The organism is Butyricimonas sp. RTP31003st1_G1_RTP31003_210430 (assembly GCF_040920905.1).
GTDB classification, from domain to species: Bacteria; Bacteroidota; Bacteroidia; order Bacteroidales; family Marinifilaceae; genus Butyricimonas; species Butyricimonas paravirosa.
In genome coordinates this window covers 1-57,671 of record NZ_JBCOSQ010000008.1, presented here as the reverse complement: position 1 = coordinate 57,671, position 57,671 = coordinate 1, and the positions used below count along the sequence as shown (strand labels likewise).

Genomic DNA, 57,671 nt, shown 5'->3' with positions numbered 1-57,671 from the left:
AAGTTTTCGTGCAGGTGATTAAAATTTTCGTGATTTCTGCTATTATCATTACAATCGTCAGCGAGTTTATCGGGGAGTCCCCCCGTAATTTACTGGTCGGGTTGGGGGCGTTTGCTGCGGTTTTAATGTTGATATTCAAAGATGCGATATTAGGTTTTGTGGCCGGAGTTCAATTACTGGCCAATCAGATGGTGCGTATCGGGGATTGGATCGTGATGCCGAGCAATAATGCAAACGGGACGGTGTTGGAGATCAACTTATATACCGTGAAAGTACAAAATTGGGATATGACGATCACGACGATTCCCACCTATCAGTTAGTGTCCGCTTCTTTCACGAACTGGCGGGGAATGCAGGAGTCTGCCGGTCGTCGGATTATGCGCTATATTAATATAGATATGCTTTCCGTCCATTTTCTTTCGGATGAAGAAATCGATACTTTACGTAAATCGAATGTCTTGAAAGGGTATATTGAAGATATGTTGCCGAAGTTGGACGAACAAAATAAAGGAATATCTGACGTGTTGGATAAACGGAAGTTGACGAATTTAGGCGTGTTTAGACAGTACGCTGTGCGCTGGCTGGAAGCCAATCCCGATTTGAATATCGATATGACATACATGGTCCGGCAATTACAACCGACGGCAACAGGTATTCCTCTGGAGGTGTATTGTTTTTCCCGGATTCAAGAATGGGTAGCCTACGAGAAGGTTCAATCCGATATATTCGATCATCTGTTAGCAGTGATTCCTTATTTTAACTTGCGAATCTATCAATACCCGGAGATTATCAAAACCCCGAATTGATTCAAGAACCGATCCATTTTTTGATTTATGATTTCCGATTCAGTGATTCTTGCTCTCAATTCAATGCTCTTTTCAATCACTTAATCGTTTAATCGGCAATTACAAAATCTTTTTCATTCTAAACTCTTTTCTACTGCCTCGATAAAGTTTATGAATCCTCTGGCTGGGAAAGTTGGATTTTTATACTATTTTTGAAGGCTAAAAATAATTGGATGAGCAGTAAAAAACGAAAATATTGGAATAAGCTGAGGAACCGCTATAAGTTGACGATATTTAACGAGTCTACTTACGAGGAGGTAATGCACCTTCGGCTCTCTCCGTTGCACGTTCTCACGGCATTAAGTACATTGGCCGTCGTCTTGATTATATTGACTATCATGTTGATTGCTTTCACGAATTTGCGGGAATTCATCCCGGGTTACCCGAGCCAACAATTGAGACGTCAGATTACACAAAACGCTCTACGGGTTGATTCCCTATTAAACGAGGTGCAGAAGAAGGATCGTTTTCTCCATTCCATACAAACTATTTTGAGAGACGAAAACTTGGACACGACGAGTTTCGTGTCGATGCAGCAGAATGTAAAGGTAACCTATGATACTTCGATGTTAGGTATGTCGGAAGAAGAGGCCGGTTTTCGGGAAATCGTGGAAAAAGAAGAAAAATACAATTTAACCCTTGGTCATGTCAGTTCTTCCGATGATGATTTTTATCATTTCTTCTCACCATTGGATGGGGTGGTAACTAATCATTTTGATGAAACGACTCGTCATTACGGGGTGGATTTGGTGGCCAAGCAAAATTCAAATGTTTTGTCCGTGCTGGATGGCGTGGTCATTTTCACGGATTGGACAATTAAGACGGGTTACGTGATTCAAGTACAGCATAATGGAAATCTGGTTTCAGTATATAAGCATAATTCGGTATTGTTGAAAAAGCAGGGAGATTTTGTCCGTGCGGGAGAGGCGATTGCAGTGGTAGGGAATACGGGCGAAGAAACAACCGGACCGCATTTGCATTTCGAGTTGTGGCAAGCGGGAAAAGCATTGAATCCGGAAACATTCATTAAGTTTAAATGATTTGCGAATAGTGGTTTTGGAGATTGTTTTGAAATGAAAAATATAGCAATATTGGGATCTACCGGGTCAATTGGAACGCAGACATTGCAGGTGATTGACGCTAATCCGGAACGGTTTAATGTAGAGGTTCTCACGGCAAATAATCAGGTGGAATTACTGGCACAGCAAGCCAGAAAGTTCAAGCCTAACATGGTTGTGATCGGAAATGAATCAAAATATTCCGAGTTAACCGAGTTATTGAAGGATGAGGATATAAAGGTATATGCCGGGAGCGAAGCTATTGCTCAAGTCGTGCAAACATCCACGATTGATGTGGTCGTTACTGCCATGGTTGGGTATAGCGGGTTGTTACCCACGATCAACGCGATTAAGGCGGGTAAGACGATCGCTCTGGCCAATAAGGAAACCTTAGTTGTTGCCGGAGATTTAATTAATCGGTTGGTTGAGGAATACAAGGTGGCGATATTACCCGTGGATTCCGAACACTCGGCTATATTCCAGTGTTTGGTGGGCGAACACAACAACCCGGTGGAGAAGATATTATTAACAGCGTCCGGTGGACCTTTCCGGGGACGGGATTATGAATATTTGAAGTCCGTAACGGCAGCACAAGCATTAAAACACCCGAACTGGAACATGGGGGCAAAGGTTACCATCGACTCCGCATCCATGATGAACAAAGGTTTCGAGGCGATCGAGGCAAAGTGGTTGTTTGGAGTAAAACCTTCACAAATAGAAGTGTTAGTACACCCGCAATCCGTTGTTCACTCGATGGTTCAGTTTCAGGATGGAAATATAAAAGCACAGTTGGGAGTTCCGGATATGCGTTTGCCGATCCAGTATGCACTGACTTACCCGGAGCGGGTACATTCGGAGATACCGCGTTTGGATTTTGGTATTTATTCCGATCTCACGTTTGAAAAACCGGATATAACGACCTTCCGAAATCTGGGATTGGCTTACGAGGCCATGAATCGTGGAGGGAATGCCCCCTGCGTGTTAAATGCGGCCAATGAAATTATGGTGGCAGCCTTCCTGAAGGATGAAATTTCTTTCACGGCCATGTCGGATGTGATTGAACGAACGATGGAAAAAGTGAGTTATATTGTCCAACCTACCTTGGAAGATTATATCGCTTCAGACCAAGAAGGCCGACGAATAGCAAAAGAGGAATTTCTCAATCTAAAATCTAAAATTTAAAATCTAAAATAGGTATATGGATGTATTAGTAAAGATATTACAGTTTTTGTTGAGCCTCTCGATTCTGGTTATGTTGCATGAGTTGGGGCATTTTGTGGCGGCAAAAATATTTAAAGTACGAGTGGAGAAGTTTTTTATTTTCTTCAACCCGTGGTTTTCCCTGTTTCGTTTTAAAAGGGGAGAAACTGAATATGGGATGGGATGGTTGCCTCTTGGCGGATACGTGAAGATTGCAGGAATGATTGACGAGTCCATGGATCTGGAGCAAATGAAAGAACCGGCAAAACCTTACGAGTTCCGCTCTAAACCGGCTTGGCAAAGATTGATCATCATGATCGGCGGGGTACTTGTTAATTTTATCCTGGCGTTTTTCATTTACATCATGATTCTTTATGCGTGGGGAGAGCAGTACTTGCCTACCGAGAATGCGAAATATGGAGTTGTATGCGACTCCTTGTTACTTAATGCCGGGTTGCGAAATGGGGATATGATCTTATCCTTGGACAATAAAAAAGTAGAGAATTTCTTCGAAATTCCGGGGTATATCTTAATGGAAAACCCGAAGACGATACAGGTTATGCGGGATGGTCAGGTGATGAATATAAATCTCCCTTCTACATTGATCGGGGAGATGCTGTCCTATTCCTCGAAAGGGTTTAAGCGGATAGCCTTACTCACACCCCGTTATAAATATGACGGTTCGATACAAGGGTTTGCCGATGAATCACCTGCCCGGAATGCCGGAATGTTGGAAGAAGACCGGGTGCTGGAATTAGACGGACATTCATTTACTTTCTATGACGAGTATATTGATTTGATACGTTCACACCGGGACAGTATATTGAATACAAAAGTATTGCGTGGGAGCGATACCCTTTCTATCCCTATTGCTCTTGGAAGTGGTAAAGTGATCGGGGTGTATCCGAAAGTGATAAACGATTTCGAGTACGCCGTGAAAGAATACTCCTTCTTTGGTGCTATCCCCGCGGGAATTAACATGGGATTTGACTGGATCAAGTCCTATCTGAAACAATTCAAATTATTTAAAAACCCGGAAGCTTTCAGGTCCGTGGGAGGATTTATTTCTATCGGGAACATATTCCCCAGCGTGTGGGATTGGCGGGCTTTCTGGGAATTAACGGCCATGTTGTCCATTATTCTGGGCGTAATGAACCTCTTGCCTATTCCGGCGTTGGATGGAGGTCATGTGATGTTTTTGCTCTACGAGGTGATAACACGTCGCAAGCCGAATGAGAAATTTATGGAGAACGCCCAGATCGTGGGAATGTTCTTCTTGTTGTTCTTGTTGTTGTTCGCGAACATCAACGATATATTGAAATTATTTGTTTAGCTATAAAATGTACAATTATGAGTGAAATGGTTGAGCAATTCCGGGCATACCGGGCTAAAATGAACGAGAAAATACTGGCAGCCGATAATAAAGTGATCAAACGGATCTATAATCTGGATACCAATACATATATGGACGGTGCTTTATCCTCAAAAGTAAAAGAAATGTTGGGATTAGCGACGTCAATGGTGTTGCGTTGCGATGATTGTATCAAATATCATCTGGAAAAATGTCACCAGTACGGGGTGACCACGGAAGAGTTGTTCGAAATATTCTCTGTCGCCAATCTGGTGGGAGGAACCATCGTGATCCCTCATACACGGCGGGCCTTGGAATATTGGGAAGAGTTGCAGGGAATGGCCGGGAATGACTAATTAATATATTGCTGAATTCGGACAAAATAGGATGGGTTCATAAATAGATTTTATACCTTTGTGCTATATTTTGTATAAAGGGAATTGTCATGTCGACGAAAAATGTTTTGCGGATAAGCTTATTGTTTATTTGTTGTTGTCATGTTTTTTTGGCAAAAGCGAATATCCATGATCGAGGGTATATATTGATTCTGAATTCTTATGCGGAATCTGACGTGTGGGCAAACCATGCTATCGACAGTATACGAAAAGATCATTCGATAAAAGAAGATATTTGGGTTGAATCCTTGAACATGCTTTTGGAGGATAGTGTGACGGGATTGCAGAAAAGGAGGGATTATGTTTTGGCAAAATATGATACCGCTCCCAGATGTATTGTCATGTTGGGAAATAGTATCTGGTGCGTGTTCGAGGATGTTTTTAAAGGAATCTGGAAAGATGTTCCTGTTATTCTTTGCGTGCGGGAAGATTATGTCGGTCCGTTAGATGTCATGTTGAAAAGAGAAGAGATCAACCCGAAAGATATTATCCCTTTACAGGATAAATTGGACGGATTGAATGTTACGCTCATCGAGTGTCCCGTTTATATCCGGGAAACGGTTGACGAAATGAAACGTTTGCTCCCGAACATGAAGAAGATTGTCTTAATATCGGATAGACACTACGTGAGTGCGCAGATACGGGTGAAAATGAGACACGTGTGCGAGACGTATTTTCCGGATTTGGATGTGTCTTATTTTATTGAAGGGCAGATAAATATGGATCAAATGCTGGATTCTATTTATTCATATGACATGAATGAGGTCGGGTTACTTTATTTTTCATGGGTCCAACGTAAGGAAATTGCCGGAAATAAATATTTGTCCACGAACAACCATAAAGCTATCAGTTATTTCGATAATCACCCGGTTTTCACGTTGGAAGATAATGGAATCCATGATGGGGATATGGCTGGAGGATATTTCTACTTGGGGAGAGATTTTGCACATACGGTTACGCGGACGTTAAGGGAGGTCTTGGGTGGAAAGGAGGCAAAAGATATTCCTTTGCAAGTGGCGGGAAAACCGAATTATTATCTCTCTTATCCGATTCTTCAGAAGGCCGGAATCCCGACTTCTTTGTATCCGGATAATGCGGTTTATTTATTTGCCCCGGAAGGATTCTGGGAGCAGGCTCGTTATATGTTACTAGCCATTATCGTTTTACTATTTATCACGTATCTGTTATGGATACGATTACGGTTGTTGAAAAAAGAGAGAGTGTTACACGATCGGGAGTTGGTTCTTTTGGAAAAATATAAAGCGCTTTTCACGAATATGCCGTTGGCTTACATGAAACATCGGTTGATTTATGATGCAAAAGGGGACGTTGTGGATTATCAGGTGGAAGAAGTGAACCCGATGTTTGAAAAATGTTTTGCCAAAGCGGAGAAGGTGGTAGGTAAAAAAGGCAGCGAATTACGAGGAAGTCGATATGACGAGTTTGTCGTGTTGTACAAAAAAATGTTTATCGAGAAGAAGTCATTTACCTTTGAATATTATTATTGTGCAACACAGAAATACTATGAAATAATAAATATCGAATCCACGGAAAAAGGGATGGTCGATATTTTTTGCGTGGATGTCACAGATTTGCGGAAAACAAAATCCATGTTGGAATCTGTGAATTATAAATTGTCAATGGCTCTTGACGTGGCGAATATAACTCCTTGGCGTTGGGATTTGGAAAGACATACCGTCTTGTGTGATGTGAATCGTCCAATTGAACTAAAACATTGTATTGATGATGAGGATTCTTTAGCGGTTCCCGAAGAACAATATTTTTCAAAGATACATAAAGACGATCGGGGACGGGTGAAGGCAGCTTATTCGGCTTTAATAACCGGGAAAGTAGCCAAGATTAGAGAGGAATATCGGGTGTTGGATAAGAGCGAACATCATTATTCTTACGAATGGGTAGAGGCGCAGGCTACCGTGGATCAGTGGGATAAAAATGGGAAACCTTTATCTTTAGTGGGTTCTTCGGTGGTGATTACCGCTCGGAAGCGGATGGAATTGGCATTACGTGATGCGAAAGAACATGCGGAAGAATCCAATCGGTTGAAATCAGCCTTTCTTGCCAATATGAGTCATGAAATCCGGACTCCGCTGAATGCCATTGTTGGATTTTCCAATATTTTGGCATCCGCAGAAGCTGAAGAAGAGAAACAGGAGTACATTAGTATTATCGAGAACAATAATACTTTGCTTTTGCAATTGATTGGTGATATTCTCGATCTTTCCAAGATCGAGTCCGGTTCCATGGAGTTTACCTATTCGGAATTTGATTTGAATGCCTTGATGCGAGGTTTGGAACAAACCTCTTGTTTACGCCTAAGCTCTGCCGCTGTGGAGATTAAGTTTGACGAGTACCTTCCGGAATGTTGTATTCGTTCGGAAAAAAATCGATTAACACAAGTGATTACTAATCTGATCAATAATGCGATAAAATTCACGAAAGAGGGAACGATTCGTTTCGGTTATCATCTTTTGGAGAAAGACTCTCTTTATTTTTATGTGTCCGATACGGGATGCGGTATTGACGCGGATAAAAAAGATGCCGTGTTTGAACGATTCGTGAAGTTAAACAATTTTGGACAGGGAACAGGGCTTGGCTTGTCTATCTGTAAGACTATCGTGGAACGGATGGGCGGTAAGATCGGGGTGGAATCGGAAGTAGGACAAGGAACAACTTTTTGGTTTACGATTCCTTATGTAGCTGTAAAATTGCATTGTCAAGAAATAAAGGAAGAGAAAATCGTTCAGCAAGTAGTCGAGAAAAATAAACTTAAGATACTGGTTGCTGAAGATAATCCGAGTAATTACATGCTTTTTGAATCCATATTGAAAAAGGATTATCAATTGATACACGCGTGGAATGGCCGGGAGGCCGTTGAATTGTTTAAAGAACACGATCCACATTTGGTTTTAATGGATATAAATATGCCGGAGTTGAATGGTTTTCAAGCCGTGCAGGAAATCCGCAAGATTTCCGGGACGGTTCCCGTGATTGCGGTTACAGCCTATGCTTATGCCTCTGATGAAGAGAAAATCATGGCCAGCGGGTTTGACGGCTACACGGCAAAACCGATTAATGCAAATTTATTAAGGAGTAAAATTATCGCTTTGTTGGAGAAACATCTTATTTTACTCTAGTGATGTTTCTAAAGACCTGTATCGAGGTATTTTTATTGTGTGTCTCCTGTGTTTCATACGCCCAGACGGGGGTGCGGGAACGAGTCGTGTTCTATAATACGGAAAATCTATTTGATACCCGAAACGACACGCTGACGGCAGATGACGATTTTACTCCCCGGGGAAAACAGCATTGGAATCGGGAACGTTACACCCGAAAGTTACTCAATATCTCGAAAGTGTTAAACAGTCTCGGGGCGGGAAAGTTTCCGCTACTCATCGGCTTGAGCGAGGTGGAGAATCGGGATGTTGTTGTCGACTTGGTAAACAAAACGGTGTTGGCGGATGGTAATTATGGTATTGTACATGCTGACTCCCCGGATGCAAGGGGAATTGATGTTGCCTTACTCTACCGGAAAAATTCATTCCGGTTATTGCATAACGCTTTCTTTCCAGTCCGTTTGAAAAGCGGGGAGACTACCCGGGATATACTTTATTGTGAGGGTATATCGGCCCCAAACGATACTCTTCATGTTTTTGTTTGTCATTTCCCTTCCATGCGAGGTGGGGAGGCGAAAAGTGAATGGAAACGGGTAAAAGCGGCGTCTGTCGTGAGGCAGAAGGTGGATTCTATACAGGATCTTCATCCCCGGGCCATGATTTTGATTTTGGGAGATTTGAACGGGCGGGCGAATACACCCGCGCAAAAGGCGTTGAAAACTCAAAATCCGGAATCCGGGACAATTAAATCTGAAAACTTTTACAACACCGGGTATTACTTGCTGGGGAAAAACTATGGTAGTTATCGTTACAAGGGAGAGTGGCAGACGCTGGATCACATCATCGTTTCCGGGAACCTGTTGAACGGGAAAGCTGATTTGCAGGTATCCCGAAGAATGGGTATCTATGATGCGGATTTTCTACTTGAAGAAGAGCGAGGGACTTTCGGTGTTCGTCCGAAACCGACCTATCGGGGGCCTCACTACATTGGAGGATACAGCGATCATCTTCCGGTCTTCATCGATTTAAAGAAATAATTGCTGTTTTTTAAAATAAAAGATTACTTTTGTGGCAAAATTCATAGAACAAGATATGGACGACTATCATCAACAGTATTAATCTGAATAGGGGTTCTCGATAAATGCCTCTATTCATAAATTGAAGGAGGATTATTATGAGAACTTTCCTAATGGGTAAAGTAGGGTTCGTGGAAAAGAAAGTATGGGAACCCAATTGCTGGATTAATGTTGTTTCACCCACTCAGGACGATCTTCGCTACCTGATCGACGAAATGGGAATTCCGGAGGCTTTTATTGATGACGTTGAAGACGTGGACGAGCGTTCCCGTTTGGAAGTAGAGGATGGATGGACGCTGATGATCCTGCGTATTCCTTTTAAGTCGGTAGATACAAGTATTCCTTTCATCACGGTGCCTTTGGGGATTATCGTGAAGGAGGATATGTTCGTAACCGTGTGTTATTACGAGACAGAAATGATTCCCGATTTCATCAATTACGTGATTCGTAAAAACTTGGAGATTGCCAATAACTGGGATCTTGTTTTCCGTTTGTTTCTTTCTGCCTCCGTGTGGTATTTGAAATACTTGAAACAAATCAATGCCCAGATGCACATGGCAGAGGTCGAATTGGAACGTTCCATCCGGAATGAAGAATTACAACGGTTGCTAAAAATCGAGAAATCGTTGGTATTCTTTATCACTTCTTTGCGTGGGAATGATAACTTGTTGATCAAAATGAAGACCTTGAAAGTGCAGCGGCAATTTTTCGACGAGGATTTGGTGGAGGACGTGGAGATCGAATTGCGGCAGGCTCAGGATTCGGCCCGTATTTATAGCGATATTTTAAGCGGTACAATGGATGCCTATGCTTCGGTAATTTCCAATAACTTGAATATCGTGATGAAACGGATGACGTCCATCTCGATTATATTAATGTTACCGACCTTGATTGCCAGTTTGTACGGGATGAATGTCCCGAACTCTTTGGAGGAAAATCCATACGGATTTTTAATCGTGATTGTTATCTCGATACTCTTTTCCGTCTTCGGTTTCATCGTGTTTAAATGGCGCCATTGGTTTTAAATAAAATATCTAAAACATCTCGTTATTTTAACAAACTATTAACGGTTTGTTGATAAACTTTTGGGGATATTTGATGTCATAACAACAGTGTTGTGAATACTTGTCTAGGCTCGGCTGAAACAGGCATTTTTGGTATGTAATGATTAAAAATATGAACAAAGGTTTAAAGAGAGTTTTACAAATTGGAATTCCGGTCGTGATCGTGGGAGCGATCGTGATCCCTCGTTTGGATTTTTCTTCGGATAAAGAGACGTCAACCCCGACAACAGCTCCCAAGGCGGCTAACCGGGGAGCTTTACCGGTATCGGGTATCGTGGCATCTATGTCAACTTCCGGTAATGGAATTCCCGTAACGGGATTATTGGTTGCAAATGAAGAAGTCGAACTGGTTTCGGAAACAGCCGGTAAAGTTGTGAAGATCGCTTTTGAAGAAGGGACGTTGGTGAAGAAAGGAACCTTGTTGGTGAAAGTGGATGATTCGGATTTGCAGGCTCAACTCGCTCGTGCCGAATTCCAAAAAGAATTATTGGCTGCCAAATTGGAAAGACAGCGGATACTATTAAAACGGGAATCCATCAGCGTGGAAGAATTTCAACAGTTGGAGACCGAGTACAATATGAATCTGGCTGATATTGAATTATTAAAGGTTAAAATTGCTCGAACTGAAATCCGGGCTCCCTTTGACGGTCGAATGGGATTCCGTTTCGTGAGTGAGGGGAGTTACTTGCAACCGAGTACTAAGGTGTCCACGATTGTTGATAACTCTTATCTGAAAATTGAATTTTCTATTCCTGAAAAATATATTGATCTGCCTTTGGTGGGTAGAAAACTTACCTTCCAGCCTAGCGGTATGGAACATCAGATCGAGGCGGAAGTGTATGCTGTTGATCCACAGGCCGACGTGGCAACTCATACCATAAATCTGCGGGCTCGTTACCGGAATACTAAAAATCTTGTAGCCGGAATGTTCGTGAAAGGGGAATTGATGACGGCTGAGAATTTGAAATATATACTTGTTCCGACTGAGGCCGTCGTGCCGGAGATGGATGGGAAACGTTTGTGGGTAGTGAAAAATAAAAAGGCTACCAGCGTACCCGTGCAAACAGACAGTCGGGATTCCCAGTTCGTGGAAGTAACTTCCGGAATACAGGTGGGTGACACCGTGTTAACGGGAGGCTTGATGCAATTGCGTGAGGGAATGATCGTGAATGTCAAGTTGAATAAATAGAGAAAAAGTTTAGAGTTTAAAATTTAGTGCTTCAGGTAATGTAGAGTTTAGAATTTAAAATTTAGAATGAATAGAATTACAATATCTAAAGTCTAAGATCACTGAATCATACAATCTAAAATCTAAAATCATAAATCTAAAATTAATCAGTGGTATGAGTTTATCTTCAACCTGTATAAAGCGTCCGGTGCTGGCAACCGTGTTAAACTTGATTTTGGTTATTGTCGGTTCCATCGGGTTGCTATATTTAGGCGTGCGTGACTACCCTAGCGTGGACCCCCCGGTAATATCCGTGTCGACCTCGTTCGTGGGGGCTAACGCCGATGTTATTGAAACACAAATTACCGAGCCTCTGGAATCGGCTATTAACGGTATACAGGGAATCCGTTCGTTAAGTAGTACGAGCCGTGACGGGCAGAGCCGGATCACGATAGAATTCGAATTAAGCGTGGATTTGGAAACGGCAGCTAATGACGTCCGGGACAAAGTTTCCGGAACGTTACGTCGGTTACCGCAGGATATAGACCCCCCGACCGTGTACAAGGCGGATGCGGATGCCCAACCTATTTTTGCTGTTTCTTTGCGTAGTGGTCAACGTTCGTTGATCGACCTGAGCGGGTATGCCGAACGCTATTACAAAGAACGGTTACAGACCATCCCCGGCGTGAGTAGCGTGGATATTTGGGGAGAAAAACGTTATTCCGTGCGTTTGCGCATGGACCCGGCTTTACTGGCAGCACATCGGTTGACCCCGATGGACGTGCAGTCTGCCGTTGAAAAAGAGAACATCGAATTACCTTCCGGGCGAGTGGAAGGAGACAATACCGAGTTGACAATCCGTACCTTGGGACGATTAATGTCGATCGAGGATTTCAACAACCTGGTCATTTCGAGAGAAGGATCAAAAATTGTTCGTTTTAAAGATATTGGTGTGGCGGAAGTGGATGCCGAGAACACCCGGAGTATAGCCAAGCGTAACGGCCTTCCCATGGTGATGTGTGCTTTGATTCCCCAACCGGGAGCAAACTACATTGATATTGCGGACCGGGCCTATCTCGTGATGCAGGATTTGGAAAAGGACCTGCCGGAAGATATTGATGCCACGATAGCCTTCGACAACACGGTATTCATCCGGAGTTCAATCAACGAGGTGGAGGACACGATTTTCGAGGCTTTCCTTTTGGTTGTTTTGATCATTTTCCTTTTCTTGCGGAGTTGGCGGACGACGTTAATTCCCGTTCTGGCAATCCCCGTGTCATTGATTGCATCCTTTTTTATCATGTACGTGGCCGGGTTCACCATCAATATATTGACCTTGCTGGCCGTCGTGCTAGCCATCGGTTTGGTGGTTGACGATGCTATCGTGGTCATGGAGAATATATTCACGAAAATAGAGCAAGGTATGTCCCCGTTGCAGGCGGGATTCAAGGGATCAAACGAGATATTTTTTGCCGTTATCGCGACAACAGTGGTGTTGGTAGCCGTATTCTTCCCGATCGTTTTCTTGGAAGGAACCACGGGGCGTTTGTTCCGTGAATTTAGCGTGGTGATTGCCGGAGCGGTGGTAGTTTCCTCTTTCGTGGCGTTGACATTTACGCCGATGATCTCCACGAAACTATTGACCCGGAATGCCACGCAAAACTGGTTTTACCGGAAAACAGAACCTTTCTTCGAGGGAATGAACCGGGTGTACCGTCGTTGGTTACAACGATTTTTGAAAGTTCGTTATTGGTCAATCATTATACTCGGGGCTTCCGGTGTAGCTATTTATTTCTTGTGGTTATTGATTCCTTCGGAAATGGCTCCTTTGGAGGACCGTTCGAATATTCGTTTGAATTCTGTCGCTCCGGAAGGTGCTACTTACGAGTACATGGCTCGTTATGCAGATGAAATCTCGACTTTCATAGAAGAAACGGTGCCGGAACAAGAGAAAGTGATTGAATTTGTCGGGGGTGGACAAACAAACCGGGCAAGTTTGCAATTATGGTTGGTTGATGCCGACAAGCGGAAGCGTACCCAACAGGAAATTTCCGACGAGTTAGCAGTACAAGTGCGTGAATTTACCGGAGGCCGTACCTTGGTTTCCCAGCAACAGACCTTTGGCGGTCGGCGGGGAGGACTTCCGGTTGAATATGTTATTCAAGCGAAAAATCTGGATGATTTGAAGGCGATATTACCTATCTTTATGGACGAGGTGAACAAGAGTTCGGTATTCTCGGCATCTGATTTGAACCTGAAATTCACGAAACCGGAATTGACCATTAATATTGACCGGGACAAGGCTGCCAGTATGGGAGTCTCCGTGCAGGACATAGCCAAAACACTTCAGTTGACCATGAGTGAACAACGGGTGGGTTATTACATCATGAATGGAAAACAGTACCAGATACTTTCCCAATTGGAACGTCAGGATCGGAATAAACCAAGTGACTTGAAAGGAATATACGTGCGGAATAATAATGGAGACCTGATTCATTTGGATAACCTGATTACAACGTCCGAAAGTTCCATGCCGCCACAGCTATACCGTTATGACCGTTTCGTGTCGGCAACTGTTTCTGCCGGACTGGCAAAGGGCGTGACCCTTTCTCAAGGTCTGGAAGAGATGGATCGTATTGCAGGAGAGGTCTTGAGCGATGACTTTAAAACCACGTTATCGGGAACATCCAAGGACTTCGTGGAAAGTTCTTCCAGTTTGATGTTCGCCTTCATGTTGGCGTTGGTATTTATCTATTTGGTACTTGCCGCACAGTTCGAAAGTTTCCGTGATCCGTTAATCATCATGTTTACAGTTCCGTTGGCATTGATCGGAGCTATGGTTGCTCTGTGGTATTTCGGGCAGACCATGAACATTTTCAGCCAGATCGGAATTATCATGTTGGTCGGACTGGTTTCGAAGAACGGTATCTTGATCGTGGAATTTGCCAACCAGCGTAAGTTAGCCGGTTTATCCATGCGTGAGGCGATCGAGGATTCAGCCGTGTCTCGTTTACGTCCGATTTTGATGACGAGTTTATCTACTATTTTGGGTATTCTCCCGATGGCTATGGCCACGGGTGCGGGAGCGGAGAGCCGTGTTGCCATGGGTATTGCGGTAGTGGGAGGTATGGTATGCTCCACGCTGTTGACTCTCTTCGTGATCCCGGCTATTTACACCTACCTCTCGTCGAAAGAAGTAAAAATAATAGAAGAGATAGAAGATTGAACAAATTGAAAATTTTGCGAGTAGAATAAAGAATGACTATGAAAAAACAGAATTTACGATATATGAAATGGATAGGGAAAATGATCGTTTTATTGTTCATTTTCAATTTTCAATTCTCAATTTTCGATTGTTCCGCGCAGCGTGTAAGTCTGGATGAATGTCTGGAAAAAGCCTTGGAATCAAATTTTTCCATTAAAATCATCCGGAACGAGGCCCGGATGGATAAGAATAATTTGAATTATTCGACTTTCCTACCGACGTTGGAAGGAACCGCGAAACAGACACAGACCCGCAATGACACGAAGACCGAGAATAGTGCGGGTGAAGTGAATAAAATGTCGGATGTAAAAACGGATAACTACACCGCGGGTGTTGCTCTAAACTGGCGGATATTTGACGGATTAGAGATGTTCACCACCCATGAAAAACAGAAAGAGCTACTGGCAATGGGAGAACTTGCCGTGCAGCAAGCCGTGGAGAACTTGATCTTGAACGTGAGTGCAGCCTATTATAACGTGCTGGTACAACACCATAAATTGATGGCGGCCCGTCATTCACTGGAACTCTCGAATGAACGTTACGACGAGGCCAGAGTGCGTTACAAGATCGGGAATAGATCCGGGCTAGAAGCTCAACAGGCAAAAATTGATTTGAACACGGACAGCTCGACTTACGTCCGGCAAAAGGAGGCTTTAAAAAGTGCCTATATCACGTTGAACAAATTGATGAATACGGATTTGCAAATGGTGAATTACGTGCAGGACACGATCTTGCTGGGCCCGCAACTGGCATTGGGTACCTTGGAACAAAAAACTCTGGCAGGAAATACCACCTTGCTGATCGCTAAAAAAGATCAGAAAATTTCCGCACTGGATTTAAAAAATGCCCGTGCCGTGTTGTTCCCGACGCTGGATTTCAATTCCGGGTACAACTATAACAAGACAGATACACCTTCTTCCAGTACCACGTTGAACCGGTCAAACGGTTTTTACTGGGGATTTTCGTTAAATGTCCCTATATTCAGTCGTTTACAAAACCGGACGAAGATCAAGAATGCCAAACTGGAATTGGAAAATACGGAACTTTCCTATCAGGAGGCGGAAAAAGAAACGCTGGGAGATTTGGCGTTGATGTATAATTCCTATGAAAACAACCTGCTGATGGTAAATTTCGAGATAGAAAGCGCTAGTGTAGCCGAGGCCAACTTGGATGCGGCTTTAGAAAAATACAAGATCGGGTCGCTTTCCGGAATCGAATTCAGGGAATTTCAACGTAGTTACATTGATGCCGTTGACCGGAAGTTATCCGCTATCTACCAGGCAAAAGTTTCCGAATTATCGTTACTGCTTCTTAGCGGGGATATTCGAGGCTCGTTCGTGTCGGAGTAATCTGTTATCAGTTCTTAACCATGCGGTAATATTTTTGTCATATCCTACTTGTACTTTTGGCTTGTAATCTTAAAGCGAGTAAATGATGAAAATAATCGTGTGGTTCAGTGTTTTAATGATGGTATTTTTCGGGTATTCCTGTACTTCCGGCAAGGGGGATGGAATACGTTACATATTTTTCTTGATTGGAGACGGGATGGGGAACGGGCAAGTGACCGGAACTCAGTTTTACCGGGCAGAACTGGATGGACGGATCGGTTTGGATTCGTTATCTTTTACCGGATTTCCAGTAGTAAACATGATGTCCACGTACTCGGCATTTAATGCGATTACTTGTTCGGCTGCGGCGGGAACAGCTTTAGCTACCGGAACCCGCACTTCAAACGGAACTATCGGTAAGGATGCTATTCACTCGAAAGACGTGTATAGTATTGCCGTAAAAGCGAAGGAAAAAGGTTTGAGCGTGGGTATTACAACTAGCGTGAGTATCGATCATGCGACGCCCGCCGTATTTTATGCTCACCAGTCTAGCCGGAGCATGTACTACGAGATCGCTATGGATGCCGTTAAGGCGGGATTTGACCTTTATGCGGGAGGTGGTTTTTTACAGACTCGTTCAATGACGGATTCAACAGCCCCGGACGTGTATTGTAGTTTCGAGGATGCGGGATACACGATTGCCAGGGGATATGACGATTTTAATCGTAAACGGGAAAAAGCAACTAAAATGGTTTTCGTGCAGGAAACAGGGGCGAGTCCATTCAGTTTGCCTTACGCGATCGACCGGAAACCGGGGGATTTAACGTTGTCTGAAATAACCCGGGGAGCAATAGATTATCTTTTTCAAAAATCAAATAAAGGTTTTTTTCTGATGGTAGAAGGTGGTAAAATAGACTGGGCCTGCCATAGTAACGATGGGGCGACAATGGTGAATGAGGTGATGGATTTCTCGGATGCAGTGGAAGTTGTCCTGGAATTTTACCACCAACATCCGGACGAAACGCTGGTTATCGTGACTGCCGATCATGAGACCGGAGGTGTGGGGCTTGGCACGCGAGGATATGATTTGAATCTGAAACTTTTATCTTACCAGCAAAATTCTTTGGATGTGCTGTCCGAGCGCTTGGTTTCTTTGCGGGAAAAACGGGGAGGTAAAGTCCGATGGGAAGAAGTGAAAACTGTATTGTCTGAAGAACTGGGTTTTTGGAATGAAATAGAGATTACGAAAGAGGAAGAAGACGTCCTGAAATCAGAGTTTGAATGTTCTTATCTACAAGCGGGGGCAGCTCTAAGGGGATTGTATGCTGTTGTGGAACCTTTGGCCAAACAGGCCGTCCAACTGTTAAACAACAAAGCCGGGATGGGATGGACAACCCCTGAGCATACGGGAACACGGGTACCTGTATACGCTATCGGAGCCGGGGCATGGCGTTTTGATGGAAGTCCGTTAAACAACACGGATATTCCTCGGATAATAGCGGAATCTGCCGGTTGGGATTGAGCTGTGTGTTTGAATTTATTTAAAAGAATATCATGGTTGAGATACGATCTTTAGAAATATAAGTCGCGGTAAACCACCATATTTGAGCGCCTCTTTCACGACTTTATAATTCTGTTTTTCCATGTTGTCCTTTGAATATTTATTGTCCGGGTGAACCGTACACATGAAATACCGAAATCCTCGGGAGCATAAATCCTGTTCCGCTAATGTAGTCAGTTTCTGTTGCAAGCCTTGGCCCCGGTAGAGAGGATGTACGACAATTGTGTCCATGTGGGCAACGAGTGAAAGTTCCGGGTCGGACAACCCGATGTCGTATCCCAAATTCTCGTTCCCACGTCCCGGGTACGTCGCGATGAAAATGCCTGCTACTTGTCGGGTTATCGGGTCTGTTGCTTGCCAGACATCTCCTTTTCGTGTATTGAATAAATCCGTGATATATTTCTCTGCATCATACTGGGCAAACCATTCCTTCTGCTCCATGGCCTCCCAAACCTCCCGCATCATCCGACCGAGAGCGGGAATATCCTTTTTTGTGGCTTTCCTGAATACAAATTTCATGGTTTTATTCGTGACTGTTATTCGTAACGTGTCGATATACCGTTTTTGAAATATCTGCGATAATTCGGGCTGTTGCGGCCTCGCTTTCTTCTGAATCCTTTATAAAAACAGCGATCGTGTAGCTTTGGCCATCGGGTAAGTACACGAACCCGACATCGTTCATCCCGATAATTTGTCCTTTGTCATTCCGGTCACCGGTCCCGGTTTTATGACCGATGATTGCTTTGTTTCCTTGCAGAGGGCGGGCTAACCGATCTTTTCCCGTTTCGCAGGACATCATGGTCGTTTTGATAAATCCTTGGTATTCGTCATCGAATAGCCGCACGTTCAACAGTAATTCAATTATTTTTGCTGTTTCAAGTGGGGTACTCCAATTCTGGTAGCATTTGTTTTTATCTTGGTGCATCTCGTCTTCGGTGGCCTTGATCGCGAAATGTCTCATGCCCAAATTGGAGCGGATGTAGTGATCCGTAGCCTCCGTGCCTCCGGTTTGCTGGAAAAGAATATCACAGGCATTATTATCGCTTAAATGCAAGGTGTACTCTAGTAATTCTTTTATCGGGAGAGAAATTTCTCCATCCGGGTACAGGTCTCGGAGCGGGCTGTACGTGTCCGTTTTCAGATCAGCCTTACGAATATAAATAGGTGTATCGAAAGACAAGCCCTTCTTCTCGCAATAATCGGCAACTGCTAAAGCTTGATGCAACTTGAACACGCTCATCATCGGGTAACGTGCGTCATTATTAATCGTGATCGTGTCTTTACTATTAATGATTACGGCAATACCAATTTGTGCTTTTTTATTCGCGATGACTTTTCGTAATTGTTCCTCTAATTCCTTCTGCTCGGCCTTGATTACAACCGGTAACACGAGTAAAAAGAGGGAAAAAAATAGTTTTCGGGGTGCTATATTAACGTGTGTCATGCGAGCCTGTTTTTGATTTATAATATTGTTTTTTTGCCTTGTCCGGGGAAAATTCTTACCCACCTGTCAGCAAATTTACAAAATTAATCCGAATCCCTTGAAACCTGTCAATGTCTTTTCCCATGTTGATGCGAGAACAGTTTATTTTATAATTGTCCCAGTTGTTTGTCGTCTTCAATAAAAAGTTTACTTTTGTATGGATAGAGGTCGTGTTAGTTATATGCGTATCATGATAGGAAATAACTTAAATAGTGATTCTTTTGAAAGTTTATTTAAATCCCATTTCGGGGATTTGGTCGGATTCGTATGTAGTTACGTGAACGACGAAGAGGTGGCCAAGGACATCGTGCATGATGTGTTCCTCGTGGTGTTGAAGAATCAAAAGAAATTGGATACTTCTTATTCTTTGAAGTCCTACCTGTTCACCTTATCCAAGAATTATGCTTTGAATTACTTGAAACATTTGCGTGTCGTGGCGATGAACGAGCGGGAAGTTGTCGAGGCGTTGCAGAATGCTGATGAGGAGCTGGATGATTATGAACAACGTATGGCCCGCTTGAACGAAAAACTCGACGAATTGCCTGAAAAACAACGGGAAGTACTGATGAAATGTTTTGTTGAAGGTCAAACATACAAGGACGTGGCTGACGAGATGGGAATTAGTGTAAATTCGGTGAAGACTCATATCTCACGAGGATTGAAATTCCTGCGAAACGAGTTGAAGGAGGAAATGGTGATGTTATTCCTGCTGAAACGGGAACGAGTATAAATGTTTGAAAATTGGGATGTTAATTTAAAATAGTGAAAAAAATGATGAAGTTAATTGTATGTATCGTTCTGACATTGACCTTGTCAAACGTCTTTGGACAAGAGTCCAATAATGGAAAAAAATTGTGGGCAGATTCTTTTTTGAATAAGAAAGCCCCGGAATTTGTGGTGGAAGAGTGGATTTCCCAGCAGCCGAAATTGAAGGGAAAATTTATTTTGATTGACTTTTGGGCAACATGGTGTGGCCCGTGCCGGAAGGCGATACCCGAATTAAACGAGTTTGCTAAAAAATTCGGGAAAAAGTTGGTTGTTATCGGAATTTCCGATGAAACTGCCGATAAAGTAAAAGAGATGAAAGACCCGAATATCGAATATTACAGTGCGGTAGACACCAAGGGGGTAATGAAGAAAGCGCTTGGGGTAAAGGGGATTCCTCACGTGATTTTGATTGATCCGAAAGGCATTGTTCGTTGGGAAGGTTTTCCATTATTACAGGGGCATGAGTTAACGGCAGAGGTTATCGAGAAAATAATGAAGAAATATAAGTAGAGGTATTTTTTTATTTTTACAGAATAATTTGAAGACAGGACTTTTTTGAAGTCCTGTTTTTTTGTCGGGTATTCATAAGTGGGAATTTATAACGTTATCAAAAGGTATTAAGTTGTATAATAAAGATTATAGTTTTATATCTATCATATTTATAAAGTAATATTCATTTTATAACGATCTTAAATTTATATGTTATTATCTATTATAATTAGAGTTGAATAGGAAATGAATGGGAGTTGAATGGGAGTTGGTATAATATAATTACGAAAAAAGATCAATTAAAATTTATTTTTGTGATGGGATTACCCATACAAATCCGATTATTTTCCGTTAGATAAAAAAATATTCAATTTTTTGTCACCCATTTGAGGTGGCTTGTTGTGTTATTGTAAAAAATAGCAAAAATGGATTATAAGAATGACGATATAGAATTTGCCAATAGGTTACTTACTCGACGGGAAGAGTTGAATGACGAGGAAGTGACTGCATGGTTGAAAGAGAAAGATCATGTTGAGCTATTGGACGAGATCGCGGCGATCCGGCAAAAGTTGTCGGGACAAAGCTATGGAGAGAATGATGAAGAAGAATTCCTGCATCTGGAGAAGAGTATCTATGATCAGAAGAGTCGCCGGATGACTTTGCGTTGGTCGATTGCCGCCTCGATTATATTGTTGGTCGGTTTATTCGTGGGGCGTACGATAAATGAGGTTCGGGATATGCATGAGGAACAAGAGTTGGCAAAGAACGTGATGCAACCCGGAACATCAAAGGCTATTTTAATGATGGCTGACGGGAAAGAGGTGGTGTTGGAACAAGGGCAGAATTTGAATATTTTGTTGAATGAACGGGTTCGGGTGGCTACCAGTAGTCAGGGTATCGTGTATGAAGAGCATGGAAAAGGGGTGGTGACAGAAGAGTATAATAAGTTGACAACGCCTATCGGGGGAGAGTATTCATTGGTATTATCGGATGGTACCAAGGTGTTTTTGAATGCGGATTCCGAATTAAAATATCCGGTAGAATTCAGTGACGGAAAACGAATCGTTGATTTGAAAGGTGAGGCCTATTTCGAGGTTCACAAAGATAGTTTGCGTCCTTTTGTCGTTCGGATGAACGGGGCGGAAGTGACTGTTCTGGGAACATCGTTTAACGTGAACACTTACGGGGATGACGGACAGATCTACACGACGCTGGTGAACGGGTCGGTCCGGGTGTCTTCCGTGAAGAACGGGCAGGCAGAGGTGCTGAAACCGGGAATGCAGAGCGTGATGGACGTGCAATCGGGACAATTGACGGTGAGAGAGGTGGACGTGGAGCCTTACGTGGCATGGAGGGAAGGGCGGTTCGTGTTCCGGACGATGACGCTGGATTTGATCATGCGCCAGTTGCAGCGTTGGTATGATTTCGAGGTGTTCTACCAGAATCCGGAATTGAAAGACTACGAGTTCCGGGGCGTGATCAAAAGGGATATGGATCTGGATAAAGTGTTGTCCGTGATTAAAGTAACAACAAATGTTGATTTCGAGGTAAAAGGAAAAGTGATAACTATTATAAAACGTTAGGAAAGAAATACGGGGATTGCCGCTAACAACCCCCGTGTTCATTCTCCGAAGAGAATTCAAGTATTAATTCAATTACAAAGCTATGAAAAAAAAACGAAGTATGTGCATGAATTGCACATTCAGGGAACTTTTTAACCTATTGCGAGTGATGAAAATTGTGATTTTATTTATGCTGATAGGGCTGACCCACCTTTCGGCAGAGGTTCGCAGCCAGAATGCATCGGTTAGTCTGAAACTGAAAGATGCTACGATTGAACAAGTGATTCTGGAGGTCGAAAAACAGTTAAAACAGGATTTCTTTTTTAGTAAGAAAGAGGTGGATGTGACAAGAAAGATTTCCGTGAATCTGAACCAAGCAACGCTGGACGAGTTGGTACAAGTGATTTTCGGAGAAAGTTTCGGCTACCGCTTGGTTGACAACTTGATCGTGATTACCCCGAAAGCGGTTGTTGCCAAGGAGGAAGAGAAAACGATTCTGATGAAAGGGCAGGTGGTGGATAAAGGAGGAGATCCCTTACCCGGAGTCACCGTTCTTGTTGAAGGTACAACGGTGGGATGCGCCACGGATATTGACGGGAAGTTTAGTCTTCCTTTGCCTAAAGAGCTAAAGGATGTGGTGGTTGTTTTCCGTTTTGTCGGGATGGTGACGCAAAAGGTGAAACTGGCAGATATTAAGGATAAAGAGATTCTGGCCGGTAAGAAGGATTTGAAGGTTGTGATGGAGGAACAGACCGAGAATTTGGAGGACGTGGTGGTGACGGGTATCTTTAAGCGGAAAAAGGAAGGGTTCACGGGTTCGGCTACACAAGTTTCGGGCGAGGAATTGAAAAAAATGAGTTCCGGTAACGTGTTGAAGGCCCTGGAAATGCTTGATCCCGGATTTAAAATGAATACAAGTAACATGACGGGGTCGAACCCGAATGCTATTCCTGATTTCCAGATGCGGGGACAGTCAAGTATTGGTAATTACGAGGGGGAGGACTTCGTGGTGATGCGTGGTGATTACAATACTCGTCCCAACCAACCTTTGTTTGTTTTAGATGGGATTATTGGCGTGGATGCGACGACAATCATGGATTTGGACCCGGAACAGGTGGAATCAATTACTTTGTTAAAGGATGCGGCAGCCACGGTTATTTATGGTTCGGAGGCGGCAAATGGGGTTGTCGTGGTGGAGACGAAAGCTCCGAAAGCGGGTAAGTTGCGATTCTCCTATAATGGAAATTACAAGTTGGAGTGGCCCGATTTGAGTGTGTATGATTTGATGGATGCGAAGGAAAAACTGGAGATAGAAGAGAGAGCTGGATATTATGATTATAAGGATGATTTGGGGTTACAACGTTATCATAACAAGATCCAACAGGAAGTATTGAGAGGGGTAAATACGTATTGGCTATCCAAGCCTGTACAGACGGCTTTTGCTCATCGGCACGGTGTAAATATAGAGGGAGGGGATCAGGCATTACGCTATAAGATTTATTTGGGTGCAAATTTCGCCCCGGGTGTGATGAAAGAGACGGATCTGAACACGAAGAGCGGGAAAGTGGATATTCGTTATCGATTTAATAAATTTTTGATTAGTAATCAATTGAGCTTGGATTATTCGAAAGGTGCCCGGACTTCTCCTTACGGAAGTTTTCAAGAGTATGCGTTAATTAATCCTTATTATCGTGCTTATGACGAGAACGGAAATATAAAGCGGGTTTTGGATGATCACCGAGTTAATGATGGGCCATTTGCTGATAGTTTCGTGGGATATTACTCGACACCGACAATGAATCCCTTGTACAACACCTTGTTCGATTCTAAGGACGAGAGTCGGGATTTTGAAGTTCGAGAGGCTTTACAAGTAGAGTATACCCCGATGGATAATTTACGGTTGAGTTTGGATTTCACGTTAAGCCGAAAAGATGGAACCGTGGAAACTTTTAAATCTGCCCAGCACACGGATTTTGAACTGGAAACTGATCCTGCTAAAAAGGGAAGTTATACTTGGATGAAAAAGGAAGGGTATGATTATCGGTTGAGTATTTCCGGGTCTTACAACAAGTCTCTGGGGGATCATTTAATGTCAATCTTTGCGCGTTATAACGTGAGCGAGAGTTCGTCCGATATGGCGTCATTACAAATGACCGGTTTCCCAAATGATAAATTAAGCGAGATTTATTTAGGAACGGATTATAAAGATATTGAGGGAAACGAGAGTGTCTCACGTGCTTTAGGTTTTTTGTTCACGTTGAACTATTCTTACAAGCAGCGTTATGCGGTAGATTATAGTATGCGTATCGATGCGTCTTCCCAATTTGGTAAAAATAATCGGTATGCCCCTTTCTGGTCGGCAGGATTACGTTGGAATATGGATAAAGAGAATTTTATTCAGCGTTTGGGTATTTTTGACGAATTGATTATCCGGGGAACGTATGGTATTACCGGTTCGCAGAGTTTTAGTGCTTATCAAGCTTTGCAGATGTACACGTATGATGGTCTGATAAAGAAATACAAAAGTTCGGACGTGATGGGAGCCGGATTGTATGGCATTGGTAATCCGGATTTGAAATGGCAGCAAACGAAGAATTATAATGCCTCGCTTGATTTTACGATTCTGAATAATCTGGTAAGTGCAAAATTCGAATATTACGAGAAATATACTAAAAATACGTTGCTAGATTACACGTTAGCCCCTTCTATCGGTTTTTCCAGTATCAAGGAAAATTTAGGCGAGATTTCTAATAAAGGATACGAGGTAACTTTACGATTGACACCTTATAGCAATGCTGCAAAACAGGCTTACTGGAATATTATTTTAACTGGAGCAAGAAATAAATCAAAAATCGAGAAAATATCCAATGCATTGAAGGTAAGAAACGAGCAACAAATGGCAGAGGCGGATAAAGGTTCAAATCTGTATGATAATGGTGCGGACAGGGATAAGATGCGTCCTTTACCCCGGTATGAAAATGGATATTCTCAAACGATAATCTGGGCTGTTCGTTCTATGGGAATTGATCCTATGACAGGTCGGGAAGTTTTTCTGACTCGTGACGGTCAATTGACTAACGAATATAGTTCCGTGGATCAGGTTCCGGTAGGGGATACTGAACCTAAGTTTGCCGGAACTATTTCGACTTCTTTTAATTATAAAGGATTTAGTGTAAACGTGACTGGGCGTTATTCTTGGGGAGGACAAATATTTAATTCGACGTTACTTGATAAAGTCGAGAATGCGAATATGAGGTTGAATTTGGATCGAAGAGCGTTAACCGAGCGTTGGAAAAAGCAGGGAGACAAGGTGTTTTTTAAGGCAATAGATCCTTCTATTGATAAAGAAGATACTAAAGCGAGTTCACGTTTCGTGATGGATAATAACGAGTTTAGTTTGGCTACGATTAACGTGTCTTATCGCATGGAGGCGAGTAAATGTCGTTTTTTGAAAAATTTAGGGATTAGCGTGGCCACGTTTGGGCTGTATATGGAGGAAATCTGTCGGATTTCAACTGTAAAGATGGAGAGAGGTATTGATTATCCTTTCTCGCGTCAAACGTCGTTGTCTTTAAATATTATATTTTAAATAGATGGTTATGAGAAAGAATATTATTATATCGGCGGTTCTTGTACTGTTTGTCGGAATGACTTCTTGCTCCGGATGGTTGGATGTGAAACCGAAGAAAACAGTTGAGGAAGAAGAGTTATTCAGTCGTGAAATCGGGTTCAAGGAGGCTTTGACTGCTGCCTATATCAAAATGGCAAATACAAATTTGTATGCTAAGAATTTGAGTTATGGTTTTATTGATATTCTAGGGCAGCGTTACGAGAATGGAAAAGGAACTGATACATACCAGGATGAATTGTATTATACTTTTCCTTCGAAAAAGACGGAAGAGTTCACGTCTGTAATCTGGGGTAAAATGTATAATATTATTGCAGATTTGAATAATCTACTTTATTGGGTCGATAAAAATAAGACGGTGTTTACTACGCCTGATTATTATGAAATTATTAAGGGGGAAGCCTTGGGATTACGAGCTTTTTTACATTTCGATTTATTGAGGATGTATGGTCCTATTTACAAGGAGCATCCGGATGCGAGGAGTATCTGTTATCGGAGTGTTTTTTCTAGAGAGGCGACAGAGTTATTGCCGGCTAAAACTGTGATGGATAGCGTTGTTGTTGATTTGAAAAGGGCGGAGGAATTGTTGACCGATACAGATCCGTTATTGTTTGATTTTCCTCATGAGGAAGATCTTGACGAGAGAGAAATGAAGGGGGATCGATTTTTGGTGTACCGTCATAAAAGGATGAATCTTTATGCTGTGAAAGCGATGTTGGCCCGGGTGTATCTCTATATGCAGGATAAGGAGAATGCCATGAAATACGCAAATGAGGTGATTGATAGTAAGATTTTTACTTTAGTAGCAGATAATACTTTCGATCGGATTTATTCTACGGAAATAATTTTCTCCATATACGTGGATAAGTTTGAAGATCAGGTAAAAAACGAGTTCACAAGAGGAGCTTTTAGCATATCCGATCGGCAATTTTTGAATGAATTGTTTGATGTGGCCAGTGACGGAGGAAATGATATTCGTATGCGCGAGGGCGTGGGGTTTGATTATGATACTTTTTCGGCAGCTACTCGTAAGTTTAAACAGGATAATATGTGGGCATCTACGGAAGGTACAATTCCTTTGATTCGCTTACCGGAAATGTATTATATCCTAGCTGAATGCGAGGAGAACGATGATCTTTCTGCTGATTATTTGAATAAGGTGCGAGAGATGCGGGGGATTGATGCCACGAGTTATAAAAATAATGCTAGTAGAAAGTTGACGGAGATAGAGAAAGAGTACCGGAAAGAGCTTTATGGGGAAGGGCAATTATTCTATTTCTATAAACGGAATTTTTACACGAACTTTTTACATTGTCCGGTGGCTCAAATGACAGAAAAGAATTACGTGTTTAGTTTACCGGAAAATGAACAATTATTTGGTAAGACAAATTAATGATTTCTCTTTTATCAAAGATTAAAAAGATGATTATGAAAAGATTAATAATAATATTACAGTTAATAGCCCTGTTCGTGTTTTTGCAAGGATGCGATAAATATGAGATGATAAAATATGATGTGGGGGATCGGCTTAATTTTATGGGTGACTATTATTGGGGTAAGGGAGAAAAAACATATTGGGTGGATGAAACACAATATTTGTATCACGAAATAAATTTTGGAATAAATTCTCAAGGGGATAGTTTATTGATTGATACGGTCGAAGTAGGTGTAAAGCTTTTAGGGGAAACCGTGAATTATCCTCGCAAGGTGGCTTTAAAGTTGGAAAATGTTACAGGAGAAGGGATTGAGGTCCTTTTTGAGGATAATTACGTGATGCCGGCGGATACCGGAATGACAAGTTTTCAGGTATATGTGAAACGGCCTGTAAAAAAGAATCAGGAGTACAAGGCAAAATTGGTGTTTGATTATGATCAGTGTGATTTTGAACCTGGAACATTGGAGCGTCAAGCTTTTAATTTAACGTGTCAAGATAAGGTGACCATGGAATTGTGGGGGACAAGCCAGGCTGAGTGGGATGGATATTATAATATGTTATTTGGAGAGTGGAGTGATACTAAAATTAGATTTATTATTACAACCATAGGAGCTGTTTCCTTGTCAAAGTGGGAAGGCTCATCTAGTTTTTATAGTGATTATTTCTATTTATTAGATGAATTCGAAAAATACAAAGCGAACCCGATGAATCCACCTTTATTGGATGATAATGGTGAATGGATTTCTTTCCCTGAATTTTAGCTAATTAAACTTGTGAAAACATGAATAAGATATATATAATATTGAGTTTGTTTTTATTTATCGCTTGTAATGACGATAAAGGGAACTATGATTATGATGCCATTAACGAGGTTTTGGTAAAGTTGGATGAAGAGATTGGTATTCGTTTGCAGGATACGGTACTTGAGATTCGTCCGGAGTTGTCACAGTCTTTATTACAGAATGAGGAAAATTTGGAATTCCTTTGGCTACATTCAATTACTAATACAAATATTGAAAATGATGACGATCGAGATACGATAAGTTATGAAAAATCTGTAAAATGGAGAATTGACCCGGAAGAGAAAGATTTCAGATATGCACATTTTTTCCGGTTTATAGTGAAAGATAAAGCAACAGGAGTGGATTATCGCTATAATGTTACGCTTAAAATTGTAAAACCTTATCATGGCGCATGGATGGTGTTACATCGACAAGATGGAGTAACAAAGTTGGGGTCAGTAGAATATATCGGGAATAAAATGGAAGTATGTAATGATGCTTATTTTAGGGAAACGGGAAAACATCTTCAAGGAAATCCTCTTTGTTTGGGTGTGAACTATCATTTCTTTTTACAGGCATACCGTGATGAGAGTTACTACAGTAATGTTTTTCTTGTGGTAACAGATGATCCGGATGAAGCTGGTATATATTGCCAGTGGAAAAAATTCCAAAAAATAGACAGTATGTCTCGTATGGTTGCACCATCTTATCGGGGAATGTTTGATTATTCTGACGTTAAAAGTTTTGATGCGATTTCGGGGTCTTATGGAGCTATATCTCTTTCGGGAGGAACTTTATATCAAAGCCCTGCCGGGATGAAATTTTATAAAGCACACGTGGATGAGGCTGTTACCGGACCTGTGAATTTATCTCATGGAACGAAAGTCGGTTTTGCATCTATGTTCTATGATAAAGCGGGGCGACGTTTCTTGTTTTATTATGCTCCTAATAGGGATGGTGAGTGGCGTTCTAATGTTTTCACGGAAGAAAAAGATAATCCGACACAGTATAAATTATCATTAATTCCTACACGCGACTTAAATATTACGACAACCGATCCTAATAAATTGAGTGCCGATAAAGAGGTGCTGTTTGTAGGTGCTGGTTATAATTATAATGCATCTATGAATAACAATATTTATTGTTACGGTTTTGCTCAAAGTGTGGAAAAGGATAGTTGTTACGTGTACGAGTTTCGATCTTATGGACTTGGAAATTCAAGTCAAGCAGCATTCTCTGGTTTTTATCCGGTAAAGACTCCTGAGGCCTTGAATGCGGAGAGCTGTTTCGCATCCAGCTTGTCTTATAATGGCATTTTGTTTTATGCGGCAGGTAATAAAGTGTATCGGTTTGACTTTATACAAACCGGTGGTAAGGCAACTCCTATATATACTCATGCCGGAGGTAAGGCAACTGTTATGAAATTTGCGAATAAGGCAAAAGTGGATGAAGATGAAGATTTTTCGGCTTACGAGCATGAGTTGAATCGTAGTTTGGGGGTCGTGTTCGAGATGCCTGACGGGACATCCGAACTGGTGATACTGAATTTGGCAACGACTGGGAAAGTGGGAGATGATGGAGAAACTTGGCCTGCAGTTCAAGTACATAAAGGTTTTGGAAAAGTGAAAGATATTACATTCTTATAATCTTTGTTTTAATAAATGATTATCTCGTGGCTGACAATACCAGCCACGAGATAAGGAGTAACACGTTTTAATTTGAATTAAGATGAAATGGATAATTATTTTATATGTATTATTGGTATTAAGTAGTTGCCAGAATAAGCTGGAAGGATATGTGATAAAGGGGGAACTTAAAGGGGCTCCTGAGAATGAATGGGTATTTTTGACGGATGTGGATCAGGATGTTTTTTACGATAGTGTGCAATTAAAGAAAGGACATTTTGAATTTAAAGGAAATGTTGTTAACCCGGAGTTACGTTGCATCACGTATTTTAAAGATCCCTCGCAACGAATTTATGGATGGGATAAAATCCTAATGGTTCCGATTTACGTGGAAAATTCAGAGATTCAGTTTACCTTGCCATTTTCGGATATGCCAACTAAATTGGATCGGGAGTTACCAGAAAGCTTGAGTATAGAAGGGTCACACGTTCATGATTTATACACGAGGTATAAAAAGCAGGTTACCCCGTTCGTGGTGAAGAACGATAGTTTATTTAAAGCTTACGGGAGTGCTTATTACTATAAAAAAGGTACGGAAGAAGATGTGTTTCGTTGCGTGAGAGGAATGGATGCAGTGCGTGATAGTATTTTTAATATTGGAGTTGATTTTATTCGGAAAAATGTGAATTCACCGGTGGCTTTATACGTGGCAAGAGGTCTAAAAGTAAGAGCATACGATCGAGAGAAAGCTAGGGAAGTGGTAGGATTTTTACCCGATGAGGTGAGAGCGACCCCGGAAGGTCAGAAAACAATGAAGGCTTTGCTGGAGCAACCGCTTTACGTGGGAGACGTGTTGCCTGATTTTGAGGTGCTAAACACGGATTTGGATACGGTGAAATTATCCGAACTGATAGAGAAGGGACATTATACTTTAGTAGAATTGTGGGCATCTTGGTGTGGTCCTTGTCGGTCAGATATTCCGCATTTGAAAGAGACTTATCAACGGTATCATGAAAAAGGTTTTGATATTATCAGTGTTTCTATTGATGACGATATGGAGGCTTGGTTGAAAGCGGTGAAAGATGAGAAAATGGCATGGACACAAGTATGCGGGGCAAAAGGAGAGAGTTTTAACAAGGAGTGTATGAGACGGTTCGGAGTTCGTGGTGTGCCTTCGTGTGTGCTGGTTGATAAAGAGGGGAAAGTGATCAGCACGAATGCTCGCGGCGGATGGTTAAGTGAAAAGTTGGCTGATTTGTGTCAGGAATGAGAATTATGGGAAAGGATATTTTTATTTATAAAATTTGTATTGTATGAAAAATGTATTGTTAGTCGTATTGTTTATGATCGGCGTTGTCGGTTATAGTGTAGGGAAAAACGTGCGGTTGCACGGTTCTTTGAAAGAGTTTGGTACGAATGTGGTTTCCATGGATTTTGATGGAGCTGCAGGGGAAATTTCCAAAGAGTGGAGTCAGAAGATCATGGTGAATAAAGATGGTAGTTTTGATTTTTCTTTTGACTTGAAAAAGCCGGGATATTATTCGGTGGGGCGGAACACGTTGTATTTAACCCCGGGAGATGATATGGAAGTGTATCTAGGGACATCACAGCCGCAAAGTTGGTTTAAAGGGAAAGGTGCCGACGTGAATAATTACATGAAAGGACGTTTGTTTCCGAAAGGTGGATCATTTTTAGAGGCGGGGAGAAACGTGAAAGATAGTTTCGAAGAGACGAAAAAATATATTGACGAGCGGGCTGCCCAACGGGAGAAAGAATTGAAGGCTTTGCCGAACGCAAGCAAGGAGTTCGTGGAGTTGGAAATGATGCGTATCAAGGCGGACGTAGCGAATAGTTATATGGCATATTTATGGTATTCTGATCTTTTAAAGGATTGTAAAACAAGGGAAGAGGGAGAAAAGGTTGCGAATGATTTTAACAAATCTATCCGGGAATATATCAATCCGTTGTTAAAAGAGATTTCTGCTAAAGGTCAGTATTTGGAAGTTGCCGTGGTGAGAGATGTGTTGTTGAGTTGCTATGATATGGATGCTTCTATTTTTGATTTCCCGAAGTCTCAGCGATTGAAAGAATTGAATGATGCTTATGTGACTGGGGAGCGTATGGATGAGGAAATGACTAAGCCTCTCTACGATGAATTGCATGCTTTCGGTTCAAAGTTGAAAAATGCTGATTTCAAGCAGGCGTTTATGGGACGGTTGGAGAAACGGGCGAAATTGATGGAAGGACGTCCGGCTATTGATTTTGCTGTCGTGGATATGAACGGGAAAGAGGGGAAATTGAGTGATTATAAGGGAAAGGTGTTATTCGTTGATTTTTGGGCGACTTGGTGTATGCCTTGTTTGGGTGAAATGCCTTTCTTTAATGAATTAAGTAAGAAGTACCCGAATGTCCAGTTTGTTGGTGTGTCATTGGATGATAACACGGAAGTTTGGTTGAATAAATTGAAGGGTGATTCGGATCATGGGAAAGTATTGGAGTTATTTTCAAAAGATCCGTTGGTGCGGACAGGTTGGGATATTACGGGAATTCCTCGTTTCTTGTTGATCGATAAAGATTTCAAGATTATTTCGGCTTCCGCTCCTCGTCCTTCTCAAAAAGATGTGATTACACCGTTGTTGGAAAAGTATAATAAATAAGGAAATTATCATTCTAATTATTGTTCTTGTAGGAGTTATCTCGGTGTTGGGATAACTCCTCTTTTTGTTGAAATATTTGGAAGATTTCTTGAAAAATAAAACAAATAGGTTACTTTTGTGGGGAGGATGTCGTGGATAAAATTGCGTTATGGCAAGAGATCTGTTGGAAAATAAGGCTTTCGAGGAGTTATTTGATTTACATTATGGGAATCTGGTGGGATTCGTGTATGGTTACGTGAGGGATGAAGAGGTGGCCAAAGATATTGTACATGATGCGTTTTTGACTTTTTGGACGAATCGGAAACATTTGGATTTGTCTTATTCGGCTAAATCTTACCTATTTACATTAGCACAGAATTATGCATTGAACTATTTGAGGCATTTACGGGTCGTGGAGGTGAACGAGCGGGAGGTGACGGCTTTGTTGGAATCGGCTTCAGAGGAATTGGCTGAATACGATGAACGGTTTGCCCGGATGGAGGAAAAGTTAGCTTTGTTACCGGAGAAGCAGCGGGAAGTTTTTTTGAAATGTGTGGTGGAAGAGAAGAAGTATCAGGAGGTGGCGGATGAGTTGGACGTGAGTATTAACACGATAAAAAAGCATATGACTCGCGCCTTGAAATTTTTGAGAGGGGAATTGCAGGATGAAACTGTGTTACTTTTCGTGTTGAAAAAGAAGTGATTATCTTTTTATTTTCAAATTCTATATAAAAAATTGCTTTTTGTGTCACCCTTTTTTTGAGGGAGCGTGTGATAGATGCAAAATGACGATTTATGAGATACAATGACGAAGATATAGAATTTGCTAATTTGATTCTGACAGACCGGGAGAATTTAGACGATGCGGAGGTGAATGCGTGGATGGAAGATCCGGAGCATGTAAAATTATTGCAGGAGTTTGCTACAGCTTATCAAGCTCGTATGAATAAGAATTTTGACCGAGATAAAGAGAATGAATTTGCTCGGTTGGAGAGGGATATTTATGAACGGAAGAGTCGTCGAATGACATTGCGTTGGTCGGTAGCGGCTTCTATAATTTTGTTGGTTGGTTTATTTGTGGGACGTACGGTGACCGAATGGAGGGATTTGGATGATGCTCGTGTACTGGCAAAAACGGAAAGAAACGTGCCGGGTGCTAAAGCTGAGTTGATTTTGAGTACTGGAGAACGGGTCGTTTTGGATCGAAAGAATGTAGCAATAGAGGGTTTGAACGAGATGGGGATTCGAAATGATTCCGTGACCGGGTTGGATTATGCGACGGCGAAAGTGGAGGGGAAAGAGATCATGTATAACACCATGCGAATCCCGGTGGGAGGATTTTATCAGTTGGCTTTGTCTGACGGGAGTAAAGTGTGGTTGAATTCGATGACGGAACTTCGTTTCCCGGTGACTTTTACGGGGGAACAGCGAAAAGTTTATTTGACAGGAGAGGCTTATTTTGAGGTGACTCACGATTCGGTGCATCCATTTATTGTAGAGACTCCGGACGGAATGGAAGTAAAGGTGTACGGGACAGAATTTAATATGAACACGTACGAGAAAGGTGTTGTACAGACCGTGCTTGTAAAAGGAAAAGTCGGAGTCCGAGGTGGTGTTCTCGGTAAAGAAGTGGTGTTGGCTCCTGAGCAGATGGCTGTGTACCGGGAAAAAACAGGAGAAATTCAAGTTGAAAATGTTGATCCTTATAAGTATGTAGCCTGGAAGGATGGAGAGTTTGTTTTTGAACGGGAGACGATAGAAGAGATCATGGAACGATTAAGCAGATGGTATGATGTGAAGGTTTTTTATTCGGATGAATCGTTGAAACAGAAACGATTTACTGGGGCGATTAGTCGCTATAAGGATATAGAACAGGTTCTTCATTTAATCGAGGGACCGGCAACATTACATTTCGAGATAAAAGGTAACGTAGTTACAGTACAAGGAGGTCAATAATTATGATGTTTAATAAAAACCGTAAGGTGCGTCAACACGCTTACGGTTTGATATAGGATGTTTGCGCATCCGTAAATTCTAATAGTTAATTCACAAATTTATGAAAAAAAACAAGATTAGGTTTGTTTTTTCTGGTTTTTTCGAACGAAAAAGATCAGAACTTTTTCGGGGACTACAATTGTTCCTGCTGATTATGTTTTTGGGTTGTCCTTTGTTTGGTGTAGCTCAACAGCAAAAGGTTTCAATTGACGTGAAACAGGTGGATGTTTCTGTGGTTTTTAGACAAATTAAAGAGCAAACGAAATTGAATTTCGTGTATGATCCAGATCAGTTGGCTTCGATGTCTAAGGTGACGTTGAATGTACAGAATGTGACTGTTGATGTTGCTTTACAAAGGTTGTTTGAGGGTACTTCTTTTGAGTATCGTTTTGAAATGGGTGCGATATTGATTAAACGTAAGGAAAAGTCCCAACAGGATGAGGGTGAGGTCGTGACAATAACGGGAACCGTGAAGGATGTTGAAGGAAATCCGTTACCGGGGGTAACTGTTATGTTGAAAGGTCTTACGTTGGGTGCAGCTACCGATATCGATGGGAAATATGCGTTGAATTTCACCAAGGTTGACGATATCGTTTTTGTGTTTTCATTTATAGGAATGGAAACTCAAGAAGTAAAGTACACGGGACAAAGTAAGGTTGATGTGGTACTGAAAGAAGCCGTAGAATCAATGGAAGAAGTTGTGGTGACAGGAATTTTTACCCGGAAAAAGGAAGGTTTCACGGGTTCGACAACGCATGTGTCCGGAGATGATATTAAACGGATGACTTCTGGCAATGTGTTGAAAGCATTGGAAATGTTAGATCCCAGTTTCAGGATGAATTCCAGTAATTTGGCGGGTTCAAATCCGAATGCTGTACCGGATTTTCAGATGCGCGGGCAAGCAAGTATGGGGAATTACCAGAGTGATGATGTGGTGGTTTTGAGAGGAGATGTGAATACGCGTCCGAATCAGCCTTTATTTGTTTTGGATGGGGTGATCGGGGTGGATGCGACCACGATTATGGATCTTGATCCAGAACAGGTGGCGTCAATTACTTTATTGAAAGATGCGGCAGCTACGGTTATTTATGGTTCCGAGGCCGCCAATGGGGTGGTCGTAGTGGAAACTAAAGCCCCACAAATGGGTAAATTACGTTTTACTTATAATGGTAATTATAGTTTGGAATGGCCGGATTTAAGTGTGTATGATTTGATGGATGCGGAAGAAAAGTTGAAAATAGAGGAATTAGCCGGTTTCTATGATTATAAGGATTATGTAGATATTATGTCTGATTATAATAAACTTCGTCAAGAAGTGATGAGAGGGGTGAATACTTATTGGTTAGCAGAGCCGGTTAAAACGGCTTTTACCCATCGTCATGGATTGACCGTAGAGGGAGGAGATCCAACATTACGTTATAAAATTTATTTAGGGGCTAAATGGGCACCGGGGGTGATGAAGGAAACGGACTTGAATACCAAAACCGGAAAAATAGATTTGAGTTATCGAAATCATAAGTTATTAATTAATAATCAACTATCTGTGGATTATTCGGATGGTAGGCGGGTATCTCCTTATGGAAGTTTACAAGAATATGCAAGTTTGAATCCTTACTATCGCAGAAGGGATGAAAATGGAAATATTCGACGAGAGTTGAATGTACCTGGAACTTCTTATGGAAATCCAGTCTTGAATCCTTTGTGGGATACTCAATTCGAATCCAAGAATGATAGTCGAAGTTTTGAACTTCGGGAAGCGTTGAAAGTGGAGTATTTGCCAATTGAAAGTTTGCGTTTAAGTTTGGATTTTACCTTGAACAAGAGTGATGGTACGGTTGAAATATTTAATAGTGCACAAGACAATGCTTTCTACGAGGAAAAAGATCCGGCTAAAAAAGGATTGTACGAATGGACGAAAACAGAAGGGAATAAATTCCGTTTGAGTCTGTCGGCAGCCTATACTAAATCGTTTGGTGATCATTTATTGGCTGCTTTTGCCCGGTATAGTATTAATGAAAATTCTTCTAAAACGACAAAGTTGTCAATGTTAGGCTTCCCCAATGATAAATTAAGTGAAGTGTACATGGGTACCGAGCATAAAAATACGTCGGGAAGTGAGAGTGTTGCCCGGTCTTTAGCTATGGTTATGACATTAAATTATTCTTATAAACAACGTTATGCTGTTGATTACAGTATGAGTATCAATGCATCCTCTGAATTTGGGAAAAACAATCGTTATGCACCATTCTGGTCTGCCGGTTTACGCTGGAATATTGATAAGGAAAATTTTATTAAGAATCTAGGCTTTTTTGATGAATTGGTTTTACGTGGAACTTATGGAATTACTGGTTCACAAGGATTTACCCCTTACCAGTCTTTACAGATGTATACGTATAAAAATTTGATGAAGACGTATAAAGCTTCAGATGTGGTGGGGACGGAGATTTACAATTTAGGGAATCCTGATTTGAAGTGGCAACAAACGGAGAATTATAATGTTTCATTGGATTTCACGGTGTTTCGTAATGTGGTGAGTGCCAAATTTGAATATTACGAGAAATACACGAAAAATACGTTGTTGGATTACACGATGGCTCCTTCTGTCGGTTTTGCCACGATGAAAGAGAATTTGGGAAAGATATCCAACAAGGGGTACGAGGTGATTTTACGTTTGATGCCATATAGTAATCCCAATAAACAGGCCTATTGGAATATTATTTTTACCGGATCACATAATGAATCTCGTATTGAGGAAATTTCCAATGCTTTGAAGGTAATGAATGAAAAACAGATGGCCATTGCAGATGGAAATAAGGACCCAGATGATCTGGATAAAATGCGGAAAATTCGCCCGTTACCTCGTTACGAAAATGGTTATTCCCAGACTACTATTTGGGCTGTCCGTTCAAAGGGTATAGATCCTATGACGGGACGGGAAGTATTTTATACACGTGATGGACAACTGACAAATGATTATTCGTCTATTAATCAAGTTCCTGTTGGGGATACGGAGCCTAAATTTCAGGGATCTATTTCGACAACGTTTACTTATAAGGGATTAAGTTTAACTCTTGTTGGACAATATCATTGGGGAGGACAAATTTTTAATCAAACATTGGTTGATAAAATTGAGAATGCCAATTTGGATAAAAATGTTGATCGGCGGGCTTTGTATGATCGTTGGGCAAAACCTGGGGATCGGACGTTCTTTACAGCTATACAGTCATCAACCTTGACAAAAGAAAGTTCGCGTTTTGTGATGGATGATAATGAATTTTATTTTTCCTCGGCAAATCTGTCTTATCGTGTTGAGGGGAAGAAATATGCTTGGTTGCAAAAACTAGGTATTAGTGCTGCTACTATTGGTGTGTATTTGGAAGATATTTGTCGTTTCTCGACGGTTAAAATGGAACGAGGTATAGATTACCCGTTCTCTCGTCAAGTGTCAATGTCTTTAAACGTAACGTTCTAAAATCATAAGATATGAGAAAATATATAGTTAGCATTTGCTTGAGTATGCTTTTGTTTGCTTCTTGTTCCAATTGGTTAGACGTGGAACCGAAGACAACGGTGGAAGAAGAAGAGGTGTTTAGTCGGGAGCTTGGTTTCAAGGAGTCTCTGACCGGGATTTATATAAAAATGACTTCTACCGATTTGTATGCGAGAAATCTGAGTTATGGTTTTTTGGATATTTTAGGGCAACGTTATCACATAAATGATAAATTGAATTATGAAGATGAGTTGTGGTATACATTTCCATCAACGAAAACTCAAGAGTATACGGATAAGATTTGGTCTGAAATGTATAATGTAATCGCCAATGTGAATAATTTGCTGTACTATTGTGATAAGAATAAGCATGTATTCACTACTGAACATTATTACGAGATTATCAAGGGAGAAGCATTGGGATTACGAGCATTTCTTCATTTTGATTTGTTGAGAATGTTTGGGCCGATATATAAAGATAATTCAACGGCTAAGCGTATTGTTTACCGGACGGAGTTTAACCGGGAGCCGAAAGAAATGCAACCTTCGAATGTAGTTGTGGATAGTATTATCGCTGATCTAAAGAAGGCTGAAATGTTGTTGAAAGGGTCTGACACATTAAAGTTTGAGTTCCCGAAAACGGAAAATGAAGAGAAAAGAATGGATGTTAATGATGCTTTTTTGGTATATCGGCATATGCGAATGAATTTATATGCGGTGAAAGCAATGTTGGCAAGGGTGTATTTATATGCCGGAAATAAGACTGAAGCTGCGAATTATGCTAATCAGGTAATTGAAAGTAAGCATTTTGAACTGATAAATGACGCTACAGATATTTTACGTTCAAAAGAGATTCTTTTTTCTATTTATGTGGATAAGTTTGATCTACAAGTGGCAGAGGATATAACTACAGAGAAGGAATATTATGTAGATAATGAAAACTTTTTATATGAAATATTTGACGTGGTTCATGACGGTACTAATGATTTGAGAGTGCGGGAAGGAGTGGCGTTTGATTATGGAGCTGATGGGATTATTATGCGGAAGTATAAACAAGAGTCATTGTGGCCTTCCACAAAGGGTACGATCGTGCTCATTCGTTTAGCCGAGATGTATTATATTTTGGCAGAATGCGCTGCAACTCCGGAGGAGGCAGCTGTTTTCCTAAATAAAGTTCGGGATATGCGGGGTGTTGATCCTGTTGTTTGTACGGAATTAAATTGTTTGGATGAGATCGAAAAAGAATACCGGAAAGAGTTTTATGGAGAAGGACAATTGTTTTTCTTTTATAAACGTCATGCTTACAAGTCATTCTTACATTGCCCGGTGAATCATTTGGCTGAAAGTAATTACATGTTCTCGTGGCCGGATAATGAGAGTTTGTTTGGTAAAACCAATTGATAGATTTAAACGTTGAAAAATGAATGAATTATGAAAATAATAACGATCATATTACATTTTTTTGTGTTATGTGTATTTCTTCAAGGATGTGAGGAATACGAAATGATAGAATACGGGGAAGGTGGAGAGATTAATTTTATGAGTGATTACTATTTGGGGCAAAACTCTAAGCCTTCGTGGAGAGATGATGTTGAGAAGTTACATTATGAAGTTAATTTTGGGATTAATCCTTTGGGGGATTCCTTGTTGATGGACACGTTACTTATCGGGGTGAAAATTAGTGGGATATATGCGGATTATCCTCGAAAGATTGTTTTTACAACAAAGGTTCCGGAACAAAATGCGTTGGAGGTGATATATCCGGATGAGTACTATGTCCCCGCAGATACGGGGATAGCCCAGTTTCGAATTCTTTTAAAACGTCCGGAAATTCGAAATGTCGAATATACTGCCGATTTGACTTTTGATTATGAAAAATCAGATTTTAAGGCGGGAACAGCGGAACGGCAAGTATTCAAATTGAAGGTTCAGAATACCGTGAACATGGAACTATGGGGAACTTATAAGGAAGAGTGGGACGATTATTATTCTATTTTCTTTGGGCCTTATAGTGAGACAAAAGCTCGTTATCTGATTACAAAATATGGGTGTACAAAATTGAACGAGTGGGCTGCGACAGATACATTTATAACTCAGTGGATTACGAATGTTTTTTACAAGGATCTTGAGGCTTATAAGGCAAATCCTGCTAATAAACCTTTGATTGATGAAAATACGGGTGAATGGATTAGTATCCCGAAGTACTAATAAAAAATAAGAAATGATGAAAACATTAATTTATATACTAGTTGTCTTGTTGCTGGCCTCTTGTTATGAGGATAAGGGAAATTATGATTATAAAGAAATCAACACAGTGGATGTTTCTTTGAATGAAGTGTATGCGGTTCGTTTAGGGAAAGATACCACTGTTACTATAATTCCTCAGCTATCACAATCTTTGCAGGAAAATACGGAAAATTTGAAATATGCTTGGTTGCATTCTACGATTAACGAGATGTTTTATGCAGAAGCGTTGAGTTATAATAAAGATTTAGATACTGTCGGTACGGAAGTAAACTTACGATTTCATATTGATCCTAATGAGAAAAATTTGAAATATGAGCATTATTTTCGGTTGAACGTTTATGATGAAATAACTGGAATTGAATATCCGGCAAATACAATTATAAAATTAATTAAGCCGTATAACGGAGCATGGATGGTGTTGCATGCTAAAGATGGGCAGACGAAATTGGGAGCTGTCGAATATATTGATGGAGATATTCAGGTGAGAAAAGAGGCTTTCTATAACGAAACTGGAAAACGATTTGCCGGAAAACCTCTTTGTTTGGGGCAATATACAACCTCGTCGAAATATTATGGATATGGGAGTAGTTGGAATATGTTTTACGTGATTACGGATGTTCCCACAGAAGCCGGGGTTTATTGTCAATGGAAAGGATTTGAAAAGAAAGATAGTCTTTCACGAATGGTAGCTCCAATGGCTCGTTCTAGTTTTGATTTCCAAAATATTAAGTTGCTGGATGGTGATGGTTCTGCGAGTGCATTGCTATTATCGAATAATGTTCTTTACCAGATTCCGAGGGCTGGTAAGGTGTATAAACCGGGAACGAAGTTAGAGGGAGAAATGAAAATAACGTTAGCTTCTAAAGTGAGTAATACAGCTTTATTGTATGATGAGGCAGGACATCGTTTTGCTTTTTACTATAATACAAGTGATGGGTATGGTGTGAAGAAATACGATCCATTGTATTTTAGTGAAGGGGAGGAAAATGTTGACCTAATCCAAGAGATTCCTATTCGGGATGGAAATGTATCAGTCGTGAATCCCAATAAATTATCTCCTGATCAGAAGGTATTGTATGTTGGCGTGGGATACCAGTACGATCAAGACAGAACTCAAATGTATGGTTATGCTTTGGCTAAGAGTGAGGATAAATGTTGTGTTTATGAGTTTAATTCCAAAGGATTTACAGATCCCACGTATGCCTCATTTAATGGCTATTATCAGTTTGAATTGCCTCAAGATTTGGATGAAAATAGTCATGTTGTTTCATCTCCTCCTTATAGCGGTATTATTTTTTATGCATCCGGGAATAAAGTCTATCGTTTGGATTTTAAACAATCAGGGGGAAAAGCTAAAGTGATATACACGCATCCGGGAGGAAAAGTTTCCAAAATGAAGTTTGCTAAGAGAATAGATCCTTACCCACCGAAAGACTTCGATTTTACAGCTTATCAATTTGATATGAAGCAAAGTTTGGGAGTATCTTTTGATATGGGTAATGGAACGAGTGATTTCGTTATTTTAAATTTATCATCAACAGGTAGTGTCGGTGCAGATAGTGAGGATTATCCGGCTTTACAAGTGTATCCGGATTTCGGAGAGATCGTAGACTTTGTATTTATTTAAATGAAGCATAAGATGAAATCATTCATAATTATATGCTGTTTTTTCTTGCTTTTAGGTGCTTGTCAAAGTAAACCTAAGGGGTATGTGATAAAAGGTATGTTTGAGGGAGCTCCGGAAAACGAGTGGGTGTTTTTAACGGATTTAGGACAAAAAGTATATTATGACAGTGTACAACTGAAGGGCGGACAGTTTGAATTCCGAGGGAAGATTGATCATCCGGAACTACGTTGTATTACTTTTTTTAAAAATCCGGCACAAAGGTTGTATGGCTGGAGTAACATTATGGTAGTGCCCGTTTTTGTGGAAAATTCAACGATTAGAATTACTTTACCTTTTTCGGAATTGCCTTCAAAAGCGGAAAAAAGTGTTCCGGAAAATTTACGAGTGGAAGGTTCTTCCTCTCATGATTTGTATGCGAAATATAAGGAACGTGTGATTCCTTTTACCTTGAAATATGATAGTTTGTTTGAGGCTTATCGTCAGGCTTATTATCGTAAAAAGGGGACGGAAGATGATGTTTTTCGTTACGTGAGAGAAATGGATGCTATACGGGACAGTACGTTCGCCATTGGTGTTGAATTTATTCGTCAATACCAAGCATCTCCAGTAGCGTTGTATATCGCAAAAAATTTGCGGGTGAGGGCTTATAGTAGGGCAAAGGCAAAACAGGTTGCAGGACTTTTACCTGAGACGGTTAAAGCAACATCGGAAGGGCAGCAAGCAGTAAAAGCTTTATTGGAACAACCGCTTTATGTGGGGGACATGTTACCTGATTTTGATGTGTTGAACACGGATTTACAAACGGTGAAATTGTCAACTTTCTTGAAAAAGGGACATTACACGTTGGTTGAGTTATGGGCGTCTTGGTGTGGACCTTGTCGGGCGGATATCCCTCATTTGAAAGAAACTTATCAACGTTATCATGAGAAAGGTTTTGAAATGATTAGTATTTCAATAGATGATGACAAGGAGGCATGGTTAAAAGCGGTGAAGGAGGAAGAAATGCCTTGGATTCAAGTCTATGGGGCGAATGGGAAAAGTTACACCAAAGAATGTATGAAGTTGTTCGGTGTTAGTGGTGTGCCTTCGTGCGTATTGATTGATAAAGAGGGGAACGTGCTTAGTACGAATGCTCGCGGAGGATGGTTGAATGAAAAATTGAAAATCTTGTTTGAAAATTAAGTATTCTATTTTGTAAAATTAGTATAGTATGAAAAATATTTTATTGTTTTTTTTATTCGTGGTTGGTGTTGTTAACCACGGTGAGGGAAAGAATGTGCGTTTACATGGTTCTTTGAAAGAGTTTGGGAAAAGTGTGGTTATCATGGACTTTGACGGGGCTGTAGGAGATGTTTCTAAAGCAAGAAGTCAAAAAATTGTAGTAAATGAAGATGGTCGTTTTGATTTTTCTTTTGATTTGAAAAAGCCGGGATATTATTCTGTGGGAAGGAATACGTTGTATTTGACTCCGGGGGATGACATGGAAGTGTATTTAGGAACATCTCAGCCACAAAGTTGGTTTAAGGGAAAAGGTGCTGACGTGAATAATTACATGAAAGGACGTTTGTTTCCACATGAGGGATCTTTTTTAAGGGGAGGAGATAATGTGAAGGATGATTTTGAGCAAACGAGAAAATGTATTGAAGAGTTGGCGGCTCAGCGAGAAAAAGAATTGAAAGCTTTACAGAATGTGAGTAAAGAATTCATAGAGTTGGAGATGATGCGTATAAAGGCGGATGTTGCTAATAGCTATATGATGTATTTATGGTACTCTAGCCTTTTAAGGGATAAAAAGACAAAGGAAGAGAAAGCAAAAGTTATTAGTGAGTTTCACAATTCAATTCGGGAGTATATGAATCCTCTATTGAAGGAGATCTCGGCTAAAGATAAGTATTTGGATATTGCAGTTGTGAGGTTTGTATTGTTGATGTGCTATGATATGGATGTTTTTGATTTTCCGAAATCAAAACGGCTAAGGGAATTTGAGTGCGTTTGCACGATGGGAGAACGTATGGAAGAAGAGATGATACCGTCTCTTTACGATGAATTGTATACTTGGGGGGCAAAATTAAAACAGGCTGATTTTAAACAAGCATTTTTGGGTCGACTAGAGGAACGGGCAAAATTAATGGAGGGACGTTCGGCCATTGATTTTATTGTGCTAGATATGGATGGAAAAGAGAGGAAGTTAAGTGATTATAAAGGTAAAGTGATGTTTGTTGATTTTTGGGCAACTTGGTGTGGTCCTTGTTGGGGGGAGATGCCTCATTTTATAGAGTTGAGTAAAAAATATCCCAATATCCAATTTGTTGGAGTTGCTGTAGATGATACGATGAAATCTTGGTTAAAGAGTATGAAAAAAGATACTGAACATGGGAATGTATTGGAATTATTTGCAACAGACCCTTTCGTTCGGATGAAATGGGATATTACGGGTATTCCTCGTTTTCTGTTGATTGATGAAAATTTCAAGATTATTTCTGCTTCTGCGCCTCGTCCTTCTCAAAAAGATGTGATCATTCCGTTACTGGAGAAGTATAGTAAAAAATAGTTTTAATTGTTGGTGTGGGGGAGTTATCTTAGAATATAGGGATAACTCCTCTTTTCGTTGGAATATTTTACTCCTTTTAAGAAGAAAATTTGTGTAATTATATATACTGTGTAAATTCTTGAGAGAAAATAATCTCTGCATATTCTGTTTTTTCTTAGATTTGTGAAATTTATGGAAATGAGTATGCATCCTTTTGATAATCATGACGTATTGTTGGAAGCCCTGCGAAAAGGGGAAGAGAAGGCCTTTGAGTATCTTTTTGACAGATATTACGAAGGGTTATTGAATTATGCGGGGCGTATTGTTCGGGAGACCGAGTTGGCTTATGATCTGGTACAGGAGACGTTTTGTAAGTTGTACGAGGATCATGCGAATTTGAATATTCATTTGTCTATAAAATCTTATCTTTATAAATCTGTTTATAATAGTTGTTTGAACGAGATTAAGCATCGGAAAGTGGTCAATAACCATATTGATCGGGAACTATTGGATTTTTATTTTTCTGAAATAGTACAAACGCCTGAAGCGGAATTGGCATTGTTGGGTGAGAATATAAATAATGCTTTGCGGGAGGCAATTGATAAATTACCGGAGCGTTGTCGAGAGGTGTTTGTGTTGAGTAAAATGGAAGAATTATCCAATAAAGAGATTGCTGAACGTTTGAATATATCTGTAAAAACGGTTGAAGTTCAGATGACAAAAGCATTGTCTCGTTTACGGAAAGAGTTAGAATGGTTGTTGAGTTTAATTTTCTTTGTAAATTTTTGAATATAGCGTAGGGGTTTTTTCTTTTCAAGTTGTCATAGGAGTATAAACAGGAAAAACTATGACGAATGAAATAGATCAATTAATTTGGCGGGTGCTTGACGGGAAAGCGTCAGAAGGGGAGATTCGTGAGTTGAAAGGTTGGATAGAAGAGAAAGAGAGCAACCGGGAATATTTTCGCCAATGGAAGAAAATATGGAACATGACAAATGGTCCGACCCTGTCTGTTTCTCGTAAACAACGGGAGAAGGAGCGTTTCCTGAAATCTATTCATCAGTCATATGCGGGTAAAGTTCGGAAACGGAGAATAATACATTATTGGCCTGTGGCAGCATCTGTCGTTTTGTTGGTGGGGGTGTTTGTGGGATTTGCACTCAACGAGTGGAGCCAGATGAAAGCTGATCAAGGGATTGCTCAAACGGAAAGAATTGTTCCGGGGGTGAAGGCCGAATTAATCTTGTCCACGGGCGAAAGGGTGTGTTTGGCGCAAAGGAGTGAGTTTATAGAGGGAATGAAAGAATCCGGAATTCGAAATGATTCCTTGGCAGGATTGAATTACGTGGGTGCAAAGATTCAGGGGAAAGAAATTGGTGAAGAGATCGTGTATAACACGATGCAAATTCCGGTGGGAGGATTTTATCAATTGAAATTGGCCGATGGAACAAAGGTCTGGCTGAATTCACTCACGCAACTTCGTTTCCCAGTAACTTTTGCCGGAGAGGAACGGAAGGTGTATCTGACCGGAGAGGCTTATTTTGAGGTAGCACGGGATTCGGTACATCCTTTTATTGTTGCCACGGATGAAGGTATGGAAGTTAAAGTATATGGGACGGAATTTAATGTAGATACCTATCGGAAAGGAACGGTAAAAACCACGCTGGTAAATGGTAAAGTCGGGATTCGGGTGAGTGCCACGGGAGAAGAAGTGAGACTTTCACCTAACCAGATGGCATTATTCACGAAGGCCACTCAATCCATACAGGTCGAGAATGTGGACCCTTATGGTGCAGTTGCTTGGAAGGATGGTAAGTTTGTTTTTGAAGATGAGCCGATGGAAGAGATCATGGAACGTTTGAGTCGCTGGTATGATGTGAAGGTGTTCTATGCTAATGAACGAATTAAAAAACATACATTTACAGGGATTATTACTCGTTTTGCAGATATTTCGGATGTACTTCATCTGATGGAAGAGACTGCCGCCGTGGAGTTTAATATTCAAGGAAATATTGTTACCGTGAAATAAAAAAACCGAAAGTTGTGGGCCAACTCTCGGTATATGTTAGGATGTAAATTTACATCCAGTGTTAAATAGTAAATAACAAATTTATGGAAAAAAAACGAAAATGGGTTTGTTTAAAGAGTGTTTTAAACTTAAAAAGTGTAAAGCGTAAAGTTTTGCAAGTATTTTTGTTGCAAATAATGTTACTGATACCGTGGGGGGTAATGGCTCAGGAGCAAAAAGTTACGATTCATTTGAAACAAGTGAAGGTACAGGAAATCTTTAAAGAGATTAATAAACAGACTGGTTTGAATTTCGTGTATAGTGCTATGCAACTGAATGAGATCGGTATGGTTTCTTTAAACGTGAAAGACGTGACTGTTGATTTTGTATTGAAAAAGTTATTTGAGGGTAAGCCTTTCACGTATAAGTTTGAGATGCAGTCGATTATTATCCGAAAGATTGAGGCTATGCCGAAAGAAAAAACGAGTCGGACAATTCGAGGTGTTATCACGGATAAAGCAAAAGAACCACTTCCAGGCGTGACAGTATTATTGAAGGGAACGAGTGTCGGAACGGCTTCCAATATGCAGGGCGAGTTTGCTTTAGAGGTAATGAAAGATGTGGATTCATTGATTGTAACTTTTGTTGGAATGAAAACACAATACGTGAAATTACAGCCTGAAGTAAGCATGTATAAGATCCAGATGGAATATGATGTTGAGGAAATGGATGAGGTCGTGATTACCGGTTACCAAACAATTGATAAGAGAAAGAATACGAGTGCTGTCCAGACCTTACAAATGGATGATATTAAGGTTCCGGGGGTAACACGGGTTGATCAATTACTGGAAGGACATGTTCCCGGTATGACATTTATGCAAAATTCCGGTCAGGTGGGAGCAGCTCCTAAATTGAGGGTGCGGGGAACATCGACCGTTTTGGGAAATCAAGAACCGGTGTGGGTGTTGGATGGAATTATATTACGAGATCCCGTGAATGTGAGTCCGACATTAGCTAATAACTTGGATTTCGTGAATTTAGTGGGAAATGCGATTTCTGGTATTAATCCGGATGATATTGAGCGTATTGATATTTTAAAGGATGCGTCTGCAACCGCTCTTTACGGTGCGAAGGCTGCTAATGGAGTGATTGTTATAACAACTAAAAAGGGGAAGGCTGGAGCTCCTTCCGTGACATATAACGTGAGTGGAACTTACACGAGAAGGCCTCGTTACACGGATAATAATATCTACTTGATGAATTCAAAGGAACGTGTTGCTTATTCCCGTGAATTGGTTGAAAAAAGATTGTCTCTTCCTGATATTCAAAATTACGTGGGATATGAGGATGCTATTAATAAATTGTTGAATGGTGTATACACTTACGAACAGTTTCAACAAGAAGTGAATCGAATTGAGACTGTGAACACGGATTGGTTTAAACTGATCACGGAGGATTCATTTTCGCATAATCATACATTGAGTTTATCGGGGGGAAGTGAGAATGTACGTTATTATGCTTCTTTAGGATATTCTGATGAAAAAGGAGTTATCAAGAGGGAAAAGAATGATCGGTATTCTACGTTATTAAAGGTGAACGGGAATTTTGATAAACTGGCATTCAATTTTATGATTCAAGCGAATCGGGGAGAACGGCATTACACGAATTCGGAAGTTGATATATTGAATTATGCTTACAATACGGCCAGAACGATACCTGCCTACAATGGGGATGGAAGTTTGTACTATTACACGAAAAGTTATAATCATCCTGAGGGGAAAGAACGTTTACATTTGGCATTTAATGCGTTGAACGAGATGGCGAATTGCCGGGATGAATATAATACTTATGCAGCAACAGTTACCACGGATTTGAACTATCGTTTTAACGAGAATTTGAAGGTTCAATTGATGTTCTCTTATGGAATGAGTAATACAACACAAGAGACGTTCATGGATGAATCATCTTGGTATGCAGCTTGTCTTCGGGGAACGGATTATGGGGTTACACTACCGGATGAGGTTAAAAGTTGGAGTTTGTTGCCGATGGGAGGAGAATATCGTGAGGATATTTCTCGGAATGATAACTATACTGCACGTTTACAGTTGGATTATAATAAATTCCTGGATAAAGATCGTAAACATTTGATAAATGCATCTGTCGGGTTTGAATTATCATCTAACAAGTATGTAGGGAAAAAGCAAACCCATAGAGGATATTTACCGGAGAGAGGAAAGATTATTACTACATTTGATCCGACAGTTTATACTTCATTTGCTCAATGGCAGATGAATACTACAGGGGTATCCCGAGGAGTTATTACAGATAATATTCAAAATGAGTTGTCTGGCTATTTAACTTTGACATATACCTATAATAATACTTATTCTTTGAATTTTAATACTAGGGCTGACGCTTCCAATAAATTTGGAGATCGGAGTAATGAACGTATTTTACCTGTGTGGTCTGTTTCCGGTAGTTGGGATATGAAATCCAATATTCTTGCGGGAGTGAGTTGGGTTAATCTATTAAGTCTGCGAGCGTCCTATGGTTATCAGGGAAATATTTTGAGTGATCAAAGTCCGGAGTTAATCATTGAACGAGGAGATTATAATGACGATTTTGGTAAATATGAATCGGAAATAAAGCATTACCCGAATCCAAATTTGCGCTGGGAGAAGACGGGAACGATCAATGCATCAGTGGATTTTGCTTTATTTGATAATCGGGTACGTGGTACTGTTTCCTACTTTTATAAGAAAACGAAAGACGCTTTCCTGACCAAAACGATCTCGGATATAAATGGTATGGATAGCTATGTGGTTAATTCGGGTACCTTGGAGAATAAAGGTTTTGAGTTGGGTTTCAATTTCACTCCGATTAAGGCAGGTGCAGAGGTGGGAGGATTCCGTTGGGATTTCGATCCTCAGATCGGACAAATTGTGAATACATTATTGTCAAAGGCCGTGAATAATAATAGTTTTGATAAAGTGCAGGATGAAATTCGATTTGAGGACTATTTGAATGGTGATGTGTTAATTGAGGGAGAACCTTTAAACTCGTTTTATTCTTACAAGTTTGCAGGATTGTCCGCAATAGATGGACGTCCGATGTTTTATGATATTGACGAGGAAATGAAAGATGAGTATGTGAAGATGGATAAAGAAGAAGTGTTCCGTCGGGTAATGAAGGTGTCGGGAACAAAAGTACCGGTGATACAAGGCGGGGTTACTAATACCTTTTCTTATAAGAGAATGACGTTGGGGATTCATTTTTCTTATTCGTTAGGTTCAAAAATTCGATTGTTGAAGTTATATGGGGAAAATTCGGGAGGCTCTAGCGTGGCTTTCCTACCGGAACGAAATATGCGTAGAGAGTTTGTGCATCGTTGGCAAAGGCCCGGAGATGAAAAAAGAACTAATATTCCGGGATTACTTCAGAATAGTGAATATACACAGACTTTAATGCCTTGGTGGAAGTCCGGAAATTACAGCTCGATCAAATTTGCAGAAAATATCTGGCAGATGTATGACAATTCGAATATTCGGACAGCGAGTGGAGATTATTTGAAATTGCAATCCATTTCTTTCCGATATATGTTGCCGGAAAGTTTCTGTAAGAAGTTGCATTTGAAATCAGCTGATATCGGTATTTCTGGAACGAATTTATTCACCATTTGCAGTTCAAAATTGAAAGGTCAGGATCCTTCACAATCAGGAACTGCCGATCAATTGAATCTTTCGATTCGTCCTACATATTCAATGAATTTAAGTATAACGTTTTAATTGAAGGATGATGAAACAATATATTATTTTAAGTGTGCTGATATTCCTGTTCGGAAGTTGTGATAGCTTTCTGAAGGAGTATTCTCAGGATCTGGCGTATGCTGAGACGATAACGGATTTGGAAGAGGTGCTGATCGGTAACGGATATCTTGATCGAGGTACAAGTTTTAAGTGGTTACATACGATGGATGACGATTTGGAAGAATCGGTAGTGAATTCCAATTATACAGATTATGAGAATTTCTTTATTTGGGCGAGTTATCCTTGTACAAGAAATAATACGGTATATCGGGATGAAACTTGGGTGACCCTGTATAAGAATATCAGTGCTATTAATGTCGTGTTATCCAAACTGAAAGACATTTCCGATTTCCCGGAAGAAGTGGAGCGTTTGCGTGGAGAATGTCATTTTTTACGAGGTTTTTATTATTATTTTTTGGTGAATACTTATGCTAAGCCTTACGTGAAAGAGTCGGCTTCAACGGATTTGGGTGTACCTTTGAAGACCACGGAGTATATTGAAGATATTTATTTTAAGAGAAATACAGTGGAAGAAACTTATGCATTAATTACGAGTGATTTGGAGGCTTCTGCTCGCTTGTTAAAGGGGAAGGCACATCAAAGTGGTTTTCAAGCAAATTATCATGCTGTTCAGGCTTTTTTGAGCCGTGTCTACTTGTATTTAGGTGAGTATGAGGCTGCTCTACAAGCTGCAGATTCTGTTCTACAAGGGGATTATGCTTTACTGGATTATAATGAATTTGCACAAACAGTAGCTTCTCCTGCAGATATATATGGAATACACGATATTGTTCCGGTTGATGTGATACATCAAACTTCTGTGGAAACAATTTTTACTCAAGGGGCGGGTGCTTTTGCTGGAAATATAAGCGCTTTTGGTATTGCAGCCGGGAGTGAACTTGCTCGTGTCAACAGATATAAAGCTTCTGAAGATCTTGTTCAAATGTACAGTAAGGAGCAAGATTGGGGGACAGATTTGCGTCCTACATTTTTCATGTATGTGAATCAGACAGATCCGACGAGTAAACGATATATCCAGAAACAGACAACATCTTCTTTGACAACTGCATCTTCTGAATTTTTACTGCGTTTGCCTGAAGTGTTATTAAATAAGGCGGAGGCTTTAGCTATGTTAGGGAAAGATGCGGAGGCAATGGCTGTATTGGAAGAGTTACGTGTGAAACGGATTGTAGCGGCAGAATATAAAGAATTGGATGCGAGAAGTGGAAAAAAACTGATTGAATTGATTCGGGACGAACGGCGTCGGGAATTATGCGGAGAAGGACATCGGTGGTTTGATCTACGTCGTTATGCTGTACATCCGAAATACCCGTCTACAAAAGAGATTGTACATGATCATTATTTCTACGATAATTCAATCCGACAGGTAACATATGTTGGTAGTTATAAACTGAACATGTATGAATCAGAACCGGCATATGTGATTCCGATTCCCCAACATGTGATTGAGTTTAATAAAGGAAATATGGTTGATAATGAGACAAGACCGGATCGAGAGGCATTTATACGTTTTTAATGATGAAAGATATGGAAAAATATATATGGTTTATATTGGCTTGTTTTCTAACAGTAGGATGTAGTGATGAAAACGAATTGAAACCGTCCAGTGCGGATCGGGATTGGTTTGTGATCGAGGACTCAGAAGATCACATTGGACATGAAAGATTTTTGTTGTATGAAAAATACGGAATACCTGTTTTTGTAAATGATACGATCGGAGTGGAAGAACGCGGAGTGGATTATTATGGGAATCCCGTTATGTATTATTGTACTTTAGATATAAATTACACGGTTGGGGCTCCGGTCACAGATAATGGACTACAATCCAGAAGGTATTCTTTATTGGAAAGCCTGGAAGATCAGTTGGCAGGAATTTCTTTTTTAGATAATTATCTTATACCGGCATTACCCGAAAATATGTATTTTAATTCTATTCTTTTATTGGATTCTTTGTATGAGATGCGTATGAATGGGTGGGCTGTGGAGAGAAAAGATTTAAACGTGTACCAGGGGACATTGACATTAGCAATAGGACAAGTGAAATCAATTGCTAAAATGACGCCAGAGGAACAAAATAAACACAAAGGGCTTATTTTAGCGACATTGGCGTTGAAACAATTGGATGAAGAACAATTGTCAGATTTTTATATGGTTAGTTACGATCCAGTCAAAAAATTAAGTTACTATCAGCAAATGGTTACTCCATCTCCTAGTGCTGCCATGCCGTCTGCAAAATGTGAAGTGTATGGTTTCTTAGACTATGATAGTCGATATTATGCAATGAATGAAGGAAAAGATCCATCACAATGGATATATTACACGTTGACAAAGGCCAATGATTTAGAAGATTTTGTTTTGGCCTATTTTCAATATAGCGAGAAGGAATTTAAAGAATTATATGCCGATTATCCATTAGTATTGGAAAAATATGAAATCATAAAGACATTAATGACGGATTTCGGGTATATGTAAATAAGTAATTCAAGAATTTGGAGTTGAGGTATTTGTTCAAGGAAGGGGATTCCCCTTCCCTTGTTACCTCTTTGTCCTTGTAAAATAATGATAAGACAGAATATAGGGTATTGTATTTAAAAATGTATGTATGAAAAAGATTAGTTTATTATTGTGGGTACTTTGTACAAGTGTAACTTTATTTGCTCAAAAAAGTACAACGGTAAAGGGTTTTGTAAAACACAAACGGACTCCGGAAATAACGCTTTTCGAGGTTGAGAATGGGGACATGAAAGTATGTGCCACGGCAACGATGGGGCGTGATAGTTCCTATAGTTTTACATTTGTTCCGAAGAAGACCGGTTTCTATGCAGTGGGAGATCGTCGAATGAGTTTTCCGATTTACGTGAAGGGAGGAGAAGAGATCAATATTGATTTATTGGAGAAAAAAGCCATGCTGACGGGAAAGAATACAAAGGAAAATCAAGCTCTTTACCAGTGGGAAGATTTTGCTAATAATATTCGTTATCAGTCTATCGTGACGATGGTGGCGCAGACAACTTACAAAGAATTTTTTCCGGAATTTACCCAGTTCATAACTAAGATTGATTCAATAAAAGGAGCAATTAAAAGCGGAGATCCGAAATTTGATGAATTAATTCGGAAGAAAATAGATTACGACGTGGATTATTATGCCATGATGTTTTTAATGACACCGCGTACTGCACATCCTCAACGTTCTGATTGGCCTGCCTTTTTTAGCACGATCGTATCAGACAAAAAATTTACTTCTGCAGACGTATTACAATTTCCGCGGGGGATTAATATGGTGTTAGCTTATACTAATTTTGCAACAATGAGTGAGGCGGATAGAAAAGGTGCTGATGCATTGAATAATAATCAGTTGAAAGGAGAGGCTCTTTTATGGACATTTGCAGCAGCTGCGAAGTTTTATCCGGAATATGAGCTTTTCATGGAACAAAATGGAGTGATCTTGACACCAGATCAAAAAGAAAGAGCCAAAGCTATTGCAGCGAAATTGCGTCCTTCTGAGGCTGGTAAGCCTGCAAAGAATTTTATTTATCCGGATATAAACGGGAAAGAAGTTTCTTTATCTGATTTTAAGGGGAAAGTTGTAGTGGTAGATGTATGGGCCACTTGGTGCGGACCTTGTAAAGGGGAACTTCCTTTCTTGAAAAAGTTGGAAGAAGAGATGCACGGAAAGGACGTGGTATTTATCGGTGTATCATTGGATGAGGCTAAAGATAAACAGAAATGGATTGATTTCGTGAAGAAGGAAAATTTGAAAGGAGTGCAGTTACACGCTTCAGGATGGAGCCAGATAGCTAGAGATTATGAAATTAAAGGAATCCCACGTTTTATGTTGTTTGATAAAAGAGGGAATATAGTTACTGAAAATGCACCTCGTCCTTCTAATCCTATGCTGAAGAAGATGATCGAAAAAGAATTGCAAAAATAATGAATGAACTTTTTTGTTCTGGAGATGATTAGATTATGAAGAAAGAGAGAGTATTATTATCATTGTTGTTTCTTTGTGTGAATATGGTTGTATTTGCACAAAAGCAAACAACTTTGGAAGGCATTGTCAAGTATAAAAAACTACCGAAAATTTCACTTTTTTCAGTGGAGAACGGAAGAGTGAAAGAATGTACAACAGCTACGGTAGAACAGGATGGGGCTTATCGTTTTGCGTTTGTACCGGAAAAGCCGGGTTTTTATGCTTTGGGTGATAAACAAAAAAATTTTCCTGTTTATGTGAAAGGTGGAGAAAAGATTCAGATTGATTTGTTGGAACAGGGGGCTGTGTTGACGGGGAAAAATACGAGAGAGAATAAGGCTCTTTATCAATGGGAAAAATATGTGAATGATTTGCGTGCCATGACAGGAAGAGGGGTAACTTATAAAGAGTTTTTCCCTTGGTTTACGAGATTCGTTACAAAAATTGATTCCGTGAAAAAAACAATTAGGAGTGGAAATTCTGGATTTGACAAGTTGATTCATAAGAAGATTGATTATGACGTGGATTACTATGCAATATCGTTTCTGATGTCACCACGGAGTGTACATCCTCAACGTTCTGATTGGCCTACTTATTACGATTCCATTCTTTCTGAAGAGAAATTTTCTTCGGATGATTTATTGTTGTTCCCGACGGGTTTTGATCTATTGATAATGTATTACAATTTTACCTATAGAATTGATCCGGATGGGCAAGGTGAAAAGATATTTAGTAACGATCGGTTACGTGGAGAAGTTCTTTTATATATGTTCTCTATTCATGCAAAATATTATCCTGAATACGAAACTTTTATGAAGGAGAATGAGGGACTTTTGACGGAGGATCAAAAGGAAAGGGCTAAACTGATGGCCACTAAATTATATCCTTCTTTAGCTGGGCAACCGGCGAGAAATTTCATGTATACGGACGTGAATGGGAAAAAGATCTCTTTATCGGACTTCAAAGGCAAGGTGGTTGTCGTGGATGTGTGGACAATGACTTGTGGAGCCTGTTTGGCACAATATGTTTATTTAAAAAAGCTGGAAGAGGAGTTACAAGGTAAGGATGTCGTGTTTATCGGGATCTCGTTGGATAAAGAAAAAGATCGACAGAAATGGATTGACTTTGTTAAAGAAAAAAACTTAGAAGGTATTCAGTTACATGCTGGAGACCAAAGTCAGTTTGCGGAAGACTATCATATTGTAGGGGTACCTCGTTTTGTCGTCTTTGACAAGAAAGGATGTGTCGTTATGGAGGAGGCTCCTCGTCCTACAGATCCTCGTTTGAAAAAAATAATTGAATCTGAATTACAGAAATGAATACAACTTGTTGTGTTCTGAAGAGAATAATATTGATAAAAGAGTATATCTGAAATTTATTAGAATAATTTTTTGAAAAGTTTATCGAGGAATTGCGGCATCCGAGCAGTAATTCCTCTTTTTTTGTAAATCATTATCTTGGTATGTTATTTTTTTAGTTTAATAAATTAATTAATTTTGTCAAAACGAAGTCCCGGGCGTATTAATTACGAATACTATATGGCGAATGAACTTTTAGACAATAAGACTTTTGAGGATTTGTTCGAATTGCATTTCACGAAACTGATGGGTTTCGTGTTTAATTACGTGCGGGATGAAGAGGTGGCAAAGGATATTGTTCATGATGCTTTCCTGACGTTGTGGAGTAACCGGAAACGTCTAAATCCGGTTTATCCGGTGAAATCTTATTTGTTCACGTTGGCCCAGAATTGTGCATTGAATTATTTAAGGCATTTGCGTGTGGTAACCGGTAACGAGCAAGCCGTGACTGAATTACTGGAGGCTGCAAATGAGGAATTGGACGATTATGAGAAACGATTGGTGCGTTTGGAGGAAAAATTGGCGCAATTACCGGAAAAACAGCGAGAGGTATTGGTAAAATGTGTGGTGGAAGGGAAGAAGTACAAGGAGGTGGCGGAAGAACTGGACATTACCGTGAACACTGTAAAAACGCATATTACCCGCGCCTTGAAATTCTTACGGGATGAATTGCAGGAGGATCTGATCATGCTTCTTTTGTGTCTAAAAGGAATGTAATATTCATGTGTTCAGTTATTTATTTGTTATAGACGGGTATCTGTAACCAGTATGCTGAATTTTTTTCAAAAAACTTTATTTCTCTTGTCGCCCATTTTTTAGGGGTGCGTGTATTAGCTGTGAAAAATAGAAAGAGATGAAGTATAGCGAGAAAGATATAGAGTTTGCTAATCAGATCCTTACACGTCGAAATGAATTGGATAACGGGCTGGTTGAGGCTTGGATGAGTGATCCGGAACACGTGGAGATGTTGAGGGAATTCGTTGCGATCCGGGAGGAATACACGAACTGGAATTTTGAGGTAGTAAAGGGAGAAGAGCGGGAACGTTTACATCAAGCCATTAGTCGAAAGAAAAAACGTCAACTGGTTACGCGCTGGTCCGTGGCGGCATCCGTCGTGTTGTGTGTTGCGTTAAGTGTATTGTATTTGTGGAATGATTCCTATTGGGCTTTTGAACAAAAATTTCCTCAACAGGTTAATTTAACCCAGCATAAAATGGCTAACGTGGAATTGATTTTGGCAGATGGTAAGCGTGTCCTGTTGGACGGTTCCGGACGACAAATTCAAGATCATGGCGTATCCGGTATCAAAGATGATTCTTTGCAGGGATTGACTTACGTGCAAGCAAAGGCGTTGGATGAAAACGTGACGGAAGTTTTATACAACACGCTGAAAGTTCCGACGGGAGGTTTTTATCAATTAGAACTAAGTGATGGAACCCGGGTTTGGTTGAATGCCGAATCGGAACTACGGTTTCCTGTACAATTCGGTGTGGGGAAACGGGAGGTGTATTTAAGGGGAGAGGCATATTTTGACGTGCGAAAAGATACATCTCGACGTTTTGTTGTTCATCTGAGAGAGTCGAATGTTACCGTGCTGGGAACTTCGTTTAATGTTAAGGCATATGGGGATGAAGACTATATATATACCACGTTGGTGGAGGGGCAGGTGCGGTTTACCTCGGAGAAAGAACATGAAGAGGTGACTTTACGGCCGGGTATGCAGAGTGTTTTGAACTTGAAATCGGGCAAAACAGAATTGAAAGAGGTGGAGGTCGAGCAATTCACGGCTTGGCGGCAGGGACGTTTTGTTTTCCCTTCTACAACCCTGGGAGACTTGATGTGTCAGTTGAAACGGTGGTATGATATTGATGTGGTTTATCTGGCTCCGGAGGCGAAAGGTTATGAATTCCGGGGAGCGATTAACCGGGATATGGATTTGAAAAACGTGTTAGCTATCGTGGAAAAAACGAGTAATGTTATTTTTGATATAAATGGACGAACAATAAAAGTGACAATAAAAAGTAAGTAGGAGAAAAAACGAGGATTGCCGTCAACAACCCTCGTCTGATTCTCCAAAAGAGAACCTCAATAATTAATTTGAAATTCAAAGTTATGAAAAAAAAGTTTAGTTTGTGCCATTCCGGTACATACAGGGGATTTTTTAACCTATTCCATGGTGTGAGGGTTATGATATTCCTGATGCTGGTGGGGTTAACCCACGTGTCGGCAACGGCTTCCAGTCAGAATGCAGTTATTAATCTGAAATTAAAAGATGTCAGCTTGGAAGAGGCCGTCCGAAGCGCGGAAAAACAATTAAAACAGGATTTCTTTTTTAATAAACAGGAGATTGATGTGAATAAGAAAGTGTCCGTTGATCTGGAGAATGCCTCGGTAGCCGACTTCGTTCGATTGGTGTTCGGACAGAATTTCGGATACGAATTGGTCGATAACGTGATTGTTGTTTCCCGAAAACCGGCAACACAGGTGAACGTGAAATCCGTGGAGATTTCGGGTAAAGTGGTGGACAAGGACAACGCTCCGCTTCCGGGGGTAACCGTTCTGGTGAAAGGTACCAGTTTAGGTACGGCCACGGATATAAACGGAACCTATAAATTGTCTATCCCGGATCAACAGTCGATCGTGTTGGAATTCTCGTTTGTCGGGATGAAAACGAAAACGGTGACTTACACGGGACAGAAGGAGATCAACGTGGTGTTGGAAGAGGATGTGAGTGAAATGGAAGAGGTGGTAGTGACCGGTTACCAGA

General features: G+C 40.5%; 41 protein-coding genes (1 of these 41 running past the window's edge). 39 read left to right on the top strand and 2 right to left on the bottom strand.

What is annotated here, in order from left to right; translation table 11 throughout:
• The 12 genes from AB5542_RS04100 to AB5542_RS04045 all read left to right on the top strand — a co-directional run.
• Positions 1 to 806: the 3' portion of a mechanosensitive ion channel family protein gene (locus tag AB5542_RS04100; RefSeq protein ID WP_229128227.1), read on the top strand. 433 nt of this gene lie to the left of the window's left edge; 806 of the gene's 1,239 nt are visible here — the last part of the coding sequence; its start codon lies beyond the left edge, outside the window; it ends in the stop codon at positions 804 to 806.
• A gap of 212 nt (positions 807 to 1,018) precedes the next feature.
• Positions 1,019 to 1,885 (top strand): M23 family metallopeptidase, encoded by an 867-nt coding sequence (locus AB5542_RS04095; RefSeq protein WP_087421751.1) that lies wholly within the window; start codon positions 1,019 to 1,021, stop codon positions 1,883 to 1,885.
• 33 nt (positions 1,886 to 1,918) lie between these two features.
• Positions 1,919 to 3,085, top strand: coding sequence for a 1-deoxy-D-xylulose-5-phosphate reductoisomerase (locus AB5542_RS04090; protein WP_087421752.1), 1,167 nt, complete (start codon positions 1,919 to 1,921; stop codon positions 3,083 to 3,085).
• Positions 3,086 to 3,101: 16 nt separating this feature from the next.
• Positions 3,102 to 4,436: an RIP metalloprotease RseP gene (gene rseP / locus AB5542_RS04085; protein WP_270542860.1), complete on the top strand. Its 1,335-nt coding sequence runs from the start codon at positions 3,102 to 3,104 to the stop codon at positions 4,434 to 4,436.
• A 17-nt stretch (positions 4,437 to 4,453) separates the two neighbouring features.
• Positions 4,454 to 4,810, top strand: coding sequence for a carboxymuconolactone decarboxylase family protein (locus AB5542_RS04080; RefSeq protein ID WP_087421754.1), 357 nt, complete (start codon positions 4,454 to 4,456; stop codon positions 4,808 to 4,810).
• 89 nt (positions 4,811 to 4,899) lie between these two features.
• Positions 4,900 to 8,004, top strand: a complete 3,105-nt coding sequence (locus tag AB5542_RS04075) for an ATP-binding protein (protein WP_270594997.1) — start codon at positions 4,900 to 4,902, stop codon at positions 8,002 to 8,004.
• Positions 8,005 to 8,006: 2 nt separating this feature from the next.
• Complete coding sequence (locus AB5542_RS04070) at positions 8,007 to 9,020, top strand: endonuclease (RefSeq protein ID WP_270594996.1); 1,014 nt, start codon at positions 8,007 to 8,009, stop codon at positions 9,018 to 9,020.
• A 137-nt stretch (positions 9,021 to 9,157) separates the two neighbouring features.
• Positions 9,158 to 10,084 (top strand): magnesium transporter CorA family protein, encoded by a 927-nt coding sequence (locus tag AB5542_RS04065; RefSeq protein ID WP_087421757.1) that lies wholly within the window; start codon positions 9,158 to 9,160, stop codon positions 10,082 to 10,084.
• 151 nt (positions 10,085 to 10,235) lie between these two features.
• Complete coding sequence (locus AB5542_RS04060) at positions 10,236 to 11,312, top strand: efflux RND transporter periplasmic adaptor subunit (protein WP_087421907.1); 1,077 nt, start codon at positions 10,236 to 10,238, stop codon at positions 11,310 to 11,312.
• A gap of 154 nt (positions 11,313 to 11,466) precedes the next feature.
• A complete protein-coding gene (locus AB5542_RS04055; RefSeq protein WP_279040772.1) occupies positions 11,467 to 14,517 on the top strand; it encodes an efflux RND transporter permease subunit in 3,051 nt (1,016 codons plus the stop codon).
• A gap of 38 nt (positions 14,518 to 14,555) precedes the next feature.
• Positions 14,556 to 15,905, top strand: coding sequence for a TolC family protein (locus AB5542_RS04050; protein WP_118304899.1), 1,350 nt, complete (start codon positions 14,556 to 14,558; stop codon positions 15,903 to 15,905).
• A gap of 82 nt (positions 15,906 to 15,987) precedes the next feature.
• Positions 15,988 to 17,406 carry an alkaline phosphatase gene (locus AB5542_RS04045; RefSeq protein ID WP_279040774.1) on the top strand — a complete coding sequence of 473 codons (1,419 nt, stop codon included), beginning with the start codon at positions 15,988 to 15,990 and terminating at the stop codon, positions 17,404 to 17,406.
• A gap of 30 nt (positions 17,407 to 17,436) precedes the next feature.
• Here the strand turns inward: AB5542_RS04045 and AB5542_RS04040 are convergent, their stop codons facing one another.
• Both AB5542_RS04040 and bla read right to left on the bottom strand, forming a co-directional pair.
• Positions 17,437 to 17,964, bottom strand: coding sequence for a GNAT family N-acetyltransferase (locus tag AB5542_RS04040; RefSeq protein ID WP_279040776.1), 528 nt, complete (start codon positions 17,962 to 17,964; stop codon positions 17,437 to 17,439).
• 4 nt (positions 17,965 to 17,968) lie between these two features.
• Positions 17,969 to 18,889 (bottom strand): class A beta-lactamase, subclass A2, encoded by a 921-nt coding sequence (gene bla / locus AB5542_RS04035; RefSeq protein ID WP_279040778.1) that lies wholly within the window; start codon positions 18,887 to 18,889, stop codon positions 17,969 to 17,971.
• Between the two features lie 196 nt (positions 18,890 to 19,085).
• Here bla and AB5542_RS04030 point away from each other — a divergent pair, with 196 nt between their 5' ends.
• From AB5542_RS04030 to AB5542_RS03900, 27 genes are all read left to right on the top strand, one after another.
• Entirely contained in the window at positions 19,086 to 19,658 is a 573-nt protein-coding gene (locus tag AB5542_RS04030; protein WP_279040628.1) for an RNA polymerase sigma-70 factor, read from the top strand.
• Between the two features lie 41 nt (positions 19,659 to 19,699).
• A complete protein-coding gene (locus AB5542_RS04025; protein ID WP_229128226.1) occupies positions 19,700 to 20,206 on the top strand; it encodes a TlpA family protein disulfide reductase in 507 nt (168 codons plus the stop codon).
• A gap of 404 nt (positions 20,207 to 20,610) precedes the next feature.
• The gene (locus tag AB5542_RS04020; protein WP_279040626.1) at positions 20,611 to 21,768 is read left to right on the top strand and encodes a FecR family protein; all 1,158 of its coding nucleotides are present in this window, start codon (positions 20,611 to 20,613) and stop codon (positions 21,766 to 21,768) included.
• Between the two features lie 82 nt (positions 21,769 to 21,850).
• A complete protein-coding gene (locus AB5542_RS04015) occupies positions 21,851 to 25,336 on the top strand; it encodes a SusC/RagA family TonB-linked outer membrane protein (protein WP_279040625.1) in 3,486 nt (1,161 codons plus the stop codon).
• A 10-nt stretch (positions 25,337 to 25,346) separates the two neighbouring features.
• On the top strand, positions 25,347 to 26,768 hold the full coding sequence (locus AB5542_RS04010) for a RagB/SusD family nutrient uptake outer membrane protein (RefSeq protein ID WP_279040623.1): 1,422 nt from the start codon (positions 25,347 to 25,349) through the stop codon (positions 26,766 to 26,768).
• Positions 26,769 to 26,803: 35 nt separating this feature from the next.
• On the top strand, positions 26,804 to 27,571 hold the full coding sequence (locus AB5542_RS04005) for a DUF4843 domain-containing protein (protein ID WP_279040622.1): 768 nt from the start codon (positions 26,804 to 26,806) through the stop codon (positions 27,569 to 27,571).
• Positions 27,572 to 27,591: 20 nt separating this feature from the next.
• Positions 27,592 to 29,238, top strand: a complete 1,647-nt coding sequence (locus AB5542_RS04000) for a PKD-like family lipoprotein (protein ID WP_279040620.1) — start codon at positions 27,592 to 27,594, stop codon at positions 29,236 to 29,238.
• 82 nt (positions 29,239 to 29,320) lie between these two features.
• The gene (locus AB5542_RS03995) at positions 29,321 to 30,487 is read left to right on the top strand and encodes a TlpA disulfide reductase family protein (protein WP_279040619.1); all 1,167 of its coding nucleotides are present in this window, start codon (positions 29,321 to 29,323) and stop codon (positions 30,485 to 30,487) included.
• Positions 30,488 to 30,530: 43 nt separating this feature from the next.
• Positions 30,531 to 31,874 (top strand): TlpA family protein disulfide reductase, encoded by a 1,344-nt coding sequence (locus AB5542_RS03990; RefSeq protein WP_279040617.1) that lies wholly within the window; start codon positions 30,531 to 30,533, stop codon positions 31,872 to 31,874.
• 148 nt (positions 31,875 to 32,022) lie between these two features.
• Entirely contained in the window at positions 32,023 to 32,556 is a 534-nt protein-coding gene (locus AB5542_RS03985) for an RNA polymerase sigma-70 factor (protein WP_279040615.1), read from the top strand.
• A 92-nt stretch (positions 32,557 to 32,648) separates the two neighbouring features.
• Complete coding sequence (locus tag AB5542_RS03980) at positions 32,649 to 33,809, top strand: FecR family protein (protein WP_279040613.1); 1,161 nt, start codon at positions 32,649 to 32,651, stop codon at positions 33,807 to 33,809.
• Between the two features lie 100 nt (positions 33,810 to 33,909).
• Entirely contained in the window at positions 33,910 to 37,320 is a 3,411-nt protein-coding gene (locus AB5542_RS03975) for a SusC/RagA family TonB-linked outer membrane protein (protein ID WP_279040611.1), read from the top strand.
• 11 nt (positions 37,321 to 37,331) lie between these two features.
• Positions 37,332 to 38,738, top strand: a complete 1,407-nt coding sequence (locus AB5542_RS03970; RefSeq protein WP_279040609.1) for a RagB/SusD family nutrient uptake outer membrane protein — start codon at positions 37,332 to 37,334, stop codon at positions 38,736 to 38,738.
• Positions 38,739 to 38,768: 30 nt separating this feature from the next.
• Positions 38,769 to 39,545, top strand: a complete 777-nt coding sequence (locus AB5542_RS03965) for a DUF4843 domain-containing protein (RefSeq protein WP_279040607.1) — start codon at positions 38,769 to 38,771, stop codon at positions 39,543 to 39,545.
• Between the two features lie 16 nt (positions 39,546 to 39,561).
• Positions 39,562 to 41,211 (top strand): PKD-like family lipoprotein, encoded by a 1,650-nt coding sequence (locus AB5542_RS03960; RefSeq protein ID WP_279040604.1) that lies wholly within the window; start codon positions 39,562 to 39,564, stop codon positions 41,209 to 41,211.
• A gap of 12 nt (positions 41,212 to 41,223) precedes the next feature.
• Positions 41,224 to 42,393, top strand: a complete 1,170-nt coding sequence (locus tag AB5542_RS03955; protein ID WP_279040603.1) for a TlpA disulfide reductase family protein — start codon at positions 41,224 to 41,226, stop codon at positions 42,391 to 42,393.
• Between the two features lie 28 nt (positions 42,394 to 42,421).
• The gene (locus tag AB5542_RS03950; RefSeq protein WP_279040601.1) at positions 42,422 to 43,762 is read left to right on the top strand and encodes a TlpA family protein disulfide reductase; all 1,341 of its coding nucleotides are present in this window, start codon (positions 42,422 to 42,424) and stop codon (positions 43,760 to 43,762) included.
• Between the two features lie 171 nt (positions 43,763 to 43,933).
• A complete protein-coding gene (locus AB5542_RS03945) occupies positions 43,934 to 44,530 on the top strand; it encodes an RNA polymerase sigma-70 factor (protein ID WP_279040599.1) in 597 nt (198 codons plus the stop codon).
• 58 nt (positions 44,531 to 44,588) lie between these two features.
• The gene (locus AB5542_RS03940; protein ID WP_279040597.1) at positions 44,589 to 45,770 is read left to right on the top strand and encodes a FecR family protein; all 1,182 of its coding nucleotides are present in this window, start codon (positions 44,589 to 44,591) and stop codon (positions 45,768 to 45,770) included.
• Between the two features lie 83 nt (positions 45,771 to 45,853).
• Positions 45,854 to 49,534, top strand: coding sequence for a SusC/RagA family TonB-linked outer membrane protein (locus tag AB5542_RS03935; RefSeq protein WP_368242987.1), 3,681 nt, complete (start codon positions 45,854 to 45,856; stop codon positions 49,532 to 49,534).
• Between the two features lie 10 nt (positions 49,535 to 49,544).
• Positions 49,545 to 51,092 carry a RagB/SusD family nutrient uptake outer membrane protein gene (locus AB5542_RS03930; protein ID WP_279040595.1) on the top strand — a complete coding sequence of 516 codons (1,548 nt, stop codon included), beginning with the start codon at positions 49,545 to 49,547 and terminating at the stop codon, positions 51,090 to 51,092.
• Positions 51,093 to 51,103: 11 nt separating this feature from the next.
• Positions 51,104 to 52,048, top strand: coding sequence for a hypothetical protein (locus AB5542_RS03925; RefSeq protein WP_279040594.1), 945 nt, complete (start codon positions 51,104 to 51,106; stop codon positions 52,046 to 52,048).
• Between the two features lie 130 nt (positions 52,049 to 52,178).
• Positions 52,179 to 53,507, top strand: a complete 1,329-nt coding sequence (locus AB5542_RS03920; protein WP_279040592.1) for a TlpA family protein disulfide reductase — start codon at positions 52,179 to 52,181, stop codon at positions 53,505 to 53,507.
• Positions 53,508 to 53,542: 35 nt separating this feature from the next.
• Positions 53,543 to 54,865 (top strand): TlpA family protein disulfide reductase, encoded by a 1,323-nt coding sequence (locus AB5542_RS03915; protein WP_279040591.1) that lies wholly within the window; start codon positions 53,543 to 53,545, stop codon positions 54,863 to 54,865.
• Between the two features lie 177 nt (positions 54,866 to 55,042).
• A complete protein-coding gene (locus AB5542_RS03910) occupies positions 55,043 to 55,621 on the top strand; it encodes an RNA polymerase sigma-70 factor (protein ID WP_230328324.1) in 579 nt (192 codons plus the stop codon).
• A 136-nt stretch (positions 55,622 to 55,757) separates the two neighbouring features.
• Complete coding sequence (locus tag AB5542_RS03905; protein WP_279040589.1) at positions 55,758 to 56,933, top strand: FecR family protein; 1,176 nt, start codon at positions 55,758 to 55,760, stop codon at positions 56,931 to 56,933.
• A gap of 83 nt (positions 56,934 to 57,016) precedes the next feature.
• A partial coding sequence (locus tag AB5542_RS03900) for a carboxypeptidase-like regulatory domain-containing protein (protein WP_368242986.1) occupies positions 57,017 to 57,671 on the top strand: 655 nt, incomplete at its 3' end.

Coding starts and splice junctions, on each gene's coding strand:
- AB5542_RS04095 (WP_087421751.1), top strand. CDS start 1,019: ATGAGCAGTAAAAAACGAAAATATTGGAATAAGCTGAGGAACCGCTAT.
- AB5542_RS04090 (WP_087421752.1), top strand. CDS start 1,919: ATGAAAAATATAGCAATATTGGGATCTACCGGGTCAATTGGAACGCAG.
- rseP (WP_270542860.1), top strand. CDS start 3,102: ATGGATGTATTAGTAAAGATATTACAGTTTTTGTTGAGCCTCTCGATT.
- AB5542_RS04080 (WP_087421754.1), top strand. CDS start 4,454: ATGAGTGAAATGGTTGAGCAATTCCGGGCATACCGGGCTAAAATGAAC.
- AB5542_RS04075 (WP_270594997.1), top strand. CDS start 4,900: ATGTCGACGAAAAATGTTTTGCGGATAAGCTTATTGTTTATTTGTTGT.
- AB5542_RS04070 (WP_270594996.1), top strand. CDS start 8,007: ATGTTTCTAAAGACCTGTATCGAGGTATTTTTATTGTGTGTCTCCTGT.
- AB5542_RS04065 (WP_087421757.1), top strand. CDS start 9,158: ATGAGAACTTTCCTAATGGGTAAAGTAGGGTTCGTGGAAAAGAAAGTA.
- AB5542_RS04060 (WP_087421907.1), top strand. CDS start 10,236: ATGAACAAAGGTTTAAAGAGAGTTTTACAAATTGGAATTCCGGTCGTG.
- AB5542_RS04055 (WP_279040772.1), top strand. CDS start 11,467: ATGAGTTTATCTTCAACCTGTATAAAGCGTCCGGTGCTGGCAACCGTG.
- AB5542_RS04050 (WP_118304899.1), top strand. CDS start 14,556: ATGAAAAAACAGAATTTACGATATATGAAATGGATAGGGAAAATGATC.
- AB5542_RS04045 (WP_279040774.1), top strand. CDS start 15,988: ATGATGAAAATAATCGTGTGGTTCAGTGTTTTAATGATGGTATTTTTC.
- AB5542_RS04040 (WP_279040776.1), bottom strand. CDS start 17,964: ATGAAATTTGTATTCAGGAAAGCCACAAAAAAGGATATTCCCGCTCTC.
- bla (WP_279040778.1), bottom strand. CDS start 18,889: ATGACACACGTTAATATAGCACCCCGAAAACTATTTTTTTCCCTCTTT.
- AB5542_RS04030 (WP_279040628.1), top strand. CDS start 19,086: ATGGATAGAGGTCGTGTTAGTTATATGCGTATCATGATAGGAAATAAC.
- AB5542_RS04025 (WP_229128226.1), top strand. CDS start 19,700: ATGATGAAGTTAATTGTATGTATCGTTCTGACATTGACCTTGTCAAAC.
- AB5542_RS04020 (WP_279040626.1), top strand. CDS start 20,611: ATGGATTATAAGAATGACGATATAGAATTTGCCAATAGGTTACTTACT.
- AB5542_RS04015 (WP_279040625.1), top strand. CDS start 21,851: ATGAAAAAAAAACGAAGTATGTGCATGAATTGCACATTCAGGGAACTT.
- AB5542_RS04010 (WP_279040623.1), top strand. CDS start 25,347: ATGAGAAAGAATATTATTATATCGGCGGTTCTTGTACTGTTTGTCGGA.
- AB5542_RS04005 (WP_279040622.1), top strand. CDS start 26,804: ATGAAAAGATTAATAATAATATTACAGTTAATAGCCCTGTTCGTGTTT.
- AB5542_RS04000 (WP_279040620.1), top strand. CDS start 27,592: ATGAATAAGATATATATAATATTGAGTTTGTTTTTATTTATCGCTTGT.
- AB5542_RS03995 (WP_279040619.1), top strand. CDS start 29,321: ATGAAATGGATAATTATTTTATATGTATTATTGGTATTAAGTAGTTGC.
- AB5542_RS03990 (WP_279040617.1), top strand. CDS start 30,531: ATGAAAAATGTATTGTTAGTCGTATTGTTTATGATCGGCGTTGTCGGT.
- AB5542_RS03985 (WP_279040615.1), top strand. CDS start 32,023: ATGGCAAGAGATCTGTTGGAAAATAAGGCTTTCGAGGAGTTATTTGAT.
- AB5542_RS03980 (WP_279040613.1), top strand. CDS start 32,649: ATGAGATACAATGACGAAGATATAGAATTTGCTAATTTGATTCTGACA.
- AB5542_RS03975 (WP_279040611.1), top strand. CDS start 33,910: ATGAAAAAAAACAAGATTAGGTTTGTTTTTTCTGGTTTTTTCGAACGA.
- AB5542_RS03970 (WP_279040609.1), top strand. CDS start 37,332: ATGAGAAAATATATAGTTAGCATTTGCTTGAGTATGCTTTTGTTTGCT.
- AB5542_RS03965 (WP_279040607.1), top strand. CDS start 38,769: ATGAAAATAATAACGATCATATTACATTTTTTTGTGTTATGTGTATTT.
- AB5542_RS03960 (WP_279040604.1), top strand. CDS start 39,562: ATGAAAACATTAATTTATATACTAGTTGTCTTGTTGCTGGCCTCTTGT.
- AB5542_RS03955 (WP_279040603.1), top strand. CDS start 41,224: ATGAAATCATTCATAATTATATGCTGTTTTTTCTTGCTTTTAGGTGCT.
- AB5542_RS03950 (WP_279040601.1), top strand. CDS start 42,422: ATGAAAAATATTTTATTGTTTTTTTTATTCGTGGTTGGTGTTGTTAAC.
- AB5542_RS03945 (WP_279040599.1), top strand. CDS start 43,934: ATGGAAATGAGTATGCATCCTTTTGATAATCATGACGTATTGTTGGAA.
- AB5542_RS03940 (WP_279040597.1), top strand. CDS start 44,589: ATGACGAATGAAATAGATCAATTAATTTGGCGGGTGCTTGACGGGAAA.
- AB5542_RS03935 (WP_368242987.1), top strand. CDS start 45,854: ATGGAAAAAAAACGAAAATGGGTTTGTTTAAAGAGTGTTTTAAACTTA.
- AB5542_RS03930 (WP_279040595.1), top strand. CDS start 49,545: ATGAAACAATATATTATTTTAAGTGTGCTGATATTCCTGTTCGGAAGT.
- AB5542_RS03925 (WP_279040594.1), top strand. CDS start 51,104: ATGGAAAAATATATATGGTTTATATTGGCTTGTTTTCTAACAGTAGGA.
- AB5542_RS03920 (WP_279040592.1), top strand. CDS start 52,179: ATGAAAAAGATTAGTTTATTATTGTGGGTACTTTGTACAAGTGTAACT.
- AB5542_RS03915 (WP_279040591.1), top strand. CDS start 53,543: ATGAAGAAAGAGAGAGTATTATTATCATTGTTGTTTCTTTGTGTGAAT.
- AB5542_RS03905 (WP_279040589.1), top strand. CDS start 55,758: ATGAAGTATAGCGAGAAAGATATAGAGTTTGCTAATCAGATCCTTACA.